This window comes from Verrucomicrobium sp. BvORR034 (assembly GCF_000739635.1).
Lineage (GTDB): Bacteria > Verrucomicrobiota > Verrucomicrobiia > Verrucomicrobiales > Verrucomicrobiaceae > Verrucomicrobium.
The window spans coordinates 1-57,671 of record NZ_BATQ01000091.1; the positions used below are offsets into that span (position 1 = coordinate 1).

The following is a 57,671-nucleotide window of genomic DNA, read 5'->3' on the forward strand; positions in this document are numbered from 1 at the left end:
TGACCAGACGGTCCGTAGGGCGGAAAAAGATGTCGTGCCAGGTGAAGGACTCCTTGGCGATCTCGAAGAGCGGGGGCTCATCCTCCTTGGGTTGGGAGATTGTCCAGGCTTCTGGTTTCTGGAACTTCCTCTTGATGCGACCGAAGGCCATCTTGCCCAGCTGGATGATCACCCAGATGAGCGTCGCGCCGATGCAGGCCCCGGCCAGCGAGGCGACCAGGCCCCGGCTGCGGATGAACTCACTCATGAGCTGGGGTTCGATCCAGCTGCCAATCAGCCCTACGGCCAGGCCACCAAAGGTGATCTCGTGCGGGAGGATGTAATGATCGATGTCGATGAACGTGCCCGCGATGAGGAGGGCGGCAAAGATCCAGTACAGAATCACCATGTCACCCCAGTCCAGCCGATAGTCCCAGGAACCGCGGAACTTGATGAAGATCGCGTAGAAGACGCACCCGGTGAGCAACTCCACGAAGAAGTAGCGGAAGGGAATGGGGGACTTGCACGCGGCGCACTTGCCCCGCAGCGAGAGCCAGCTGATGAGCGGCAGGTTCTGGTACCAGGGAATTTGTTTCTTGCACTTCGGGCAGAAGGACCGCTTGGGATTGTTCACCGAGATGCCAAGCGGCAGCCGGTAGATGACCACGTTGAGGAATGAACCAATGCCTGCTCCCAAAAAGAAAATCAGCAGGTGAATGAGAAACTCGAGCACAGCAATCCGGGTCATGAGGCAGAGGTGAAGGGAGGGGAAATGTGGCCGCCAGCTTAGCGGAAGCCGCTGACGGGGAAAGTTAATTCATCGCCCGTGCGGAGCTTGCAGGCACCTCGTCTAGATCACAAAGAAAGGGGTCAGGAATTCCAGCAGCCAGGAGCGAAGGAAGAGCCAGATCAGGGCCGCCGCGGCCAGATAGGGGCCGAAGGGGATCTTGCTGCTCCATTCCTTGTTGCGAAGGAGCGCCGCCCCCAACAGAGGGATGGCAGACCCCAGAAAGGATGCTCCTACCAGCGTGAACAGCGCTCCCTGCCAGCCCAGAAAACTGCCAATCATGGCCAGCAAAAAGAGGTCGCCGTACCCCATGGCCTCACGAGGGATGACGACCTTCGTGCATTGACCTTTCAAGGTGGTCACCGACTCCATGGACTGCTGAATGATGCCTGTAGGGTCTCCTGACTGAACCTCCAGCCGATCCCGCCAGATCTCCACCCGGCAGGGGCCAAAGTCGCGATCATTGATGGTGAGTTCGGAGCATGTCAGAAGGAGCCGGTCGGTGGGGCGGAAGAAGATGTCCTCCCACGAAAGCGTCTCGCCACTCCGGGTGAACACGGGCGGTAGATTCTCGTCGATTTGGGTCACGCTCCAGGCCTGTGGTTCTGTGAACTGCTTGCTCAGCCTGCCAAAGGCGAGCTTGCCCAACTGGATGACCAGCCAGATGAGAAGGGCTCCGACACAGGCACCAGCGACCGAGGAGAGAAAGCTCCTCCAGGGGGTGGACTCATGCAACAGTTCAGGCACCAGAGCACTTCCTGCCAGTCCCACCGCCAGTCCGCCGAAGGTGACCTCATGCGGCAGCAAAAAGTGATCGAGGTCGATGAATGTGCCCGCGATGAGCAGGGTGATGAAGACCCACTGGAGGGCCAGCAAAGAGCTCCAAGATGACCAGGACGCCCAAGGGCCCCGGAATGCTGCAAAGGCGGCCAGGTAGAAACCGGCTGTGACGAGGATGACGAGGGTCTGGCGTCCCACGCCTGAGTGCGTGGCCGACTCCCCCGAGCGGTAGAATGGAAAGGGGAATCTCTCCACAGTGTGCAGGACCCCCACTCCCGCGATCAGCCCCAGGAGAAAAATCAGTGAGTGAGCAAGAATTTCAGGCACGAGAGGGGCGGGATGGTGTAGGAAACGGTTCGCCCGACAAACGAACCCTGATCTGCAACGATTGTAAACTGCCCACGATGGTGAGGACCAAACTTTTTGCCCTGGCTGCTTTTTGCGCCTGCTTGCTCACGCATTGCGGCAGCACCCCACCCAAGTCCAAATACACCGGCAAGACGGACGGGAAGAAGGAAGTTTGGTTGGGGGCCTCTCAGCTCCATGAAGTGATTTCCGCCGCGGGGCAGAGGGGGCTCGTGGACGTACGCACCTACATTCCGGACATCCAGTACGATCTTCCGTACCGCACGAAGAAGAACGTGTGCTGGCAGCCGCTTTACCCCCAGGACATGCCGTGCCTGCTGCACATCCGCACGGTCGAGAAGCTGCGGGTGGCTCAAGAGATCCTGCGGTCCAAGGGCCTTGGGTTGAAGATTTGGGACGCCTATCGTCCGCCAGAGGTGCAGGAATCGCTTTTTGAACACGGCGGCTACACAGGCATGTTTACCCCTCCCAGCCTCATGTGGTCCCGTCACTGCTCCGGTACCGCGGTGGACGTGACTCTGGTGGATGCCTCAGGTCGGGAACTGGAGATGCCCACCGGTTTCGATGAAGCGGACGCCAAGACGTCACACAACTCTTCGCTACCCAGCGAGGAGGTGAAATCCCGCCGCATGTCCCTCCAGCTCGCCATGACCGCAGCCGGATTCAGCATGCTGGATACCGAGTGGTGGCACTTTGATGATGCGGAGTTCGACAACGGGGGCGTGCCGCCGGTGGTCTTTGCCAAGGACATCGGCCTTACGCTGCCAGTGATCAAAAAACGCCGCGCGTCTTGAGAAGCAACGACTTGGGGGTATCTTGCGGGACCATCCGCTTCATAGCCCCCAATGCAAAAAATCGCAGTCAGTATCGTCAGGCGTCTCGCAGAGGCGGGCCATCAGGCCGTCTTCGCGGGCGGCTGTGTCCGTGATCATCTGATGGGCAAGGAGCCCAAGGACTACGACATCGCCACCAGCGCGCGTCCGGAGGAGGTCCAGCGTCTCTTTCCCAAGACCTTCGCCGTGGGAGCGCATTTTGGAGTCATCCTGGTGCGGGAAGGGGAGCATTCGTTTGAAATCGCCACCTTCCGCAGTGATGGCGAGTACACTGACGGCCGTCGGCCGGAGTCTGTCAGCTTCACCACGGCGGAGCAGGATGCTCACCGTCGTGACTTCACGGTCAACGGACTGTTTTACGATCCCGTCAAAGACGAGGTGCTCGACTATGTCGGAGGTCGGGACGACCTTGCCCGACAGGTTCTGCGCGCCATTGGCGATCCGCGCAAGCGGTTCGAGGAAGACCAGCTGCGCCTCATGCGGGCCGTGCGTTTTGCCACCGTGTTGGGGTTTGAGATTGAGGCGGGTACCTGGGCGGCGGTGGTGGAGATGGCACCCAAGATCAAGAGCATCAGCGCCGAGCGCATCCGTGAGGAGCTCTCGCGAATCTTGCTGCACCCGAACCGGGTTCGTGGGTTTGACCTGTTGGTGAGCAGCGGGCTCATGGCTGCGGTGTTGCCGGAGATCCTGGTACTGCAGGGCTGTGAACAGCCGCCGCAGTTCCATCCGGAAGGGGATGTGTTTGTGCACACCCGCATCATGCTCGGCTTGCTGCCAGCGCAGGTTTCCCTGTCTCTAGTGTGGTCGGTCTTGCTGCATGACATTGCCAAGCCGGCGACGTTCACCCAGGACCCAGATGGACGCATCCGCTTCAATGGTCACGACAAGCTCGGGGCGGAGATGTCGGAGGAAATCCTGCGTCGGCTGAAGTATCCGAATGATGTGATCGAGCCGACCGTCGAGGCCGTGGCCAATCACATGGTCTTCAAGGACGTGCAAAAGATGCGGATCTCGCGCCTCAAGCGCTTCATGGCCCGCCCGGGTTTTGAGGATGAAATGGAGCTGCACCGCGTGGACTGCCAGAGCAGCAACGGATTTTCAGACAACTATGACTTCATCCGGATGAAGCAGGAGGAATTCGGTCATGATCCGCTGCCGCTCATCCCCAAGCCGCTGATCAACGGTCACGAACTCATGAAGTTGGGCATCCCCAAAGGGCCTCAGGTCGGAGAGTTGCTCACCGCCGTGCAGAATCTTCAACTGGAAGGTGTGCTCACGACCTCCGAGGAGGCTTTTGCTTGGGTGAAGGAGAACTGGAAGGCATCACCTTAACCACCAACTGCTATTGGTGTTCTGCTGGTTGGGGAGAACGATGATCGGTGTTTGGGTCGATGATTCTGCGGCGACTGAGCCGATGGGAACCATTGGACGACACTCGCGGCGATGCTGTGGAGTAGTCCGACGGTCCCCGTCGGGTTGGGAGCGGAGGGAATGGCGTATGAGGTCCATGGCGGACTGACCACCCAGAACGGTGTTAAGCGCTGACCGGCCGTTCCGGTCTGCAATTTTTCTTATCCTGTCGAAAATTCCCCCAAATCCACCTTGTGCGGGCGTTCCGGGCGTTGATAAGGTGGCGCGATGAAAAAATTCTTTCGACTCCTTGGTGCCCTGACGGCGTCGCTTTTCCTGGCGAGCTGTTTTGAGCTTTCTTCCGTCGTGACTGTGAACAAAGACGGCTCCGGCGTGGTGGAAGAAACCACGCTCGTCAGCGCTCAGCTGAAGGCGATGATGGCAGCAGGTGCAGGTGCCCAGGGTGGGGAAGGTGGTCCCAAAATGGACATCCTGCCCACCAAGGAAAAGGCTGGCGAGAAAGCCGCCAAGCTGGGTGATGGCGTCACGCTCAAAGCCTATGAGGAGATCAAATCTCCCGACGGTCGTGAAGGCGTGAAGCTGACCTATGCCTTCACAGACGTGCGCAAGCTCAAGTATGCTCCTGGCGATGTGAAGGATGGTGAGAAGTCCATCACCTTCGGTCTGGAAGGTGATACCCTTACGGTGAACCTGCCCCAGGACAAGCCCAAAGAGGCTGACCCGAACGCACCCAAGCCAGAAGTCCCCAAGGATCTTGAGGCTCAGATGGCCATGATGAAGCCCATGTTCGCCGGCATGCGTTTCCACTTCGCCTTCAAATCCGCCAGCGGCATCGCCAGCACGGACGCCACCCACGTGAGCGGCGACACCGTGACGCTCATGGAGATGAACATGGACAAGCTTCTGGAAAAACCCGAAGGCTTCAAGAAGTTCGCCGAGCTCATGGACAAGAAGGACATGACCCCTCAGCAGGCCGCTGAAGAGTTCAAGGGCTTCGATGGCATCAAGATCGAAGGCAAAGAGAAGCTCACGATCAAGCTGAAGTAACCGCCCAGAGGGCGATGATTCAGAGTTAGTTTGGAGGCCGGAGCGAGTTGCTCCGGCCTTTTTTTGTGGTGTGTTGAGTTAGACTTGGCGTCTCGGCACAGGCCGAGGCAAACTTCCGCTGTCATTGAAGACCACGTTGACAAAAATTGTACTCCTCTTGGTGGGTGGCTGCCTTTTTACCGGCTGGGCCATCTGCTTGTTACTGGGAGACCTGCGTAACCCATCCTTCCCAGGCGGCGCGGACCCTCGTGGGGTTGGAGGGATGGGCTGGATCATTCTACTGTTAGCGGCTCTTGCTTGGTTCTGTTTTAGAGAGGCATGGTGCATGATTAAGCGAAGGCATGTCGAGTTTCCGAATCCGAACGTGAAGACGCGATCCCATTCGAAAGTTCCGAAGAGGTCCCGCAGGAAGAAAAACAGGCGCAGGCGTTGAATGGAGTTGAGGCGTCGGTGCCTCCGTGAACGTGTTATTGAGTTCGAGTTTTCCGGCATCACGGGCCAGCTTCAATTTTCGAGCCATCTCACAATCTTCAACACCTGATCCCGCGCAGCGGGATTTTGGGACTGCGGTGAGAATCACCGCTTTGGGGTGTCCTGTGTGGTGCGGCCGTAGTTTGGACCCGCAGCGGAGGTCACGATGGCCCCCCGCTGAAGGCAACGGGTTCAAGAGTATCACAAGAGGCATCAAAGCGGCAATTCTTGCCGCACTTCCCCAAAGCGCTTCGCGCCAAGGTGTTGGAGGTAACGTGGTAACTTGGAGGTGAGGGGGCTTTCAATGCAGGTGGCGCGATTCGATGGCCCATCGCGCAACTGACGCTGAAGTGGGTAGTTGAAGACTGGTGATCGTGACTCGCACGGCTTCGCCGGAATTCTGGCCGGTCCAGTGGCATCACAGGAACTCTCCGCTCTTCGCACCATGAAATCTCTCAATGTTCGCACGGTTTTCCTTCTCCTCGCCGCCGCCGTTGCGTCGTCCTCCCTACAGGCAGAATCACCGGTTCTTCCTGCTGGAGTAGCCCGGGTTCCAGTCGTCTTCACCGGTGGGCATGACACCGAGGGGCAAGATCGTGGCCGCCCCGTGAACCTCATCGCCGCTGCATTGGGTGTCCCGGCTGAGGTCTTCCGTGAAGCCTTCAGCCATGTCAAACCAGCCCGGGCGGGCACTGCGCCGGAGCCCAATCAGGTCAGGGAAAACAAGGCGGCGCTAATGGATGCTTTGGGCAAACACGGCGTCACCAATGACCGCCTGGACACCGTTTCCAACTACTACCGTTATGCCCGGGGGCGCAATGAACTCTGGACGCATCGTGACGCGGTGGCCAACGCGCTGGTGAAGGATGGGAAGGTCACCTCCTTTGAACTCGTGGATGCCGGTGCGGGCTACAGCTCGGTGCCCCAGGTCACCGTGAAGGGGGTGAAAGACGTACGGGCCAAGGTGGAACTTGCCTTTGGCAAGGATCTGGCCAAAAACGGCTCCGTTGTCGTCCTCAAGGCGCAGGATGGCAAGTAGTGGAGGCAAAGACTGCCCCGGATTGGCTTTTTTCCAACGCTGGGTGGATGATTTCTCACTATACAACGTTCCTGGATCAGGGAATTTTGACCTTATGCGCACCATCCGCTTCCTCCTTACTGCCGGCGCTTTCCTCGCGACTGCCCTGGGAACCCAGCCGACATCCAAGGCGGCCGACATCAGCAAGGTCCCGACGGCACCCGAGATTGCAGCCATCAAGTCCCTGGGATGGGACAAGGCAGCCTTCCAGTTGGGTGGCGTCCTGCGCACGGCGTACAAATCCACGTCTGGCACGGATCCCGCGTTTGGCCGCTGGCGTCGCATCCAGCAATGGTGCGCGTTCCTTGATCAGGCAAAGTATCCCAAAGACGGAACGGCGGAAATTCCCACGGCCATTGTGGACGAGTTCATGGGCGATGAATCGCTGAGTTATCAGCTGTTCGCGAATCTTCGGGCGGAGGACGATGCCTCCAAGGTGCTGGGAACGCTGGCCGCCATCCGGCAGGCCAAGCCGGAGGCCTGGAAGGTGTACAAGGCGCTGGCCATTGCGGTGGCGGTCGTCTTTGATCGGAACCGCCCTGACTCGTGGCCTCATCATCAGGTGAAGTCGTCTGCGGTGCCGCTGGAGTCGGACAGCGTCACCAATGTGGAGCGCTTCAATTTCTGGCTGGAGAGCGACACGGCTGGCAAGCTCATGCTGGATATCAAGAAACTCGAGGTGGAGCAGATCAAGTTCATTGTGGACACCTGGATCAGCTTCGATGAGCTCCGCTGGGCGCAGAAGAATGTGCGTTTCCCGAGGAATGATTTTGGTCGGGCGTTTTCCTGCATCAACTACGACACGCCACGGTACGAAGAGGGAAAGTTGTCCTGGCTGGGCGACAGCTACAAACTGGTCGATATCGAGAAGACCGGCGGCATCTGCATTGATCAGGCTTACTACGCGTGGACCTCAGGCAAGGCACGGGGGCTTCCGTCCATCCTCTTCGTCGGGGAGGGCAATCGCGGGGCTCACGCCTGGTTTGGGTACATGAAGTCTGACGATCACTGGGAGCTCAACGAAGGTCGTTATTCCTACGACAACTATGCGACCGGCTCTGCAAGAGATCCGCAGACCGGGAAGAAGATGACCGACCACGATCTGCTGTATCTAGCCAGCCGCTTCCGTAACCGGCCGGAGTATCTGACAGCGCGCTTTCATGTCGAGATGGCGGACCTTTTCAAAGCGTCCAGCGATCTGCCTCGCGAAAAGGCTGCCATCGAAACCGCGATCGGCATCTGCCCTAATGATGCAGATGCTTGGGATCGTCGGACGGACATCCTTAAAGGCACTGGGGCCACACCGGTGCAAATGACCCAGCACTACGAGGCGGCCATCCGCCAGTTCAGTCGCAATGCGGACCTGAAAGCTGAGTACACCACCAAGTACGTGGCGCTGCTGCGGGAAACCGGGCAGACCGACATGGCGGACAAGCTGGAGCGCAGTGTGGTCTCCGCGAACTCCAAGGAACGGACGGACCTCAGTATGGACACGGCCAATCGGAAAATGAAGGAGCTGATGAAGGAAGGCAAATGGGAGGAGGCCTACAAGCAGCTGGACTGGGCCATGGGCAAGCTGGGGAAGGCCAGCAGCGGTCCGGTCTTCTCAGACATGCTGACGCCGTTTGTCAGGGATGCCAAGAAAGCGGATCAACTGGAGCTGGCCTGGAAAGCCCTCCGCACGGCTGGTCGGGCGCTCACTTTGCAAAGCGACGACTATCGCGATGAATACGCTGCGATGGAAGAGAGCGTCAAGAAGGCAATAAAGGAGCAGAAAAAGACCAATTAAGGTGATTATTTGCTGAGTCTGGTTGGCTGGGAGGCGTTCTTTTTTCTTATTCTTGTTCAAAAACGGCATCCGGCTTATGGATTCGGCACAATACATGAGCCTTGGGTTTTGGGATCATCTCGGGCATGCGTATCCCATGCTCCTGTTCCCTCCATTGTGTTTTGGTGCTCTGGATCCTGTGTCTTCTGCCTGCCGCGCTGCGGGCGGATATTCCTGTCGATTATGAGGCGCTCACAGCGGGGGCGCAGGCCTTGGTCGTTCCGCAACCTGGAAGTCCGGGTGGGGTGGCGATGTTTGGCAGAGCTGCCTTTCCCGTGCTGAAGGGGCAGGGGAATCCCGTGAGGACGATGATTGCTGGGGGGCGTTATGGAGATAGCTACAACGCTGCGGCAGCCAGGGCCGTGGCGTTCTCGCACACCGGATTCTACGACACGGTAGCGGGCCCCCGCGGAACGATCTTTGCCAATGCGGTGCTCTGGGCGAGCCGACAGGCTTCGCCAGCAGGGACGAAGGTGGCGATCCTAAGCAACGCCGTCCCGGCTGCCTACTTCACCGGACAGGGGTACACCACTACGGCAGTGGGCACCAACTTGACGGCGGCAAATCTCACGGGCGTGCATGTGCTCGTGATGGGTGGACACACAACGCTCAACGCCGCTGCGGTGACCACGATTAAAAACTTCGCGGCAGCGGGCGGTGGGATTCTTCTCTCTGCCACGCCGTGGGCCCAGAGCACCCAGCAGTTCAACGACAGCAACAGCATTCTGGATCCCTTCGGGCTGGTGCTGAGCGGCAGTGGTCCCGACGAAGGATCCTACACGGTGGCAGAAGATGCCTATCCCGCCATCTCCTCGGCACTCCCGGCACTGGATGCGCTGATTGCAGACAAGGAGGGCACAGCTGTCATGACTCTGGCGGACCGCAAGATAGCCGCCAACGCGATCTTCCAGGTGGTGAGTGTGCGCATGGACATCTCTGAACTGGCTGCAAAGCTGGATATCCTGGGCGATGCCAACCACTACGGGCTCATCGCTCCGACTCTGGCCTCGCCCATCAGCACGGCATTCAAGCCGGTGGAGGTGGCGCTGGCCCGCTACCAGTCGCAGAAGTTTGACCGCTTGCTCCCCGGGGAGTTGTTTGTCCACCCCTGTGCCGCAGATTTCCCAGGGCTGCCGACGCCGGGAGCCACCCCTGTGACCAAGTCGGTGCTGGTTCAGGGAAACACCCCGACCGACTTCTACATGAACGCGGGCGACAAGCCCACGCGGAATGAGACCGGACTCTTTGCCGCACCTGGAGCGACGATCACCGTCACCATCCCCGCGGCCGTGGTGAATCAGGGGCTGCAGGTGCTGATCTCAGGGAACGGAAGCGAGGACACGACGTTCGAGGAGGGTAACTGGACCTTTTTTCCGAAACTCTGGCGTCGCGTCGCGCTGACCCAGTCAGTCATGCAGACGGGCAATGTTCTGGGTGGATTGGTGACGATTCTGGTGCCTGCGGGAAAGAACCTGGGGACCATCCCTGTCACGGTGGAGGGAGCGATCGAGGCTCCTGCCTTTGTCCTGGGGCAGACCACGGATGCAGCGTGGAATGCGGGCGTGAAGAATCGTCCCGCCCCCTATGGCTATATTCTGAACGACAAGCTGACGATTTATCTCCCTAAATTCCAGCTCACGGCCCTGAGCAACCCCACGGAGGTTACCTCTTACTGGAAGCGGGTCATGGATTTGGGCGACGAATATTACGGGTACACCCTTTACAGAAAGCGCGGGGAAGCCATCGCCACGTCCCGGTATGTCGACTACGGCGCGGCGTATGCCGGATATCCCATCGAGGCTGGCTGGGGGGCCACCAGTGAGTCCATGCTCAACCGGGCCTTGACGCAGGGAAGTTGGGGAGATTTCCACGAACTCGGTCATGGCTATCAAAACAACTTCAATGACGCGTTTGTCATCGCCCTCAGCGCAGAGGTGGATGTGAACCTGCTGCCCGGCATGGTGTACACGATGATCCATGACCGCACTTCGTGGGACGGCGCGCACTCCAGCTATGATGCCGTCAGCCGGTTGAACGCCCGGAACACCTTCCTCGGCCTGCCTGCCACGGAACGGACCTGGCAGAAGGCGCATGACAGCTACCCGGTGGCTTATGACTTCTACTTCAACCTTGCCGAGGCTTTTGGTTGGGAGGTGTACAAGACGGCTCTGGGGCGTCTGATGAAGTATTTGCAGACTCCCACCTCTGCCACGGATCCGGTGTTGCATGCGCTCAGCTCGAGCGATCCCAACTTCAAGCGAAACCGCTTCTACCTCCTGTTCTGCGATGCGGCGGGGCGCAATCTTGACGCCTATTTCCAGAGATACGGTTTGGGGGTGGTCGGAAAGGGACAGGAGATTACCCAGTCGGTCAAAGACCTAATCGCGGCGAAGAACTACCCGGTGTGGACGGACAACACCGCCATTGACAGCCTGTCGACCCCTCCGGTGCTGAATGTCCCCGAGGACACCCTTCCAGGATCGGAATTGTACGCGTTCGTGGCGACCGATGCGGAGGAGCCCGGCACCATCTGGGACTATCAGATCACGGCGGGAAATACCGGCAATGCGTTCACGATTGACCGCCGCACCGGGCGGCTGCGGGTGCAGAAGCTGGATGCCGAAACCCTCGCGAGCTACACCCTCACTGTGCAGGTGCAGGACAACGGAGTGCCCCGTTTTGCGGCAACGAAAACGTTGACGGTGAATGTGGCCAACGTTGGTGAGGCGCCCCAGGTGGAGAGCCGGGCCCTGGCTGCGAACAGCGGGATGGTGCAGGGGGCTGCGTTGGGGACGGTACCGGTGGTACTGGAGTCGGGGCGCACGCTTGCAGGCTTTGAAATCGTGGCCGGCAACGATGGACACTTCAACATCGATGCGCTGACGGGCGTGGTTTCAGTCAACAACCCAAGCGCCCTGGCCAATCCCGGGGTGGTGGTCCTGAAGGTGCGGGCGGTGGACAGTGCCGGCGCGGCGGGGTTTGGCACGGTGCCAGTGGTGTGCAACCGCACCACAGGGGTCTTGGAAGAACGGTGGCCGGGGACAGTCATCACGGGCAATCCCACGGTGACCAGCACGTATGCCAGCTTCACCTCAGCCCAAAATGTTGCTGAAAACTATGTGCGCCGTGTCTCGGGCTGGGTGATTCCGCCGAAAACGGGATTCTACACCTTCTGGATCGCATCTGACGACAATAGCACTCTCTCGCTGAGCACAGACGAGACGGCCGCCCAGATGGGGACGGTGGCCAGTGTCAGCGGATGGACCAACTTCCAGGCATGGGACAGCAACGCATCGCAGAAGTCAGCGCCGGTCTTTCTCCAGGCGGATCGTGGTTATTACATCGAAGCCGTGCAACGTGAAGGTGGTGGCGGAGACCATGTGGCGGTAGCGTGGCAGGGGCCGGGCATGACCCGGCAGGTGGTTCCCGGCACCGCCTTGATCCCACGGAACGCGACCACCAGCTACCCGTCTGCCGCACCTTCACCTGACCTTGCGATCAGTTCACCGGCAGAGAGCGCGGTCGTGTTCTCGCCGGGGACGATTCCCGTGGCGGTGTCGATCAGCAATGAAACTCTCAATGTCGCCAAGGTGCTCCTGCTGGATGGTGAAAACGTGGTGGGTGAAGACACGGTGGCACCGTTTGTGGTGAACTGGGTGAATCCCGCCGCTGGGCCGCATGCCCTGCGAGCCCGGATGGTGTTCGACTCAGGGATCATGGATACAGGAGTCCGGTCCGTGACCGTGGCCCCGGATGGAGCACCCATGGCCGTCATCACTCGTCCCTTGCGGGAGGCCTGTGCCGTGCCAAACGGGGTGGGGCTGGTGCTGGAGTCGCTGGTGGTGGATGATCAGCCGGGAACCGTGAGTGTCACCTGGAGCCAGGTCAGCGGGCCAGGGACGGTGACGTTTTCCGATGCTGGTGCCCTTAATACAGCGGCCACCTTCTCGCAGAGCGGGACTTACGTGCTGCGCCTAGCGGCGAACGATGGGGGCAATACCACGCAGGATGAGGTGAGTGTGGCTTACGGGGTGTCGCCAGCTCCTCTCATCAACACCGGGATCAATGCCCCCAGCGCTGGCACCGGGCAGGTCATCGGAGGGACGGTGACCGTCCAAGGGGCTGGTGTCGGTCTCTATGGTGCGGCGGATCAGTGCCAGTTTTACCATCAGGTGCTCACGGGAGACTTCGACGTGCGGGCCCGTCTGGTGAGCCGTGGCGTCCCCATTCCCGGCGGCCAATGCGGCCTGATGGTCCGCGAATCCCTGGCACCGGGTTCGATGAATATCTCTCTCTCCCAGGACAGTGCGGCTACCAACTACTTGCTGCACCGCAGTGCCTCAGGCCTGACCTCCACAGCGGATGTCGGGGGAAGCATCAACAATGCCCCTGCCACCTGGCTGCGACTGGTGAGGAGTGGAGGTGCCTTCACAGGCTACGTGTCTGAAGATGGCATCAACTGGACGCCCAAGGCGCCGGTCAATGTGGGGCTTTCTGGCAGTGTTTATGTGGGTTTTGTGGTGGCTAACGGCAGCAACCATGCCGCCGACGCGCTGAACACGGCCGTGTTTGACCAGGTGAGTGGACTGAACCTGCTCAATACGGGTGCCTATGTCTCGGCTGGGCCGGATCAATCGCCGACAGGCCTTCAGGCTTCCCTGCAGGGTTCGACCCATGACGACAGCCTGCCCAGTCCGCCCTCGGCGGTGACCGTGCAATGGTCCCAGGTGAGCGGCCCCGGTGTGATGGTGTTGGGTTCGCCCGACACCTTTAGCACCACCGCCAGCATCCCATCTCCCGGCACGTATGTCCTGCGACTCACGGTCGATGATGGTGAGGTCAAGACATGCGACGAGGTGACGGTGACCTCGCCGACGCAGATTGCCTGGTGGCGCAGTCAGCATTTCGGCGCGCAGGCGAACCAGACGGGGATTGCAGGAAACCTCTCCGACCCGAATGGCAATGCAGTGCCCAATCTGCTGGAATATGCGCACGGCACGGACCCGCAGGCGGGAGGCTCCCCGGCACCCATCACGTCCAAAATCGAAAGCGATCGGCTGACGTTGAGGTTTCCCCGAAACAGCCTTGCGACGGATCTCACCCTGACGGTGCAGGCGGCCGATGCACCCAACGGACCATGGACGGATTTGGCGCGAAGCACGGGTGGTGCCCCCTTTGTGCGGTTAAACTCGGGATCGGGAGTGTCTGAGACTGGCACGGGTGCCGTGAAGGACGTGCGGGTCACAGACTACATCTTCGTCTATGACCCTGCCCATCCTCAGCGCTTTATGAGAGTGCTGGTCGGGTTCTAGTGAGGGGGATGGCTCGCTGGGGTGCCTGGAGATTGGCTGCTCTCAAGCAAACCCCGGCACACTCGCGGCGCTGCTTGTGCCGAAGCTGTCTCCTTCGATGCCCATCCTCTGCAGCATCTGCACGTAGAGGTTGCACAGCGGAGTGTTGTCCTTGGCATCGCGCGCCACGTGCTGACCGTGTTGGAATCCGCCTCCGGCAAGCAGCACGGGCAGGTTGCGCCAGTCGTGACTGTTGGCGTTGCCGAGGTTGCTGCCGAAGAGCACCATCGTGTTGTCCAGCAGGCACTTGTCGCCTTCCTTCTTTTGCTTGAGCGCTCCGAGCAGCTTGTTGCAGGCGTTCATCTCCGCTTTTTCCACCAGTTCCAGCTGACGGATCTTCTCCGGATCCTGGCCGTGATGGGAGAGGTTGTGGTGATCAATGCTCACTCCGGGCACGGGCGGCACATCGCCGCGCCCCTGCACGAGGATGGTGATGAGCCGGGTGCTGTCCGTCTGGAGGGCCAGGGGCACCAACTCAAAGAGCAACTGCATGCGACCGATGATGTCGGCATTCTCAGCGATATCGGACGGTGCCTTGGCATCGATGACCGGCTTGGGCTTCTGCACCCACTCCTCCTGCTTGGCAAGACGCACTTCCATCTCACGCACAGAGGTGAAGTACTCGTCCAGCTTCTCGCGGTCTGAGGAGCCAACTCGCGAGCCAAATCGTTTGGCCTCTTCGCGGACAGTATCCATGATGCTGCGTCCGTCCTTGAGCTTGCGCATCTGCTGCTGCACCTCCCACTGGGAGCCGTTGGTAAACAGCTTGGCAAAGACGACGGAGGGACGCGTTTCGGCCGGGATCATCACGCCGCTGCGGGTGTAGCTCTGGCTGACATTGTTGGTTCCCAAGGTGAGGGACGGGTAGCGGGTTTCCACGCCAATCTTCTCGGCGACATACTGGTCCAGAGAGATGGTATTGCGGAATCCACCCAAGCCCGGGTGACGGGCGGAAGTGAGCCAGGTCATCTCAGAGGAGTGACCATCGGCACCCGACTGGTCTGGATGGGAGAGGCCGGAGAAGACGGTGAAGTCATTGCGGTGCTCCTTCATCAGGTCCAGATACTCCGTGGCGACATAGTCGCGCCCGGCCTGGGTGGGGAAGAAGGCGGGCCCGTAGATGCCGAGACTCGTGCAGACCGCCACCATCCGCTTCGGAGATGCGGCAGCGGCAGCGGCTGCCTTGTGCGGCCACATGGCATCCAGAAACGGCAGAGCCAGGGAGACGCCAGTGCCACGCAGAAAGGCGCGGCGGGAAAGGGGAGATGAAGGGCGGTTCATAGTGGCGGTGGCGTAATCGGATGGGTGTCCTACTTGGACTGGAAGAGGGGGCTTTGCACAATTTCCTGAACCAAGGTGCGGAGTCCGCCGCCCTGTTCTTGTGTTTTGGCGACGATGGCATCAATGGCGGGGCGGTCAGAGAACCCGATGCCTGCGCCAGTGGAATAGATGACAAGCTTCTCCGTTATCGCCCGCACGACCGGCTGGGGATTGGCCATGAGCAGTTTCTTGAAGTCTGTGATGCCGGTGAAGGCGGCTCCATCCGCCAGAGCACCGCTGGCATCTACGGCCGGGCCGAGCTTGATGTAGAGGCGCTTCTTCTGGGTGTTCGACACGGTGGTCGTGTCACCCTTGTCCTGGGATCGGTAACGGTCCCGGAAGCCGCCGATGACATCGAAGCTCTCCAGGGCGAATCCGGGAGGGTCGATCTTGCTATGGCAGCCCTTGCACGTTTCCGAGTTGCGATGCTTGTCCAGCTGCTCTCTCACGGTGGTGGCGCCGCGGGTATCGGGCTCCAGGGACCCCACGCCCGGCGGGGGTGGGGAGGGAGGCTGCCCCAGCAGCTTCTTCATGACCCAGGCCCCGCGCAGCACGGGCGAGGTGGTGGTGCCATTGGCCGTGACCTTGAGGACACTGGCCTGGGTGATGATGCCGCCTCGCGGACTGTTGGCGGGCAGGGAGACCTTACGGATCTGCTCACCATCCACGCCGTCAATCTGATAGTGCGCCGCCAGCCGGCTGTTGAGCATGGCAAAGTCTGAATGGATGATGTTGGTGACCGGGAGGTTCGAGGTAAGGAGTTCGGAAAAGAACGCCTCCGTCTCATCCACCATGGACACCCGCAGAAGCTCGTCCGCCTCGGGGTAGAGCTTCTTGTCCGGCGTGGTGGCGTCGATATTGCGGAGGTCCAGCCACTGGCCGGTGAAGTTGGTGACAAAGGCCTTGGCCCGTTCGTTCTTGAGCATCCGCTCCACCTGGCCACGAAGCACTTGGGGATCACTGAGTTTCTTCTCGCTCGCCAGCTTGAGCAGTTCCTCATCCGGCATGGTGCTCCAGAGGAAGTAGGAGAGCCGGGAAGCCAGGGCGTGGTCGGTCAGCTTGCCAGTGTGCTCCTCCAGGAAGAGGAACTGCGGGGCGGTGAGGATGGCGCGGAAGCCGATGCGGATGGCGTCGAGGTAGTTCAACTGCTCATCCAGTGCATCCGTCGTCAGCTTCACATAACGGTCTGCTTCGCCCGGTTCCAGCGGTCGGCGGAAGGCCTTGGTGGCAAAGCGTTCCAAGACCTGCTTGGCGCTCGCCTCGGGATCTTCCGGCTTTATTTCATAGGCCACCCGCTTGTCGCGGTTCTTGCGACCTTCCTCGATCTTGGTGATCGGCGTGTCGCCAAAAAGGGCCTCCATGCTGCGGGGCGGCCAGGTTTCTTTGAGGGGGCCTTCCACCTCCACCCACTGGATGGCCAGGCCATTTCCCCCGAACTCCTTGGCCCCGATGTTGTACACGTTTTGCCCCTTCTCATCCACGCCGGTGTTGGTCGGCTCGATGCGCAGGTGTTCGTTGGCGCGAAGACGGCCCACGAACTCCACCACGCGAGGCTTGTCCGCGGGCATGTCGAACCAGCCCAGGAGCTGCTTGTCCTTGAAGTTGTCTCCGTAAACCCGCATGGGGATGCTCTCGCCCTTGCTCTGGAAGCCGTAGGCGCTCACGCGGATGCGGAACAGTCCGGCCGGATGGCGCTCCACCTGGCGGATCTGGGCCGCCGGGTAGCCTTGGTCAAAGAAGACAATGGCGTCTGGCAGTTCCTTCAAAAGCTGGCGGTGCTTGCTTTTGGGATCGTTGGGGTTGGTGAGTGTGCCTTCAGGCGTGTCGATGTTCTTGCGCACGCCTTCCTCGTCCTTGACCAGCCAGTGGCCACTGATAGGCGCGGGTTCTGGTCCGAGATTGATCGCGGCATCGACGGCAGCGTCCGCGGCCTCGAGGTACTTTTCCATCTGGAGGGTAGAGAGCCGCAACCCTTCAGAAACCGTGTCGAAGCCGTACAGCGGGGTGTCGGCTGGCAGCATGGCCGTGAGCGGGAGCGTGATGGCCAGCAGGTCCTGCACGGTGCGCTCGTACTCTTCCCGATTGAGCCGACGGAGGACGGTGCGGCCATTCGCGGCGACCTTCTGCTTGTCCACCGTGCTCAGGTTGTCCCCGAGGTTGGTCAGAAAGGCCCTGGAGGCATCGGCCGGAGGGCGCTCTTCCTTCTTGGGCGGCATCTCGCCCTTGTGCACCACGTCGTAAACTTTCACCCACTTCTCGTAAGTCGCTTTCTCATTCGGTGCCCAGAGCAACACCTCCAGGTCCACCCCGCCTTTTTTGGTCTCCGTGTCGTGGCACTCCAGACAATGATTGCCGAAAAAGGCCTTGGTATCGGGCGCAGCCGGAAGGTGGGTGCCCGTAATCAACAGGGTGGCGGTGGCGAGGAGCGGCAGTCTTGGCATCTGGCGGGTTGCAAATGGGCAATCCACCATAAACGTACTGGAGCCCGACATATTTGTAGAAATCGGACATTCATCAGCAGGGCTTCTCCTGACGATTTCATCCTCCAGTCGTCGAGGTCACATAGTAAATCCCGTCCGCAATGCGGCGGGAGTAGGGCGGGTTGCGCGTCGCTCCCGACGGGAGAATCAGGTAACCAGCGCGCCAGCCACCCATGCCTTCAGTGACGATGATGACTTCGCGCTCGTTCACCGCCACGTAGGCTGCTCTAGCAGCGAGAGCTCTCAGCCCGGGAGACAGGGTCTCTCGTGGCACCTCGGTGCCAAACCAACGGACTCGGTCGGGGGCGGCGTCAAAGGGCGGCCGGGTGTTGATCAGGTGCTGCACCTCGTCTCGGAGCTGGGGAATCCCCGCCGCGGTGAATTCGCGACGCTCGGCCAGGGTGGCGGCCGTTTGAACCAGGTGCGACGGACTGGCCAACACCGCAAATGCCGCGGCGCTGGCTAGAATCCCCGTGGTGAACCACCGCCAGGAGGAATGACTAAAGGAGATCAGGCTGCAAAACAAAGTGGATAGGCCAAGCCCCCCAAGACCCAAGGCCGCAACAACGGCGATCAGTCCCACAAGCGAGGCGTTTGGTCGGCGCCCCACTCCATGGATTTGCCAGAAATAGACCCACGCCAGACCAGCCACCAACAGGCAGAACAGCGTGAGTTGAATCAGTTCGTAAGGGGGGCGTTTTGTGAGGGATTTCACTTTCCCTCTGAGTCTGCCACGGCGCACTTGGAGTGAAAAGAAAAAGGGAACCGCGGAGCTGGTCCGCGGTTCCCTTCAATCCTTGAAATGCAGGGGATGGCCTACTTCTTGTAGTCTTCGGGCTTGAGTCCTTTCACGTAGCCTTTGAAGCCGTAGAAGCTGCCTTTGAAGTCGCCGACGAAGCTGACATCCGCCTTGGCTGGCACTTCCAGTCCGGTAGCCCAGTAGGCGCCGTTGATGATGAGGCGGCGGAGGTCGTCGTTCCGGAAGTCTGAGGAGGAGCCCATGGTCGTGGTCAGGATCTTGGCGTCCTTGCCGGATTCCGTCTTCACTTCACGCGTCCAGACCACCGGCATCATGGGGCTGTTCACGTCCTGTTCTGCCTTGTCGCTGGCGCGCTTTTTGGAGTAGCTGGCGGCGGGGACTCGGGAGTCATGCCGTTCAGTACCTGACCACGAACCAGGATCTTCGCATCCGCTGGGGGATAGGCTTCATAGACATCAGTGTCGCCGAAGATATCCTTCACGCCGCGCAGAAGCGCATTCTGTTCCTGGCCGGGCTCGAGGATGCCCTTGGTCGCCTCAGACTTGTGTTTGCCCCAGTGGCTGACCCACTGCTCGCCCAGCACGTTCTTGCCGAAGCTGTTGAAGGAGGCGTACTGGCCTTTCAGACCGTTAAACGCATGGGTGCTGGTGCGGATGGCGATGATCGGCTTGCCAGAGGCAGCGTAGGCGGCGAAGTGCTTCATCTGCTCATCGGGCCAGGCGCGGAAGCGCAGGAGCATGATGCAAAGGTCGGCGGAATCCAGGGCTTCCAGGCCGGGATTGTTGTCCTTGGCTTCGGGATCCACCTCACCACTGGCGGCGTTGATGGAGAACACGACGGTGGTATCGAAGCCATGTCGTTCGGACAGGATCTTGGCCAGCATGGGCATCACTTCTTCGGAGCGATACTCTTCGTCCCCAGCCAGCAGGACGACTTTCTTGCCCTTGCCCGGGCCCTCTTTGCCCTGGAAGGAGATTTGCGCGGAGGCCAGAGTGGCCGTGAGGAAACAAAGGGAGAGACTGAGGAAGGTTCGCAGTTTCATGGGGTTGCAACAGGGAGATAACACAATGGATCGCTACAAAACGCCGGATTGGGACAACAATTAGCTGCCAGTTGAGGGGGAATGTCAACGAAACCGGGTCGGATACGAAATTCACTTCCTCATTGCGTCCCCGGGCATTCCGTAGGAAGGAACCGATTCACCGCAAACTCGATCATGAGTGTCTGGACCCAAGCCAATCCCCAACTGAAAGACCTGGTCGCTTACAAGCCAGGCAAGCCGATTGAAGAACTGGCCCGCGAACGCGGTCTGCAACCCGGAGACATCATCAAGATGGCCTCCAATGAGAACCCCCTGGGGCCTTCGCCCAAGGCGGTGGTGGCCATGCAGAAGGCGCTGACGGAGGCCCACATCTACCCGGATGGAGCGGGCTATCGCCTGCGCGAAGCTCTGGCCAACAAGTTTGGCGTCACCCTCGGTCAGGTCGTCTTGGGCAACGGCTCCAACGAAATCATTGAACTCATCGGCCACGCTTTCCTGCGTGAGGGCGATCAGGTAGTGACAGCAGAGCACGCCTTCGTGGTGTACAAGCTCATGGCCACGCTCTTCGGGGCGGAAACCATTGAGGTGCCGGATCCGGGCCTCGTGCATGATCTGGACGCCATGCTGGCGGCCATCACTCCGCGTACTCGCGAACTTTTCATCGCCAACCCCAACAATCCCACGGGCACCATCGTGAGCATGGAGGCGTTGGACCGCTTCATGGACAAGGTGCCCGACCACGTCGTGGTGGTGCTGGACGAGGCCTATTACGAGTTTCTCGACAACCCGCCGGACACGATGAAGTACGTGCGTGAGGGCAGGAACGTGATCCTGCTGCGCACCTTCTCCAAGATCCAGGGCTTGGCGGGTCTGCGCATCGGCTACGGGATCGGCCCAGAAGAGCTGATCACGGTGCTGCACAAGACGCGCCAACCCTTCAATGCCAATGCCATCGCGCAAGCGGGTGCCGTGGCAGGTCTGGCCGACGAAGAGCACCAAAACCGCACCAAGCAGATCACCGACGAAGGTCGCGCGTATCTGCAGGGCGAGTTTGCCGCCATGGGCCTGGAGTTCGTGCCCAGCTACGCCAACTTCGTGCTCGTGAAGGTCGGAGACGGCAACTCGGTTTTCCAGAAGATGCTGGACAAGGGCGTCATCGTTCGCGCCATGGCCGAGTACAAGCTGCCCGACTGGGTGCGTATTTCCGTCGGTACGATGGAGCAGAACCAGCGCTGCATCGCCACCCTGAAGGGCATCCTGGGGAAGTGAAAGTCGCTTTCGATTCCTGTAAAAAGCGTTAAATCTGTCTGACCCGGTTTGAGGAGCTGCTCTGGCTCACCTCAGGCCGGGTCATTCTGCCTTGGTTCAGTACAGTCAGCCCAGTTCATGCACGATACGATCGCCGCGATCAGCACTGCCTTCGGTGAGGCAGCCATCAGCGTCCTGCGCCTGTCAGGGGAACATGCCCTGCAGGTGGCCCAGCGGGTCTTCAAAGGGAAGCGAGTGCTGGAGGCGTTGGAGCCTCGCGTGCAGCACTTCGGGAACATCGTGGATGGAGAGGGTGGGGTGGTGGACTCTGTTCTGCTGACCCATTTCCGTGCCCCCGCCAGCTACACGGGCGATGATGTCGTCGAGATCTCCTGTCACGGAGGCATCCTCGTCACCCGGCGCATTTTTGAGCTGCTCTTGCACCACGGCGCACGCGCGGCCGAGGCGGGTGAGTTCACCCAGCGGGCCTTTGTGAATGGGAAGATGGATCTCACACAGGCAGAGGCTGTGATGGATCTTATCCACGCCCAGAGTGAACTGGCTCTCAAGGCAGCCACACAGCAGTTGGAAGGTCGTTTGGGCAAAGAATCCGAGCATCTGCGGGCGGATTTGATCGAGCTGCTGGCGCATGTGGAGGCCTACATCGATTTCCCGGATGAGGACATCGATCCTGATACCGGAGCAGCCATGCAGAAGCGTCTGGCATCGATCCAGCTGCGGGTGGGATCGCTCCTCGACACCGCCCATCACGGTCGCATCCTCCGCAGCGGAGCTCGCACCGTGATCTGCGGGGAGCCCAATGTGGGCAAATCCTCGCTCCTCAATCTGCTCAGCGGATTCGATCGGGCCATCGTCAGCGCCGAGGCGGGGACGACGAGGGACACGATTGAGGAAGTGCTCCATATTCACGGGCTGCCATTTGTGCTGGTGGATACTGCTGGCATCCGTGAGGGCGCGGGCAGCATCGAGCAGAGCGGGATTGATCGGACCAATCGGGAAATGGCTCGTGCGGATGTGATCCTTGAGGTCGTGGATGGCAGTCTTCCTCGCGACGCTGCCCGCCGCGTGCCGGGGCTGGAGGATCGCCGTGGCTACCTGCTGATCTTGAACAAGAGCGACCTCGGTCTTCACCCAAGCTGGCTGCCTGACGTGGAGCGCGGGGCGATTCTCCTCTCCTGTGAAAATCAGGAGGGCCTGGATCCTCTGCGTGCGGCCATGCGAGATGCCGTGTGGACGGGTGCCGGGGCAGGCAATTCACACATGGTGGCGATCAATGCCCGGCATCAAGCCTGTTTCCAGCGTGCAGCGGAGGCTTTGGTGCACGGCGCTGCGGCGTTGAAACGCAACGAGGCCCCTGAGTTTGTCGCTGTATTTCTCCGTGAGGCCATGGAGGCAGTCGGTGAAGTGACCGGCCGCGTGGATGTGGAGGAAATCCTCGGAGCCATCTTCAGCCGTTTCTGCATTGGCAAATGAAGAGAATGGCCCAGTCCGTCCACCATTTGTTTCCGTAAAGTTCACTTTCCAATCCGGCAAAATGTGTCCACAATCGGCCCTCTTTAGAGCCAGTCACCCCGCGCCAGTTCCCTACAATCAAGAAATGAGCAAAAAACTCCCCCCGTGGTCCATCGAGGAATCCGCCACCACCTACGGCATTCGCGACTGGGGCAATGGATACTTTGACGTCTCCGCCAAAGGCGAAGTCGTGGTGAATCTGAAGGATGGGACAAAGACGAAACCGGTCAGTCTGCCGGACATCGTCCGCGGCATGCGCGAGCGTGGCATGCAGCTTCCCGTGCTCATCCGTTTTGGTGATCTGCTGCGCTGGCGGATCGAGGAGCTCAATGAGAGCTTCAACAACGCCATCCGCGAGGCCAACTACAAAGGCGTTTATCGTGGTGTGTACCCGATCAAGGTGAACCAGCAGCAGGAGGTGATTGAGGAAGTCACCCGCTATGGTCGCAAGTATCACTACGGTCTCGAGGCGGGCAGCAAGCCGGAACTCATCGCCGCCCTGGCCTACATGCAGGATCCAGAGGCCTACATCGTGTGCAACGGCTACAAGGACGAGGAGTTCATCGATCTCGCCCTGCGTGCGCAGAAGATGGGTCTGCAGGTCATCCTCGTCCTGGAGATGCCCAGCGAGCTTGATCTCATTCTGGAGCGCTCGAAGCTGCTCGGCATCACGCCGCAGCTCGGTGTGCGCATTCGCCTTTCCACTGAGAGCGCCGGTCACTGGAGCGAGAGCGGTGGCGACCAGAGCGTCTTTGGCCTGAACATCAGTCAGGTGATGCGCACCGTGGATGTCCTGCGTGAGAAGGGCATGCTCGACTGCCTGCAGATGCTGCATTACCACCAGGGCTCCCAGATTCCGAGCATTCGTGCCATTCGTAACGCGGCGGTGGAAGCTGCCCGCGTGTATGTCGGCCTCGTCCAGGAGGGCGCCAAGATGGGCATTCTGGACCTCGGCGGTGGTCTGGCCATCAGCTACGACGGCCTGAAGTCCAACGAGACCAGCAGTGCCGACTACGGCATGAAGGAGTATTGCGCGGATGTCATCGAAGCCATCAGCGAAGTCACCGATGAGGCGGGCATCCCGCACCCGAACATCATTTCGGAATCCGGGCGCGCCATCGTGGCCTACTACTCCGTGCTCGTTATCAACGTGCTGGACATCAACCGTTACGAAGCGTCCGGCATCAAGAAGCTCCCTGCGAAGTCTCCGCCGTTGCTGAAGAACGTTTTCGAACTGTGCGAGCGCATCCGGAAGAACGGCCAGAAGCTCACCTCCGAGTTCCTCCAGGAGATCTACAACGATGCGGTGTACTACCGTGACAAGATCCGTTCGGAATTCGGCTCGGGCAAGGTTAGCCTCCGTCAGCGCGCCCAGGGGGAGGAGCTCTATTGGGAGATCCTCGCCTGGATCGCCCAGCACGTGAAATCGGGCAACTTTACGGATGAACAAATGGCCCGGCTGGACGCGGTTCTTACCGACTTCTACTACGGCAACTTCAGCGTCTTCCAGTCCCTGCCTGATTTCTGGGCCATCGACCAGCTCTTCCCGGTCATGCCGATTCACCGGCTGAAGGAGAAGCCCACGCGCACGGTGGTGCTCAGTGACATCACTTGTGACTGTGATGGCAAGATTGACCGGTTCATTCATGATCGTGAGATCAAGTCCAGTCTGCCGCTGCACGACATCAAGGTGGAGGACGAGTACATGCTCGGCATCTTCCTCGTGGGTGCATATCAAGAGACTCTGGGCGACCTGCACAACCTTCTGGGCGATACCAACGTGGTCAGCGTGCGCATGGAAAATGGCAAGCTGAAGTACACCCGCGAGCTCGAGGGCGACACGGTCAGTGAAGTGCTGAGCTACGTGGAATACGATCCCAAGGAAATGGTGCGCCGTTTCCGCGTGCTCGCTGAAGACGCGGTGGTGAAAAAACGCATCACGGCGAAGGAGCGCTTCTCCATCATGGAAGCGTATGAAAACGGCCTCCGTGGCTACACGTACTTCGAGTCCTGATTGATTCAGGAAGGGCGGCGGAGTGATCCGCCGCTGTGAATTCCTTTAACCTCTTTTCTTTTTCCCATCATGTCCCACAGAGTCCTCATCATCGGTGCCGGCGGTGTCGGCCGTGTCGTTACCCACAAGTGTGCGCAGCTTCCGGAAGTGTTCGGCGAGATCATGCTCGCGAGCCGCACGAAGTCCAAGTGCGATAGCATTGCCGCTGAGCTCAGCCGCCCCATCCAGACCGCCGGTGTGGATGCAGACAACGTGCCCCAGTTGGTCGCCCTTCTGAAAGAGTTCAAGCCTGAGGTGGTGATCAACGTCGCGCTGCCGTACCAGGATCTCACGATCATGGATGCCTGCCTTGAGGCGGGGGTGCACTACATCGACACCGCCAACTACGAGCCGCCAGATGTGGCCAAGTTCGAGTACCACTGGCAGTGGGCCTACCAGCAGAAGTTCAAGGACGCCGGTCTGACCGCGCTGCTGGGTTGCGGTTTCGACCCCGGTGTGACCAACGTGTACACCGCATACGCGCTGAAGCATCACTTCAGCAAGATCGACACGCTCGACATCATCGACTGCAACGCAGGCGATCACGGCAAGGCTTTCGCGACCAACTTCAACCCGGAAATCAACCTCCGTGAAGTGACCGCCAATGGTCGCTACTGGGAAGATGGCAAGTGGGTGGAAACCAAGCCGCTTGAGATCGGCGGTACCTTTGATTTCCCGGCGGGCATTGGCCCCAAGAAGATCTACTGCCTCTACCACGAAGAGCTGGAGAGCCTCACGAAGCACATCCCGATCCGTCGTGCGCGTTTCTGGATGACCTTCTCGGACAACTACATCAAGCACATGGAAGTGCTGGTGAACGTGGGCATGACGGGCATCAAGCCCATCAAGTACCAGGGCGTGGACATCGTGCCCATCCAGTTCCTCAAGGCGTTGCTCCCTGAACCCGGTACTCTGGGTGCGGACACGAAGGGCAAGACCTGCATTGGCAACTGGATCGAAGGCACCGGCAAGGATGGCCAGCCGCTCCGCTACTACGTGTACAACATCTGCGACCACGAGGAGTGCTATCGCGAGACGAACTCCCAGGGCGTGAGCTACACGACCGGCGTCCCGGCGATGATCGCCGCCCGCCAGTTGCTCACGAACCCGGCAGAGTACCGCCAGCCCGGCGTGTGGAACGTCGAGCAGCTTAATCCTGATCCATTCATGGAAGACCTCAACAAGTACGGTCTGCCCTGGTTGGAGACCTTCCCGACCGAGGAGTTGTCGGTGTAAGGGGGCTTCTAGCTTCTATTCTATAGAGCAATGTTTGAAAAATGGAGGGCACAATGCCCTCCATTTTTTGTGTTTGGGGTGGGCGGAGTGGGAAGAGGATCAAGGGACGTTTGAGGCGTGAGCGGGGCTGGGAACCCCGACCCGTTGCGCGGGAGACGCCAGACTAGAAGACACAAGACACAAGACCTGGGTGCTGGCGCAAGCTTGTACGTGCCCACTGTGATCAAGGCTCAGGGGACAATTGATGCGTGAGCCGGTTGGCACAACCGGACTACGCCTGTGGAGCTATGCGGTTGTAGTCTGGACGGGGCGTCCAGGGGCGGGAGCGGAGCGGAGGACGTCCGATACCCAAAACCAAGCAACCCTCCAAACAATCTCAACCCTTCGTGCCTTTGTGCCTTCGTGTGAGTCATCTCATCCACGTCCAACTCCTTTTCTCGTGCCATTTGACCAGAATCGTCGAAGGTCGGTATTCAGCTGTCCTCTCCATCCCCACGCCGCTTCCTCGTGTCTGCTCCTGCCCAATTCGTCTATTCCACTTGTCGTGAAGGTTCTGAACGCCTCTTGAAGGCGGAGGTGGCGCGGCGGCACGAGGGGCTGTTGACCCCGGCGTTCATGCGTCCTCAGTTCGTCACCTGGAAGGCTACACGGATACTGCCGCCGGGTTTCGAGCTGGGTTGCGTGTTTGGCCGGGCTTCTGGGACTTCCGTGGGGTTGTTTCCCGATGAGAAGGCTCTGGTCCAGAAGTTGGGAGAGATTGCTGATGGCCGCCCCTATCATCTGCACGTGTTCCCGAGGGATTGCCATGAGGACGGGGTGTCTTCCTTGCAGTGGGCGGACATGGATGCGCTCCGTGCCCGGTTGGTCGGTCACGCCCGCGAGGCGGGGTTGTCTGCTCCAACGGAGAGCCGTCCGAACCGTGGCGATCTGGTTTTTGACATCATCGTAGGAGACAAGACCACAGAACCTCTCTTTCTCGGTCGCCATCTCCATAGTGCCAGTCAGCAGCCCCCCTTGCAGGTGGCCTGCCGCGTTTGGAATTGCCTCTGGAAGCTCCCTCGCGTGCCTGGCTGAAGATGGAGCAGGCTCTGGCTTGGTCGGGTCTGGACGGCAAGCAGTCCCTGCAAGGTCAGGTCGTGCTTGAACTTGGCAGCGCACCGGGTGGAGCCAGTTATTCTCTCCTCCAACACGGTGCGCAGGTTTATGGCGTCGATACCGGAGTGATGGATCCGGATGTGCTGGGTTTCCATGATGCCAAGACGGGTGCCAGGTTCCATCATCTGCGCATGGCGGTGGGCACCCTGGCCCCGCATCACCTGCCCCCGGAGGTGGATATCATCGTGTCCGACATGAACCTCGCCCCCGGTGTGGTCATTCCGTATCTTGAGAACTTGTGTCGCCGACATCGTCCTGCGCTTCTCATCCTCACCATGAAGATGACCGAAGAGCGATTGGAAAGCAAAGTGGGGGAGATTTTAGGCTCGCTCCGGCGATTCGTGCCGACGCCGTTGAAGGCAACGCAACTGCCCGCGAACCGCCGCGAGGTGTGCGTAGTGGCCGGTGGCTTGGGGGCGGTGTGAGGGGGGCGAGTTAGGGTTTAGGGTTGTGAGTTATGGGCAGTGCAGGGAATTGGGCGCTGCTCTGCATTGGGGAGCGCACGCATCTTGCGTGCTGTTTCCGGCATCTTGCCGGGAACATCAGTGAGGTTGCAGGTTGTTGGGTCTTTTAGACCGCGGTCGGCACCGCGCTCCCCAATGCAAAATGCATCGTAGCGCGGGAGTCAGGGGAGAGGAAATACGCGGCGTGCTTTGGTCGTGCGATCACCCGGCGCATGCCTTCCGCAGGATGCAGAAGGCGGCACGCAGGATGCGTGCGGTCCCCATGAATCTCGCGGCGATGCTGCAAGGCGTTTCCTTGAACTTCCACCCCATCACATCCGCCTCCTAACCCGCCCCTTCCATCAACTCCCGATAGCACTCTTCCAGCACCTTGATGTTCGTTGTCCGGTCAAACATCTGCTCGACGCGCTCTCTGCCTTTCATTGCCATCGAGCGACTGCTTTGCGGATCGCGGATCAATGCCAGCAGTCCTGCCGCCAGCCCTGTGCTGTCGTTCTCGTCCACGAGCCAGCCGCTTTCTCCGGACTCCACCGCCTCGGGAATGCCGCCGTGCCTGGTGGCAATGACGGTGGCGCCGCTGGCCATAGCCTCGAGCATGGCATTGGGCACGCCTTCGCGATTCCCATCGCCTGTGGTCCGGCTGGGATGGAGGAAGAAGTGCGAGGTGGCGACTTCCTGCCTCAATTCGGCTTGATTCAGGAACCCGGTGAACTCGACGGATTCTGCCACTCCCAGTCGGGCAGCCTGCGCTTCCAACTCCTCCTTGAGGGGGCCGTCTCCGGCAATCGTCAGCGTGGCTCTGGGGAATTCCCGATGCACGGCCGCAAAGGCGTCGAGGGTCAGGTCCAGCCCCTTCTTGGCAATCAGACGACAGCTCTGGAACAGACGCCATGCACCGTCCGCCGGGACCTCGCGCGGAGTGAAGGTCCATTCCTCCAGCGGGATGCTGGTGCGTTGCACGCGAACCTTCTCCGCCGGACATCCCAGATTGATCAAATCATCCGCCAGACTCTGCGACCGGGCCTGAATGAGATCTGCGGCAGCGAACACTTCACGCAGAGGTGCCAGATGGTTCGGCTTGTTCACATCCACCCCGGCATCGGCGCCGTGAAAGGAGACCACCACGGGGTGGGGGCAGGCCTTGATGAGCGGCAAAAAGTGGATGGCGGTGTGACCAAAGTAGATGTGCAGCAGTTTGGCCTCTGCCCGCTCCAGTTCCAGCAGGGCGTGGCGCACCTCCCAGGTGTAGAGATGCCAGGGGGCCTTCTTGAGGTTCTTGTGCACCCAGCGCCGCCACCACCGCAGTTTGGGCTTGGGCAGCACCACCAGCCGCTTCTTGGGGAAGGGAAAGCGGGCGTCGTTTTCCCTTTTGTGGGTGAACACCCAGGGCTCTAGATTTTGCAAGCCTGTGACCTGCCGATACACATGCAGCATGTCCGCCTTGAGGAAGTCAGACACGTAACTGGCAATCACAGGCTTTTTCGGCATTGCGGGCGGGTGGGGATTCTCTAGTTTGGCGGGAGGCATCCCTAGTTGAATGCTGGCCCCTGTCACCATGAATTTTCCTGAGAAAGCACGTCGCGTCATCGAGCTGGAAATTGAAGAACTGAACCGGCTGCGGGACCGCGTGGGAGACAGTTTCACGGAGGCGGTGAACGTCCTGCTGGGCTGCCTCACTGCGACCCGGAAGATCGTGGTCTGCGGCGTGGGGAAGAGCGGAAACATTGGCCGGAAGCTCGTGGCCACGCTCAACAGCACGGGGGCCACCAGTGTGAATCTCAACGCCCAAGATGCCCTGCACGGGGATCTGGGCGTGCTGGATGATGGCGATGCGGTGGTCCTGCTCAGCTACAGCGGAGAGACCCAGGAACTGGTGGACCTGCTGCCTCATCTGCGTCGCCACCGGGTGACGCTGATTGCCATCACCGGCGGGCTCAGCAGCACCCTGGCGCGCAATGCCGAGGTGGTGCTGGACGTTCACGTGCAGCGGGAGGCCTGTCCGCTGAATCTGGCTCCCACCTCCAGCACGACGGCGATGCTGGTGCTATGCGATGCCCTGGCCATGGTGCTGCTGGAGGCCCGCGGCTTCCGTGAAGATGACTTTGCCAAGTATCACCCCAGCGGATCCCTGGGCCGGGCCCTGCTCACCAAGGTGGGCGATGTGATGCGTACCGGGACCTCCCTGGCGCTCGCCACCGAGGAGTCGACGATTCAGGAGGCCCTGCAAGCGATGACGCGGGCTCGTTGTGGGGCAGCGGTGATTATCGATGCTTCAGGCAAGCTGGCGGGCGTGTTCACGCATGGAGACTTTGTGCGAGCCTTTCAGGCGGATCCCAATATCGCCGGGCGGCCCGTGGCGCACTTCATGACCCGCAATCCGGTCAGCATTGCGGAGAACAAGCTGGCCGCAGAAGTGCTGGCGGTGTTGGAACACCACCGGGTGGACGATCTGGTGGTGCTCAATGAGGCGGGCCAACCGGTGGGCCTGGTGGATACCCAGGATCTCACCCGCATGAAGCTGGTGTGAGACCCCGGAGCTGGACGGGGTCACTTGATGTAGGAATCCATGTCGCAGCCAAACTTCCGGTTGGGCACCTTGGCTGAGACTTGGCGGTAGGCTGAGCCGTCCCAGATGATCAGGTCGAGGGGGTCGTTGGACTTCATGTTCCGGAGCAGAAGGTATTGCTCCAGGGTCTGCACACGGTGCCCGTCTAACGCCACGACGATGTGGCCCAGTTTCAACCCGTTGCGGACCAGCAGCTGGCTGCTGGAGGTGAATTCCACCCCATCGACCGGGGCGTCCTTGAAGTCTGCCAATGCCGCGTCTTGGATGCCATCGGGAAAGACGGGGGCCAGGGCCTGCTTGTAGGCCTCGGCGAGCTTGGGATCTCGTTCTTGATTGCGCTCCAGGAACGCAATGAGAGGGGCGTTGTCATTGTAGCGCTCGCCGATGGCGGCGAAGTGCTTGGCAGCATCCTCCCACTTTTCCATGCGCTCCATGAGCTTGGCCATGGTTTCCAGTCCGCGATAGGAGTACACCTCCGCTGCGGCGGAGGCGATCTTTACGGCATCGTCTATGCGCCCGTTGTCAAAGTAGTAGTTCACCAGCCAGTCCGCGTGATTGGCCCAGGAAACGCGGTCATTGGCCATCTCAAATGCCGCCTGATAGGCGAAGGCAGCATCTTCCTTGAACTCTTTTTCCACCAGGTATTGACCCAGATCGATGAACTCGTCCGGGTTGAGCTGGCAGATCCGGGTCATATAGGCCATGTACGCCTTGGGGTCGCCCTTGAGGTTCCCGCTGATGTGCTCCATCACGGGCAGGTGGTACTCCTCCAGCTTCGTGTAGGCCTGGCGGAACTGCTCGATGGTAGGGGAGTTGCCGTGCTTCTTGTACAGGTAGGACCGGGCCACGTCATATTGATAGGGGGCAGTGGCAGCCAGCTTGTCCCAGAACCCAATGCTGGCATTGTAGAGCGTGCCCAGATCGATGTAGCGGGACCGGAAATCGTAGGCGGTTCCGAGAGTCAACTCCTGGGTGAACCACGCCTGGGCCCTGGGCAGGGAGGTGGCGGGCGCGGTAAACCGGCCCTTCTGGCGCAGGGTGGCCCAGTTGCAGCAGGTGACGAGATCGGGCTGCTTCCGGCAGAGGGCGCTGGCATCCTCCACCGCGGTGCGATAGAGCTTCTCCGTGGTGGCGATGCGCTTCAGTGCGAAGGGCAGCAGACGCATGCCGGCGAAGTACTGCTGCACCTGCTTTTCAAAGCCTGCCGCGGCATCGGGGACACCCCACATGTCCCGCAGAAAGGCCTGCGTACGGTCCATGGCATGACAGAGGTGACGCTGGTGACTGGCGGCGACGAAGCCCCAACCGAGCACCTCCAGGGCCGGTTTGCCATTCTGATTCTTGCCCAGGCAGCGGGTGGGGGGATCGTTGAGGATCACGACCAGATTGTCCGTCTTCAGATCCTTGCCAGACCAGGTCTTCCAGGACTCTGCAAGATCGGCGATTTCACGCTCCAGCCAGCCATTGGCGAGGACATGACCCTGACCCACGCTGAAGTCCTGTTCAGTGGCGATGCGGCTCCAGTCGGGCAGATTGGCGGGTGGAGTTTCCTCGAACGTCTTGAGAACCGCGCTGGCATCCCGGCAGGTGATGAGCGCCCGGGCATGCTCCCGGCGTTCCAGCAGGGTCACCTCGCCCGGCTTCTCCACCAGACGCCAGTCGCTGGTGTTGCGGAGTTTGAGCGCCCGTTGCCAGGCGGCGAGATCCGGGGGAAGTTTCTCGATGCGCTCCAGTGCCTCCACCTGTCGGCAGGCCAGGGTGAGGAGGATGGATTCTGCCAGTTCCCGCTCGGGGGTGGACTCCGCAGACAGACTCCTTGCCAGAGCCAGATGGGCCGTCATGCGGCACAGAGCGGGGCGGGCATCAGAGAAGGCACCCGCAGCCTCCCGGAGGGCCAGCGCTCCCACCAGCAGCGCGGATTGATCGTGCAAGCCCGCATCCAAAGGTGCTTGATTCAGCTCCTTGGACAACCGGTTGGACTCTGCCATCAGAACCGCGCTGGTGGGATCCTGAAGCTTCTTGGCGAGTTCCAGGCCGCTTGCCGCTGGTGGGCTCCCTTGCTTGCCTTTTTGGGCTGTTAGCTTCCATCCCTTCTGGACCGCCTGGGCCCAGGGCACAAAGTTCTCCGGTGCCCAGAGATAGCCGCTGAGGGGCAGGGAGGTGCTGATTTTGTCCTTTTTGGCACGCGGGACAGAGGCTGACACCAGGTAGCCCGTGTCTGCGTTCGACACGGCCTCCACTTTCATATCAACGGATGCGAACTCATCCGCAGGCGCTTTGGGATTGCTGGCAAAGAGGCAGATCTCCGCGATGTCGCGTGCGACTTGATCGACCAGCCAGGTGGACTCCGAGTTCCACTTCCACGTCACGTCCACGCCTGGGGCAGGGGGCTTGCGATTGGCGGAACTGTTTTCTACTCCCGGGAGGGACAGGTTATCATCGATCCGAACGTATTTCCACCACGCCCAGGCTCCCATGCCTGTGGCCCAGATCCCGAGAATCACCAAGTTACGCCCCATGCTCATCGAGGAAAATGACTCGCGTTTACTCGTTGTGTAAACCGGTGAAAGTCACAATAAGTAGGGGCGGAAATGAAAGAAATCGCGCGAAAGCCGATGCTTCGACCGTTCAGCCCATCCCATGCTTGTTGATCTCTCTCATCCCATCCGCCAGGGACAGCCAACTTTTCCGGGAGATCCCGAATTGTCCGTGGAGCCGCACTTCACCACCGCCTCTGGCCCGTGGTGTAATCTCTCCCGCATCACGATGAGCTCCCATCATGGGACCCATCTGGATGCGATGTTCCACTTTGTGGAAGATGGGCGCACGCTCGACCAGATGCCGCTGGAGTGGTTCTATGGACCGGCCCGGCTCATCCGGGTGCCGAAGCAGGCGGGGGAGGAAATTACTTCGGAGGACTTCCGCAAACATGATGCGGTGCTCACTCCCGGGGCCAGGATCCTCTTTGAGACGGGCTGGCATCGTGAATACGGCACCATGAGGTACTATGAAGAAGCCCCTTCAATGACCCAGGAGGCGGCGGTGTATCTGGCATCACGCCAGCTGCGCCTCATCGGCATGGACACCCCCACACCGGGAAAGGACTACTACGAAATCCACCACACGCTGCTCGGGCATGGGGTGGAGATGGTGATCGTGGAAGGGCTGGCGAATCTAGACGCGCTGCCGGATGACCGGGAGTTTCAGTTCATCGGTTTTCCCTTGAACTTCGCAGGTCGGGACGGCTCTCCGATCCGGGCGGTGGCGGAGATCTGAGGACTAACCCAGGGAGGCTACGGCCCCTTGAGCTCGTCCCAGGACTTCAAGCCGACCACGGGAAGGGCAAACTTTGCCGCCTCGTCCCAGGCAGGCGTGTCTGCTTTCTGGAAGAGATCGTAGAACGGGCGCTTCCGGCCAGGCTCGGAGATCGTGCCGGGCTTGGTGGTCCAGAGGCCGAGTTTGAGTCCGCCTTCCTGGGTGTGATCCACATGGCGATGCCAGATGAGGGCGTCGATATCCGGCTGCCGCCGCAGCTTCTCCCAGACATAGGCAAATCCCGCTGCCTGGAGGGTTTCACCATCCGGCGTATCCGGGCAGTGCAGGCCCTGTTCACTGAGGATGATGCGGCGGGGCTTGCCCTCCCAAAGCAGCTCTGGACGCGTCATGTGCCGGGTGGCCACCTCCAGGTTCTTGAAGGTGATGTGGGGTGAGTCTTCGGTAGGCCAGGCGTTTTTGTCCTCCCAGGTGCGCGGATTGCCCAGATCGTCAGGGTAGGGGTGGTGAGCCACATGCCACTCGAAGTCGCCATGCTCCCGTGCGGTGCGGGCGAAGAGGTCTAGAAACTCCTTCGTCTTGTAGGCTTCGGTCGGGCTGATGCCGGGAACGGAGATGTTCCAGTGATGATCAAACGACAAGTAGCAGCGCGCATGCAGAGAGTGCCGCCGCACCGCATCGTGAGTGGCACGTACTGCTTTCTCATACTCCACCGCCGCCTCGGCCACGGACATCTGGCCAAGGTTGTACCAGGTGAACTGGGAGTTCACTTCATTGCCTACGATGTAGCCCCAGACCTGTCCGCAGGCTGAGCCCACACCGCTGTACCGTGCGGCGAGAAATTCAATCAATGCCCGGTAATGGCGCAGGCCCGTCTCGGTCGCGGTGTTGAAGGCTGGGATGATGTACTTCCCGTCGGCCCTGGCCTTGGGATGGATCAGGATTGCATCCTTCTCGGGATTGCGGCTCGGGTACTGGATGAGGATCAGATAGACCAGGGCGCCCGCGTCGGAGAGGGGCTTGATCTGGCGGTCGAGGCTGCGTGCGTAGTCCTCGTTGATAAAGTACTCACGATCCTCGGAGCGGAAGGCAACTCGGTGAGCGGTGCCTGCGTCTGCGAGGAGGGCCGCGAGGTTCACATTGATGCCAGCATGACGGATGCCCAGGGCGAGAGCATCGTCCACCATCTGCACCTGCAGGCCTTTCTTGGAATCGGTCGCGGGAAAGGGGCGTGTGTCCTGGGCCAGTCCTCCCTGGGTGAGCAGGAAGAGTGAGAGAAATGGCGTGAAGAGCTTGAACATGCCAGGGCGCGAGGGGGTGGGAGGAGGGTAGCGGGCATCCCGCCAGCGTCAGTGGCTGGTGGGGGCGGGGACTGAGAGCACCACATCGCCAATCTGGGCGAGGCTGTCGAAGACCACGTTGGCTCCTGCTGCCTTAAGCGCGTGGCCATGACAGAGCCCCCAAGATACAGCTCCAAAAGGAAGCCCGACATCCAGCGTTGCGCTCAGATCCCTCATCTCGTCGCCCACACTCAGGATGGCATCTGCCGGCAACCCGCTCTTTTTGATCACGCGGCGGAGCTTGCGGCTTTTGCCAAAAAACGAAGCCCCGCATTCAAACTGCTCCACCAGGCCGGAGAGTTCCTCCCCCAGGATCTGCCGGATGTTGCTTTCGGAGTTGGAGCTGACGATGGCGATGCGGGTGCCGCCTGCGGAGAGTTGACGGAGGAGGTCCGCAGTTCCTGGAAACAGGCGGATTTCATTCAGCTTGGCGGCCATCATGCGGCGGCCATCCCGGGCGATGAGCAGGAGTTTCCATCGGGGGATCTTGAGCAGGCGGGGTATGCTGGCGCCCTTGGGTCCACGCAGGGCCTCCAGATCGGCTTCTGTGAGGCGGGGGAAATGATGACGGTCCGCGATTTCATCCGCTACCTCCATCATCCATGGCACGGTGTCCGCCAGGGTGCCGTCGAAATCAAAAATGACCAGTCGATACTTCACGCTGCATCCCTATCCGCCGCTCATCGCTGAGGATCAAGCGGAGAAGGCGACGTGTCGCCTTTTGAGGCGCGCGACTTGTGATTCCGGCTGCGCGCGATGCTTGGGCGGGCTTTGGGCGAGGGCTTGTCCAGTTCGCAAACTCCGCAGGATTTCAACCAGGTGCCCGAGGCGAAAAGAAAGGCTGGGGGTAGGATCGAGGGCAGGGTTGGACTGGTCATAGCCCCACTTGGCAGCGCATGCACCGTGCCTATTAGCCATAATTATTAAACGTGCCTGAAATTGAGAGTTTTGCGAATCCCAGGAGGGGGCGGTGCGCGGCAGGGCACTGCAAGATGCAAGAATCCATCAGGAGAGACGGGCAATTTGCAAGGCCGTGGAGCAGAAACTCAGCGTGTCAGCTCCGGCGGGAGGTGAATTTGGAAGAGAGCATTTCCTTCAACTCCCGCGGCTCGTAGTCACGCTTCACGGGCACTCGAAGGAGCGGGACGGATGCGGATTGCAGCGCGGAGTCAAAGAAGACGTCCCTTGCCTTGCGATCTGGTCGGCGGTGGCTCCGGTCGTCGAGTTCGATCACCCCCAGGATGCGGAAGGTGGAGACTTCGCAGATCACAAAGTCGGCGTGCTTGGACTTGATGCGGTTGAAGGCCCGGCATTGGGACTTGCGATTCGCCCCTTGGCTGACCAGGAGAATGTCGGCAAGACGCACCTTGCAGGCCACATAGCATCCGGGAGGGATCACCTGCTGGAGCGAGCGGAAGAAGTTGAGCTCCGCACTCGTGAGCAGGACGCCAGCGGAGCAGTACCCCGTCTTGTCCGCGCCGAAGACGGCGATCACCCGCGCCAGGACCAGAACGGCCAGGAGAGCGGAGAAAGCGAGAACGAAGTTGCCTTGGGTGACCCAATCCATCCCTTAACAAGTCCAAAATACCTGGACTCGCAACCGAAACGCGGTGCGATTTAGGTGGACTGAACCTCCGGCCTGCAATGGGGGTGGCCGTGATTTGTCGTGCCTGCCTAGCGATTGCCGACTGACGAGGTCATCAGGATGTGCGGGCCGTTGGCAGTGGGGGCGAGGAGCTTTTCCTTCTCCTTCAATTCAGGAGAGAGGGAGCGCTTGCCAAACCAGACGCGGCCTTGTTCAAACACGACGTGGGGCTCCCGGTCGCTCATGGTGGGGGCGAGCTTGGGAACGACGCTGGGGGCATACATGGTGCCCATGGTGACGTTGTCACGGAGACCCAGCACGTCGGTCACCGCCTTTTGCGCGAGACGGACGGCTTTGCTTTCGAGAGGCAGATCCTCCCGCTCGAGTTCATCGCGGTTACAGGTGACGCCTGCATACGTTTCCACGGTGCCGTATGAGTACTTGGCATCCACGGTGGCTTCGAACGAAACCCAGACTTTAAAGAGCTTTTCCATTTTTTCCTGAGGCTTTGGGGGCGATGCTTTGGAAGTGTAATCTTTCCTGCGCAACAAGCGAAATCACATGGCTCTACTATAGACCTCATCCAACGCTCTTAGTTCGAAGCGTTTCTGACCTGGCTGAGGATTTCCGACTTTACGAAAAAATATAACCATATGGTGTCTGGTGGCAACGAAAAATTCACCTACTCGGAGTCGCCCCATATCGAACATCCCCGCGGTTATGGATGCAACAATTTACTTAATCTATTGGAACTACCCGATTGCCCAGACTATTGCTAAAATAGGTTATGATCGATGAGGTGACACAGCGGCGCATCGCCGCACTGCGAGAGTACGAGATCATGGATACCCCTCCGGAGGAGGAGTTCGACGAGATCACACGTCTGACCAGTTTCATTTGCGGAACTCCGATTGCTCTCGTCACCCTGCTGGATCACCGGCGGCAATGGTTCAAGTCCAAGGTGGGACTTTCCAGCATGGAGACCCCGATTGAGCACGCCTTCTGTGCCCATGCGATCAAGCAGGAAGGGGTGATGATGGTGAAGGACGCCACGCTGGATGCGAGGTTCGCCGCGAATCCCCTGGTGACGGCTGCCCCCAACATCCGTTTTTACGCGGGAGCCCCCTTGGTCACGCGGGATGGCGTATCTCTCGGCACGTTGTGCGCCATAGATTGTGCCCCCAGAGAGTTCGGGGTGGAGAAACAAGAAGCGCTCATGGCGTTGGCGCATCAAGTGATCCGGTCAATGGAGCTGCGCCGGACCGTCAAGGCATTGGAGCTGGCGTTGCTGGCTAAAGAGAGAGCCCAGCAGGAGGTGCTCACCTTGCAGTCGCTGCTGCCCATGTGCGCCTGGTGCCGGAAGGTGCGGGATGACTCCAACTACTGGTGCAAGGTGGAGGATTACTTCAGCCAGCACTCGCAAATTCGTTTTTCTCACGGAGTCTGCCCCGAGTGTTTTGACCGCTTGGAGCAAGAACTTGAAGGAGGCGCGGAACTCCGCGGCTGAAGGTGCGGGTCTCTTCGTCAGTGGTCTGCAGGCTGGGGATGCTGATTTTGTGGCACGGCTTGTCCATCTGCCCGGCGGCCGAAGTTAGGATTGTGGAATGGGAAAGCCGGTCCACCACAGCACCCGTTACGGGATTGGGGCGGGAGGCGGAGGCGTGGTTGCCGACCTTCCGGCTGGCCTTGGAAACGTTGCCAGAAAGCGCCATCGTGGGCCTGGCTCTTTCACAACCCGCCATGCTGGGTTTGCCTCCGGATCAGGCCAATGGTCTTCTGCCCCTGGTGAGCAGGCGGTATGAGATGATGGCGGTCGATCCCGTCTACGCCCGGGTCCCCAGCGCGCTGCCCTACTGTTTCGCTGCCATCCAGCCACCCAAGGGACGAGCGACGGTGTATGTGCCGGATGGTCTGACGCCTGCGACGAAGTTCATGGTGTTTCTGCACGGCTACGGCGGCAGTTTCCTTTGGTACCAGCATTATCTTTCAGAGCGTTTCCCAGACCGGGTGATCCTTTGCCCAGCTTTCGGAATCAGTGGGGGATCCATGTCGGTCACTTATGTGCGCGAGGCGATCAGGGCCGTCCAGGCCCAGCTGGGGTGGAAGCCGGGCAGGGCTCCTGATTTGATGGGTCTGTCTGCCGGGGGTTTTGGAGCGTCAGTCATCTTCAACAGCAGTCCCTCCGACTTCAGGTCGCTGTTGGTCCTGGCGGCCTATCCACCCGTCGCAGTCGAGGCTTCCATACTGGGTAAGGCTAATGCCGCATTTCTGGCGGGCGATCAGGAGGCCTTTGTTTTGGACGGACGTTGGCGAAGGTGGCAGGAAATCCAGAGGAAGAGGCCCAGGGCTGGAGCGGTGTTCTCTCTGGTCCCGGGAGGGGGCCATTTCTTCATGTTGACCCATGCCGATGAAACCACCCAGTGGCTGCAGCAAAGGCTCAAGTGACAAGCAGGTTGAACGCATTCAGGAAAAACGGTCTGAGATTTCCGGTACAACCTGAACACCTCCCACTGCATTTATGACTGCACCCGCGATCACTGTTCCCAAAAGCCCCAAAGAGAAAACGGCAGGCCTGATGTACTTCCCCCGTATGCTGGACAAGATCCGCCTGCAGGCCGCCGGAAAGCTGGACGCAGCCTATCAGGAAAACTACGGCAAGGGCGTGGATGGCTGGTGCACGGACTTCCTCCGCGTGCCGCATCCAGAATTGGAGAAGCGGGTGGCAGAAGGCGGCACGGATGAGGAAATATTCGAGTGGTGCCAGACCCAGGGAAGGGGACTGAACCGCACCGATATCTTCGTCTGGAACCAGTTTGTCCTGAAACTGGGCTGGAACGACATCGCCACCAAGGTGCTGGAGCGTCAGAAGGCCGAAGCACGGATGTCGGATCGCGCGGATATTGTGACGCTCGCTGGTTTTATGGATGCGGATGAAGGGCGGTAGGCCCGCTACGGGGGAGACACAAGACCTGAGCTGACGTATGACTGGACGCACCGTGCCACTGGGTAGGAGGGCGACCGCGCGGGTTGCCTCGGGCTGAGGACACAAATGGCAAGCGGGGCACCCGCCTTGCAACGCCAGGGAAGGATTGAATCTCTGGGGTGCGGCGACTGAGCCGGAAGGCTCATCCGGACTACACCGAGGGCAACGCTGCGGGAGTAGTCCGACGATCCCCGTCGGCCTGGGGAGCGGAGCGATTAATGGCAACCACCCCCGACCCACTGGCTCCTCAACACGTCGCTGGCGTTCGCTGGACACGTTGTCACCTCTCTCTGTCACACCCTCAACACCCTTTTTGGGGGTTCACTGATATATATATATGTAGGTTTTTTTGGTGTAACCTGAAAATAGGGTGTTGAGGGTGTGACGCGAACGCATCTCAACACCTCCACTGCACTCCTGTAGGGCAATAGGCAACCAGGGCGGGGGATGCCAGACACCCCATGAGGCGTTTGGCACAGGCCGGGCCATGCCAACAACTCAGCTCAATTCAGCTGAGGTCTCGCGTGTGTCTTCAAGTCTTGTGTCTCCCCACAGCGGATGTTGACAACCCTGAGCTTTCTTGCCGAGCATGGGGCATGACTGATCGACGCCAGTTCCTTTCCATGGGGGCGCTTGCCGCCTTCTCCTCTGTCGCCCCTGCTCAGACGGCGCCGCTCCCCGCAGCGGCGGCGGTGGCCAGGAAGGTCTGGCCTGCGGGGGTGGCCAAAGTGGAGATCCCTGCCAGCGATGGAGTCATGCAACCCGCGATGTGGTTCGCGCCGACAACGAGCGGCCCCAAACCCCTGCTGGTGGGACTGCACACCTGGAGCAGCAACTATGCGTCCGCGGGAGGCGACGCGGTGTATGCTGAGTGGTGCATCGCCCAGGGCTGGGCCTTCGTGCATCCTCACTTCCGGGGGCCCAACAACACCCCCCAGGCCATGGGTTCTGAGCGGGCGGTGGCGGATGTGGTGGAGGCGGTGGCGTGGGCGAGGAAACAGACGGCGGTCGATCCCGAGCGCATCTACCTCATTGGCGTGAGCGGTGGCGGTCACATGGCGCTTCAGATGGCGGGTCAACATCCCGAGTTGTGGGCAGCTGTCAGCGCCTGGTGTGGCATCAGCGACATTGCGCAGTGGCACACAGATCATCTGAAGAACGGCGTGCCGGATACCTATGGCAAACACATCGAGGCAGCACTCGGCGGGAGCCCGACTTCAAGTGAGGCCCTGAAAGCCGAGGCTTGGAAGCGGTCGCCGCTGAGTTCGCTTGCGGCGGCCAAAGGGCTGCCTCTGGACATCAATCACGGCATTCACGATGGTCGTGCTGGAAGTGTGCCGTTTTCTCACTCGCTCAAGGCGTTCAATGCCGTGGTAGGAGCGGGCTCAACCGCGCTGGCTCCGGCCAAGATCGAGGAATACTACCACGCGCAAAAGCTGCCTGCGGGCTGGACCGCGCCTGCGGCGGATGCCGTGTATGGAGCGTGGGAGCCGCGTTTCCGACAGACCGCTGGGAACACACGTGTCACCGTCTTTGAAGGGGGGCATGAGATCGTGCACCAGGCAGCTCTGAACTGGCTCTCGGCCCAACGGAAAGGAAAGCCTGCCGTGTGGGGGCTCAAGGATTTCATCAAACTCGAGGTGGGTGGGGGCGAGAGCGGAAAATAGCCCCGGTCCCACGGCAACAAAAAGCCCGGAGTGCTGAGAGCAACTCCGGGCTGGAATCTCGAGTCCTGAAGCGGACGTTCCTCTAGATTAGAAGAGCAGGGGGATCACCAGGATGGCCACGATGTTGACCACCTTGATCATCGGGTTGATGGCCGGGCCGCTGGTGTCCTTGTAGGGGTCACCCACGGTGTCGCCGGTCACAGCTGCCTTGTGAGCGTCGCTGCCCTTGCCGCCGTGGTTGCCTTCTTCGATGTACTTCTTGGCGTTGTCCCAGGCGCCACCGGCGCTGGTCATGGAGAGGCCAAGGAAGAGGCCAGTGACGATCGTGCCCATGAGCACGCCACCGAGGGCCTTGTAGCCGAGGAGGGGAGTGCAGCCGACCAGCAGTACCACCGCTACCGGCAGGAGCGCGGGCAGAATCATTTCACGCAGGGCGGCTTTGGTCACGATGTCCACGCAGGTGGCGTACTCAGGCGTGTCTTTGCCTGTGAGGATGCCCGGCTTGGCAGCGATCTGACGGCGGACTTCCTTCACGACGGCACCGGCGGATTTGCCAACGGCGTTCATGCTCATGGCGGTGAAGAGGAAGGGGATCAAGCCACCGATGAAGAGACCGATGATGACGTAAGGATCCTTCAGGGAGAAGTCCACGGTGTCGGTGGCGAGCTTGAGCACGCCTGTGTGGTGGAGGTGTTTGTCGAGCTCCAGGTAATAGGAGCCAAACAGCACCAGGGCAGCCACCCCGGCGGAGGCGATGGCGTAACCCTTGGTCACGGCCTTCATGGTGTTGCCCACGGCGTCCAGACCATCGGTCACGGTGCGCACTTCCTTGGGCAGTTCGCTCATCACAGCGATGCCGCCCGCGTTGTCGGTGATGGGGCCGAAGGCATCGAGGGAAACGATGATGCCAGCCATGCTGAGCATGGACATGACGGCGATGGCGATGCCGTAGAGCCCGGCCAGCACATAACCACCCGCGATGGAGGCGCAGATGAGGATAACGGGAAGGGCGGTGGCGTAGTTGCCGATGGCGATACCTGCGATGATGTTGGTGGCGTGGCCGGTCTCACTGGCCTTGGCGATCTTGCGCACCGGGCTGTACTCCGTGGCGGTGTAGTAGTTGGTGATGAGCACCACCATCCAGGTCAGGACGAGGCCGATCAAGGCGGCACCGTAGAGTGCAGCGGGGCTGAAGGGAAGTTCAGCGTGGCCGCTGAAAAGGGCCTTGGTCACGGGCCATCCCAAGATGGCGGTGACGAGCGCGGAGATGGCGACACCCTGCATGAGGAGCGCGGTAGCACCGCCCTGGCGGATGTTCACCCAGAGAATCCCAAGCACGGCACCCACGATGGAGATGCCACCGATGAGGAAGGGGTAGATGAGTGCGGCACCGACACCCTGAAGGGTGAGGGAGGCGATGAGGAGCGCGCCAATGAGGGTCACGGCATAAGTCTCGAACACGTCTGCGGCCATACCGGCGCAGTCACCGACGTTGTCGCCCACGTTGTCGGCGATGGTGGCCGGGTTGCGGGGATCATCTTCGTCCAGGGCGTTCTCGTTTTTGCCCACAAGGTCGGCGCCCACGTCGGCTGCCTTTGTGTAAATGCCGCCGCCAAGACGGGCAAACACGCTGATCAACGAGGCGCCCAGCGCGAGACCCACCAGGGAGTCAATGGCGGCGGCGGAGCTGTGAACAGCGGTCATCACCATGTAGAAGACGGCGACGGAGACGAGGGCCAGACCCACGACGAGGAGGCCTGTGACCGCCCCGCCGTTAAAGGCGATGCGCAGAGCGGGAGTGGGGCCCTCGGTGGCAGCCTGGGTGGTGCGGACGTTCGCCACCACCGCGATGCGCATGCCAATATAGCCTGCGATCATGGAACAGACGGCCCCGATAAGAAATCCAGCTGGAACCGGCAGGCTCTTCTTCCACCAGAACAACAGGGCGGTGAGGATGATGGCGATGATGCTCACCGTGCGCACCTGGCGACTGAGATACGCTTTGGCCCCCTCTTGGATGGCGCCCGCGACGCGCTGCATGGCTTCATTTCCGGGCGACGCGCTGAGGATTTTTTTGATCAGCATCACGGCGTAGACGAGGCCAAGCGCGCCTAGAATGATGGAGAGCAAGATGCCTTGATTGAGGAGGAAACTGGACATGCGACGAAGTGAATAGAGGCGGTGCTAATTAACGGGAAAACTCATTTTGCCGGGGCAAAAGAGGGGGCGATTGTAACGACAATGTTGCGCGAGGCAAGAGGGGAATAACAGCAAGGTGAGGCTCCTCCCGCCCTAGAGAGGCAGGGGGATCTCTTCAACGCGGAAGGGCAGGTTCATTTTCTGCCCAAGACTGATATTTTTGAGCCGGGAGAGGGCTATCCGCGCGCTTTGCTGAAGTAGGCGCGCTGCTTTTCCGTGATGGGCAGGCCCACCTGGTCCATGACTTTCATCATGTCCTCCCACACCAGTCGTTTTTCAGCGATGCCGCCACCATCTTCCTGCTCCCTGCGCAACAGGTAGGAGGGGTGGTAGGTGATCATGATGGGGGTGCCCCGGAAGTCGTGGAACTTGCCACGCAGTCTTCCGACCGTCCCTTCGATGCCCAAGCCGGTCGCGGCAGTTGACCCCAGGGCGACGATGACCTTCGGCTTGATGATTTCCAGCTCCGCCAGTACGAATTGCTGGCAGGAGAGCATTTCCCCAACACTTGGAGCGCGGTTCTTTGAGCCTTGGAACCGGCCATCATCGATCTTGGGTCGGAACTTGCAGATGTTGGTGATGTAAACTTGGTTCCGGCGCAGTCCCATCGCCTGGATGATCTTGGTCAACAACTGGCCGGCGGGGCCGACGAAGGGCTCGCGCACTTTTTCCTCTTCCGCACCGGGAGCTTCGCCGACAAACACGATTTCGGCATCGGGCGTGCCGGTGGCGAAGACCATGGTGTCACGCAGCGTGCCCAGACTGCGGGCCTTGTCGTTGTTTTCGGCCTCCAGAGCCAAGCGGGCAAGCTGCTCATCCCGGGATTGGGGCTGCGGTGCAAGCGGGGAGGGGTCGCTTAAGGAGATCCGCTCCGGCATGGGCCTGGTCGGCGAGACGGGAGCGGGCGTGGGACCGGCGGGCGTTGCGGCATACTCCACGCGGCGAAATGAGGGCGCGGCAGCTGGCGGCACTGCTGCAGGGGGAGCGGCTGAGGCAGAGGGCTTGGCGGCCGTTGCAGATCTGCCCACTCGCAGCCGGGTTTGGACCTCCCGGGTCAGGGCCACATGCGTCACTCCACGGGCGGCTTGCTGGGCGAGATGGAGCTTGAGCAGGTCAGTAGCGGAGGACATAGGCCGAAAGTATCTTGGAGCGTGAGGACGTGGTCAGAGTGGAGAGCAGAAGAGAATTCGCAAGAGCGAAGCGGGCAGTCTGGTGTTGATATGGAGCAAATGACTCCGCGGTTGGGGGGGTGAATTTTGGGTTGACCAGCCCCCTTTCGTCCCCCAAAATACCACAAACTTCGGAGAGCTTAACTAATCTGCCATGCTGAACCCTAAGATCCTCGGACTGGCCACGCTGTGCTGCGTGTCAGTCATCTCCTGCGAGACGACCACCAAACCAAACAGTCGCGGTCAGAAGATCAGCGGGGTCCGCACGACGGCCTACACTCACACCGAGTCCGACCACATCAAGTATGGTCCGAAGGCGGCCACAGGGGATACCCTGAAATATGGTCGGGTGCGCAGTGCGGCCACGGATTGGTCCGTCTATCCCGTGGGCACGGTGTTCCAGATCGAAGGTGAGCCTTTCCTTTACGAAGTGGATGACTATGGGTCTGCCTTGGTGGGGACCAATACGATCGATCTCTATCGCCCTGACAAAACTGCCATGAAGCAATGGGGTGCCAAGAATGTGAACATCAAGGTGGTCAAGTGGGGTTCCTTCACGAAGAGCCTCGCAATCATGCGCCCGCGTGAGAAGAAGAATCCGCATGTGCAGGCGATGGTGAAGCGCATTGAGCGGAGTTCCTAGACCTCAGGCGAACGTTTATCCACGTGCCGGAGGTGGGACTGTGACGAAGAAGCAGCGGGCGGATCATGTCCGGACCAGGCTTGCGGGGTTGTACCCGGATCCGCCGATCCCTCTGGATCACAAAGATCCCTACACGTTGCTCGTGGCGGTGCTGCTCTCAGCCCAGTGTACGGATGCCAGGGTGAATCTGGTGACGCCTCATCTCTTTGCCCTCGCAGATGCCCCGGAGGGCATGGCGGAGGTGCCGGTGGAGAAGATCCTTGGGGTTGTGAAGCCATGTGGCCTTGGGCCGCAGAAAGCGAAGGCGATCTCAGAACTCTCCAAGATCATCGTCCGCGAACATGGCGGCAAAGTGCCGAATACCCTGGAGGCGCTTGAGAAGCTGCCTGGGGTGGGGCATAAGACGGCTCAGGTGGTCATGGCTCAGGCCTTCGAGGTGCCGAGCTTTCCCGTGGACACGCACATTCACCGGTTGGCCCAACGGTGGGGGCTGACTTCAGGAAGCTCTGTCACCCAAACGGAGCGGGATCTGAAGCAGCTCTTTCCAGAGTCCTCCTGGAACAAGCTGCATCTACAGATCATCTACTACGGACGCGAGCACTGCAGCGCCCGCGCTTGCGATGGCTTGAGTTGCATGCTCTGCACCGAGCTCTATCCAGATCGGAAGAAGAGCGTGAAAACCCGCAAGGCCTGAGAGCTAGCCTGGAAACAGAACGGCCACGGGAGACTGATCGTCCGCCCATGGCCTTGAGAGTTCTGGTGAGTTGGAATCTGGCTTTTACCAGCGCCAGCGCCCGCCTACATGGAAGGAGTTGACCTCGTCGCCAAAGTCGATGCCGGCGGAAACGTCAAGCCAGGAGAGCATCGCATAGTAGGCGTTGAGCTCGATGACGCGCTCGTTCAGGTTGTCCGTGTTGGTGAACAGAAGGCTGAGAGCGAGTTCCAGTTTGTCGGTTACAGCGAAGCGGACGCCAGGGCGGACGTAGAGGTAAAAGTCGTCGGTGCTGATGTTTTCCAGCTCCTCGGAAACATAGTCATACCGGGCACCCAGTTCGCCAAAGATATGGAAGCGATTGCCGATCGGGATGAAGGCGCCGCCCGCCACTGAGAAGGTGGTGAGGTCGAGGTCTTCTGCCTCTGGGGTCTTGCTGGTGATGCGTTCCAGGCCAAACCGCAAATAGAGCGGCTTCATCAGTTCCAGCTTAAGGTCCACTCCGAATCCGCTGTCGCCTTCCAGGCGGTCGTCGCCCTTGAAGTCGTTATAAATGTAGCGCACTTCCAGGGACTGGTAGCCAAGGAGGCTGTTGCTGCTCCCGTAGCTGGACCCAGTGGAGGAGTAGGTCTGGTAGCTCTGCTGCTGCTGGGGAGCTGGATTGTAAGGATCGTAGGGGTACTGCGGCTGATAGCCCTGTGCCTTGGCCGATACCACCATGCAGCAGGAAATAGCGAGGACTGAGAGGATGGTTTTCATGGGCCGCTAATTTGGACTTTGGGATATTTTGGGTGTCTAAAGTATTTTCTCAAAACCCTCCATGTGCAAGCTTTTCTTTGGCCGACGTGACCGCTCAGAGTGGATTGGGGCGGAAGTGTTTGTCGGGAGGCAGTTGACTAGGGAACTCTCTGGCCCTAAACGAAGTGGCCATGGCAGAAGTTCCCTCCACGCGCAGTTTGAGTCTTGGCAGTCCTGCTCCAGCCTTTTCCCTGCCCAATGGCAGAGGTGAGGTGCTCACGTTGCAGGACGTCCGGGGGCCCCGCGGGCTGGTGGTGGCTTTTGTTTGTAATCACTGTCCTTTCGTTTTGCATCTGGCCAACGAACTGGGGATTTTCGCAGCCACCTGTGAGGCCAAGGGCGTGGGATTTGTCGGAATCAGCTCCAATGATGTGGAGCGGTATCCTGCCGACAGCCCGGAGAAGATGCTGGAGATGTCGGCCAAGTACGGCTGGACCTTTCCGTATCTCTATGACGAGACTCAAGAGGTGGCGCAGGCTTATTTTGCTGCATGTACGCCTGATTTTTACGTTTTTGATGACAAGCTGGAACTGACCTATTGCGGACAGTATGATGCCTCCCGTCCCAAGAACGGACTGCCCGTGACGGGCGAAGACCTGCGCGCTGCGGTGGACGCAGTGCTGAAAGGGGAGTCGCCCGTGGCGACCCAACGCCCCAGCACGGGCTGCAATATCAAGTGGAAGCCGGGCGTGGAGCCCGCCTGGTTTGCGAAGTCGTAGGGCGAGAAGCTTGGACGCCAAAGGCGTCAAACAAAGCAGCCCAGGGTGGCGACCGCTTCGCGGTCTGATTCCGCGACTGTGGGACTGTTTTGGATCATGCCGTTGGCGTGGGCTGCCGCAATGAAACACCAGATCATCGTCATCCTGCTAACCTAAGGCTCATGCGCCAACCGCGATTGACACGCGATGGGCTGTCGTGGAGACTTGCGTTTATTCCACGCCAAACCCAACTCCTGCCATGATCCCACGGTGCCGATTCTCCTCACTCTGTCTCGCAGCGGGGCTGCTGATGGGGCCATTTACTCAGGCATGCTCCCAGTCCAGCGGGGCTGAGAGCAGTGCGGGGGCGACTGAGCCGGGGCGCGCTCTGGATGAACTCGCGGGCGGGGACCAGCTCTGGGATCTGACGCCGGACCAGTTTGAAGCGAAGTTCAAACCCCTGCGGTTTGACTGGCTTTCGGCCAGCAAGGAGCAGGCGAGATTCTTTGGCTCCAGCTACGTGCTCTGGGGGCCACAGTTGAGGGTGCCGGAGGCGGTGGCGGAGTTTCAGACGGGGAAACTGGCGCGCGTGAACTTCTCCATCTTCAATCGCGGCGACAGTTCTTCGCTGGCGGGGAATCGCGAACAGTTTGAGAAGCAGGTAGAAGACACCAAGACCTTCATCTCGTCCAAGCTGGGCGTCCAGCCAGTGGAGCGGGGCAAGGATTCCCAAAGTGCCGTCAAGGCCATGGGCTGGATGTGGATGAAACCGCCGACGGCCTACCTGCTGGAGTACTCCTATCAGAAAGAGATGAAGTCTCGCGGGCAGGAGTTCCGTCCAGAGTTTATCCGGCTGCGCGTGGCGGAGGTGCCGAAGCAGCAGGGGCTCCTGGTAAATGGCTCGACGGGAGCTGCTGGCGTGACGCGATCCAGTCTGGCGGCCAACATCACCCGGGAGACCACGGGCGACGTGGTGATCAAGAACGTGCCGATGGTGGATCAGGGGCCCAAGGGCTACTGTGCCGTGGCCACCACCGAGCGGGTGTTCCGCTACTATGGCATTCCGGTGGACCAGCACGAGATGGCCCAGGTGGCGAACACCGGGCAAGGGGGCGGCACCAGCCCCAGTGAAATGCTGGAGGCCTTGGAGAAGCTGGAAGCCCGGCTTCGCGTGCGCGTTCGCGCGCTGGAGAAGTGGGACTACAAGGAGTTCAGCAACATGATCTCGGACTACAACCGCGAGGCCAAACGCCGGGACAAGCGCGAGATCAATCTGAACAACATGGCCGTCATCAATATCGGTGACATCTACGCGTCAATGGATGCAGATTCACTCAAAGTGAGCCGGACGGAAAAGAACAAGGCAGGCTACAGCAAGTTTCAGCGCGCCGTGACGGACACGATTGAAAAAGGAGTGCCGCTCATGTGGGGTGTGCAGCTTGGCCTTTACAAAGAGCCCGGTATTCCCCAGAGCTTTGGCGGTCATATGCGCCTGATCATTGGCTACAACGCGAAGACCAGTGAGATTCTCTATTCCGACTCCTGGGGCGCGGAACATGCGCTCAAGCGGATGCCGATGGACAACGCCTGCGCCATGACCACCGGGTTGTATTACATTGAACCGATGGCGAAGTGAGGGGGAGGGTTCGGGGTGCTAAGTGCCTAGTTGGTGCGGTCGCAATGTGATCTGCTGCGTCTCACGTGAAATCTCTCCGCTTCCGCCCCGATGGAGACCATCGGACTACTCCTGCGCGTCGCTTCGGGTGTAGTTCGGACGTGCCGTCCGGCTCAGTCGCTGCGGGGACGGGTGACCAAACCATTGGATAGCTTCCTCAGGGGCTGCGCGGGTGCGCAAACAAGCGCGAGCGGGGAAGCGATGTGGTCAAATGAAGCCGAAGGGCGCGCCAACCGGTCAGGGTGTCCTCGGCGGCTCGCGTGAAAGCTCTCCGCCTTCGCGCTGATGGAGACCATCGGACTACTCCTGCGGCGTCGCTTCGGGTGTAGTCCGGACGTGCCGTCCGGCTCAGTCGCTGCGGGGACGGGTGACCAAGCCAATGCGATGCCAGACGTCGCAGAACCTCAGCAATCAGCCAAACGCCCTATCGCCGATTCAGCTTGTAGAACATCCGGGAACCCACGCCAATGAAGATCAGGTTGGGCACCCACATGAGGAGGTGGGGGTACACGCTGGGGCGTTCGTTGAGGCCGTTGACGAAGATCACGAACACCATGTAGGAGACCGCGACAATGAGGCTCAAGGCGAAGCCGATGGAGGTCTCACGACGCTGCGCGGTGATGCCCAAGGGGATGCCGACGAGGGTGAAGACGATGGCGGCAAGTGAGAAGCTGTACCGCATACTCAGCTCTGTCCGGGAGACGGAGATCAGTTTCTCGCTCAGAGGCTGGCCGTCCACGCTGCTGATGCCAGTGTTGACCTCGCTCCAGAGGGCGGAGGTGTCCTTCATGCTGCTGGTGACGCGTTCCGTCTTTTCCTTGAGCTTGCTGAGCGGGAAGGTGATGGCGGTGTCCCCCATGTAGAGGAACTGGAGGTCGTTCATGATGTTGACCTCGGCTCCGGCAGAGGCGGCATCGGCTTCACCGCCCCCGGTTTCCACAGTGGCATTGCGCAAGTGAAGCTGGAAGTCGGTCACCCCTGGGGTCACCACCACCTCGGCGCGCTTGGCGCGGATGTAGCGCTCGGCACGGCCCAGGTTGGTCTGGATGATCTCGACGTTCTTGAGTTTGTTGCCTTCGCGCTCCTGGGTGAAGATGCGATAGCCCGGGAAGCGGTCGAGCACCTTGCCAGGCTGGAAGAGCACGGCGGGATCATCGAGCGCCAGATCGTAAAAGAGGCGCTTGATCTTGGTCTTGGCCAGTGGGGCCAGCTCCACATTCACGAGATAGCAGACGCCGGACATGAACACGGAGAGGACAAACACGGCCGCGCAGATGCGGGGCATGGACATCCCCGTCATGCGCAGGGCGGTCATTTCGTTGTCGGCGCTCATGCGCCCAAACACGAGCAGGATCGCAGTGAGCAGGGCCCACGGGATCGTAAAGATGAGGGAGTACGGGATGACGTACGTGATGAACTGCGCCACCGCCATCAGCGGGAGGGAGGCGGTATCGCCCAGGAGGCGCTCCATTTCCTTGAACACGTTTCCCAGAACCATCACCCCGGTAAGGACGAGGACACCCGTCAGGGTTGAGGAAGAAACCTGGCGCCAGATGTAGCGGTCAAAAATGCGGAGGGGCATGCCTTGACGAAATGACAATGGGGGTAGGGAGGAGCGGGGCGGACTGCGGCGTTGCGGTGAGGCTAGTCCTCGAACCGAAGAATGATTTCACCGTCCTTTTGCAGGTTCAGACGGTCTCTCGCCATGCTTTCAAGATACTCGGGATCAGTCTTGATCAGTTCCAGCTTGCGCTGGAGGCGCTCTGCATCGGCCTTGAGCCCATCACGACGGGTGGTGAGTTCAGCCAGCTTGGCGCGGGCAGCTTCCTGCTCCTTCAGCGGCGGGCGGAAATACAGCACCGCAGCGGGAATGACCAGAAGGGCGAGCAGGTAGCGATTCAGCCTCACCATCCTTGCGAGGAAATTCGGCCGGTCCGTTTCCGGGCCGTCGAATTCGGTTTCCTCGCGAGACATGGTGAGGCGTCGAAGGGGAGGTTGACTAGACCTTCATGCGACCGCCGTAGATGGCGTAGTCGCCCAGCTCTTCTTCGATGCGAAGGAGCTGGTTGTATTTTGCAATCCGGTCGGAGCGGCTGAGGGAGCCGGTCTTGATCTGGCCGCAGTTCGTGGCGACAGCCAGGTCCGCGATGGTGGAGTCTTCCGTTTCACCGGAGCGGTGGCTGAGCACGGAGGTGTAGCCATGACGGTGGGCCAGCTCGACGGCGTCGAAGGTCTCGGTGAGGGAACCGATCTGGTTCACCTTCACGAGGATGGAGTTGGCCACGCCCTGGTCGATGCCCTTCTGGAGGAACTCGACGTTCGTCACGAAGAGGTCGTCACCCACGAGCTGGGTGTTGGCGCCCATGGCGTCGGTCAGCTTCTTCCAGCCGGCCCAGTCGTTCTCAGCGCAACCGTCTTCGATGGAGATGATCGGGTACTTCTTCTGAAGCTCCTGATAGTAGGCCACGATGCCAGCGGCGTCGCGCTCGGACTTGTCGCTCTTCTTGAAGACGTACTTGCTGCTGTCCTTCACGAAGAACTCGCTGGAGGCGACGTCGAGAGCGATGAAGATGTCTTCACCGAGCTTATAGCCAGCCTTGTCCACCGCCTGGGCGATCACGGCAAGCGCGTCGTCCGCGCTGTTGAGGGTCGGGGCGAAGCCGCCTTCGTCACCGACAGCGGTGCTGAGGCCGCGGTCATGAAGGATCTTCTTCAGAGCGTGGAACACTTCTGCACCATAGCGAAGGGCCTCACGGAACGTGGGGGCACCTTTCGGCATGATCATGAATTCCTGGAAGTCGATCGGGGCATCCGAGTGCGCACCGCCGTTGATGATGTTCATCATCGGCACGGGAAGAACCTTGGCGTTCGGGCCGCCGAGGTACTTGTAAAGGGGCTGGCCCAGAGCGCTGGCGGCGGCCTTGGCCACGGCCATGGAGACGCCGAGAATGGCGTTTGCACCGAGCTTGCTCTTGGTGCTGGTGCCGTCGAGGGCGAGCATCGCCCTGTCCACGCCGACCTGGTCGGTGGCGATAAGGCCTTCGATATGCTCAGCGATGATGTCATTCACGTTGGCGACTGCCTTCGTGGTGCCCTTGCCCAGATAGCGACCTTTGTCGCCGTCACGCAGCTCGAGGGCCTCATGCTCACCGGTGCTGGCTCCGCTCGGAACTGCGGCACGGCCGAATGCGCCGCCTTCAAGATACACGTCCACTTCCACGGTGGGATTGCCGCGCGAGTCAATAACCTCGCGTCCGATGATCTGGGAGATGATAAGGTCGTCCATTGAGTGTCGTTGGTAGTTAAGGTAAGCAAAGGAATCTTCGCTTCGCAAGATGCGCCTTGTTAGTCGCGCAGGAAAAACGCCATGTCCACCGCGAATGTGGAGAGGCGATGCGCGTTTGCGGGACAATTTTGTCAGACCGCTTTGAGGGATGCCGGGGCCTGGGATTTGGAGAGGGCAGCCCGCACCATGAGCATCTCACCCACGTTTTCCGCCGTCAGCAGGCCCACGAGGCTGCCGTCCACGGGGTGGATGACGGGCAGGGCAGGGCAGTTGCTGGTCCGCAGATGATCCATGGCCTCGGGCAGGGGGTGGCGGGGATCCAGGGTGATGGGGCAGGTCTCCATGACATCCAGCACGGCCCGCTGGGGGCCAAACTGGTCCAGGGCATCAATGAGCCGGGTCCGGCTGAGCATGCCGATGTACGCGCCCTGCCAGTCCACCACAGGGAAGTCCTGTTGAGTGCCGGACAGCAGGAGCTTCACGGCATCCTTCAACACCGCATCCTGTCGGAGGTGGCTGAACTGGGTGATCATCGCCTCCTTGACCGAGAGGCCGCGGATGGCTTCCTGCTCGCTGACGTACGCCGCCTCCTGGCCTGCGCTCATGAAGATGAAGACTGCGATGAGAATGATCAGCGGATTCTGAGCGACGAAGAGCGCGATCATCGCGCCGAGAACGGCGATGGCTTGGCCGATGCCAGCCGCCAGACGGGTGGCCCTGCCATAGTCCCAAAACATGGCCAGCGCGGCTCTCAACACCCGGCCGCCATCCATGGGAAAGGCTGGGATCATGTTGAAGGCCACCATCAGGAGGTTCCAGAACATCAAGCGGACGGCGAAGGGGCCGTCCACCATGTTGAAGTGGAGGCTGAGCGTAGGAAGAACTTGGACGGCGATGAAGAGGATGGCGGCGATGACGACATTCACTGCTGGGCCGGCGAGAGCCACCACCAACTCCTCCTGTGGCTTCCGGGGCATGCGCTCAAGACGGGCCAGTCCGCCAATGGGCAGAAGGGTGATATCTGGAGTGTGAATGCCGTAGCGACGGGCGGCCACCACGTGGCCAAACTCATGCAGCAACACGCAGATGAACATGGCCACGAGGAACAAGATGGCCTCCCAGGCGGCAGCGGGGCCGCCCTTGCCCAGCACCATCAAGCCAATCCATGCGAGCAGCAGAAGGAATGTGGCGTGGATGCGGACTTCCGTACCTCCAAAGGTGGCAACATGCAGGGACCAGCGTTTCATAATTTCCGTAGATGGGGAACAGCAGAGAAGAGGTCGTGCTTAATCAGCATACGCGACGGACTGCTGCAGGGAGCTGATTTAATGGCGAACTTTGAGTCGATGGATTCTTGGACTCCTCTGAGACTTCGAGCACGGCTGCCGCATTTTTCCTAAGACAGGTGTAAATTTTCCGGTAGCATGTGGCGTCATGCCCATCCTTGCCGCGTTCGCTGCTGCCCAAGCGTCTTCCGTGACTGCAACCGCGGGGCTTGAGGCGCATCTGAAGGCCATGAATCTGCCCGCGCTGACCGCCTGTGGTGTGATCATTCTTTGGGCCTTCATCTGCTGGATCCGGATGTTGGTGACCGCTTCGCAGTTGCGCCGATGCCGGAAGGCGGATGATGCGTTTCTGAAAGCACACCAAGACGCCTCGCATAGCCTGGAGGTGTTTCAGGATGGCTTGACTTTCGATGGAGCACCCAGGCATGCGGTGTACCTGACCTCCGCGCGGGAGATGGCGTTTCACCTGATGGGCTCGGATTCCGTGGACAAGAACTTCTCCATTCGCCTGAGAGCGGCGGGCCGCATCTCACCCAGCCAGATGGACTCCGTGCGGAAGGTTCAGGAACGAACGGCGGATTTCACCTCGCGGGAACTGGGGGATGGGTTGGGAGATGGATCGGTGGACATTTTGCCTTTCCTGGGGCTGGTGGCAGCACTGGTGAGTGTGGTGGTGGATGTGTCTGGCGGAGTCACCGGCTCGCAGTTGATCGTGTCTGCCGTCACCCCCATGGCGTTGGGAGTGGTTGTCTTTATTCCGCTGATGTTGTGGCACAACGCCCTGGTGCAGAGAGTGCGGGACCTTGTCGGGGAGTTGGGCGACTTTGCGGTCGAGCTGGCCACTCAGCTTGACCGGGCGTTTGTGGATCATCGCAAGCCCTTGGAATCGTTGCCGAGTCTGGGTTCCATGTTGCCCATGGAGGGGCCTACCTTTGCGCTGCCTCCCTCCGACACCTCCCGTTCGATTCCCTTGATGTCGGCGGCTCCCTAAGATGCCTTGGAACGCCCGGATTGCTGCCATGTTGGACCTGCGAACTCCCAGTCATCTCCGCCTTCGTCCCGTGACGTTTCGTCCGCTGGCGTTGGCGGTTTCGCTATTCGCGTTGATGGCGTGGATCGTTGCGCTCGCAGTTCCGGGTGGTGGTCTCGGTGAGAGAACCCCGTTGCCAGCGCCCACAGCAGTGGTGGATCTGACTCTGGAGGCGGATGGTTACGCCATTCTGAAGGACATCACTTTTCCGGTGGATGAGTTGCGAGACCAGCTGACACAACTGGCTGGTAAGGGCGGCATGCCCGCCGTGCGCGTGAAGGTGCCGCATGATCTGGATCTGGAGGTGCTGCTGAACGTGATGAACGTGCTGAAGGCCTGTGCGGTGCCGCAGACCTCGGTGGATGTGCGGACGGAACCATGAGCCGTGCAGGTCCCAGTCCCGGAGTGCAGATGCTGATCGGCGTGCTGACCGCGAATGTCGCGATGGCCCTGGCATGGGTGGGCTACCGCATGGTGGAGACCAGAGAGGATGTTGCGAGGAACACGGCGGGTCAATGGCTGCCGCCAGGGAACTTCGCCTCCTCGATGTTGCCCCTGTCCGCTGGGTTGGGGCGGGAGCGGAAGCAGGTCATGGTCCGTCGCGTGTCCCCAGTCGTTTTGTCTGAGCACGAGCGCATTCTCGGCATGTTCCAACTGCCGGGGTACACCTTGGGTGAGCAGGGAGGAAAGACCCTGCTGGACGAGCTGACGGAGGTGCTTAAGGCCGTGGATCACCGGATGCGGACCGTGCTGATGGAGCAATGGGTGCCGCCGGTGACACGCCTGCCTGCTGCTCAGAAGGAGGCGGTGCTCAGCGTCGTCCTGGGCCGCGATGGCCGGGTCGAGAGACGCTATTTTGTGCGTCCCTCGGGCAGCGATGCTCTGGATTCCTCCATTGTGGCGGCGGCGAGCAGGGTGGGGCAGGTGCTGCCCCTGCCGCAGGCCTACGGCAACGCTGAGTATGAGCTGAATGTGACGTTTCGGCTGGAGTGATGCGTTGAAGTTCCCGCTGGGCTGGGTAAGCTGGCCGGATGCCCCTGACCTTTGCGCTCCGAATCTTGCCCTATGCCTGCACGGCAGTGCTGTGGGTTGGAGGGATGGCTTCGGGCAACGCGGCGCCTCCGAGTCCGCCTGCTGCGGCCAAGGTCGAACTGGCAGCGCGGGAAGAGTATCAAGCAGCGCTCAAGGCATCCAGCGAGGGGCTGCATGAGGAGGCGGCGCTCAAGTATGAGCGCCTGCTCAAGGACAAGTCCTTGAGCAAAAAGGAGGAGGCGCAGGTGGGTGAACGCATGGTGGATGCACTGGTGCGGGCCCGGAACTCCACCAAGGCGCTTCTGGCCCTCTCGCTCTTCAAGGTACCGGAGGCGACCTTCTGGAAGGGGCAGTGCCTGATCCTGGAGCACAAGTTTCGCGAGGCTGAGGAGGCCCTGAGGACCTGCCTGAAAGAGAGCACTCGCTATGAAGCGGAGGCCCGGCTTGCTCTCGGTCAGGTGTTGGTCGCGCAGGGCAGGGAGATCCCCGGGCGCAAGGAGTTCAAGGAATTGATGGAGAGCCCCAATGCCGGGATCGCGCGGATCGCCAGCCTGTATTGGAACGAATCGGAGATCATCGCCTCTCGTGCACCGAATGTGCTTCGTCGTTTCGGTCAGGAGCGCAAGGATATCGAAACGGAGTTCCTCAAGGCCTGTGCCTGGTTGAAAACGGGCGACGGCAAGCAGGGGGAGATTCTGCTGCGCCGCATCCTGCCGCTCACCACTCTCAACAAGGATCTGCAAGATGCTGCGACCGTACGGCTGGCAGAGGCCTATGCGCTGCAAGGTCGCCAGCGCACGGCAGAGCGCGAGCTGGTGCGTTTCCTCGAACACGCGCCGGAGAGTCGCTATTATGAGCAGGCGTTTGCTTTGCTCCTGGATGTGACCGCGCCTGAGGAGACGGATGCGAGGGACCGGCTCATCGCCTGGTCCGCCATTCCCCAGCCTCGTGGACGGCATGCGCTGGCGTTGTTTTACCTTGGACAGTGGCTGGCGGATCACAACCAGCCTGCCCAGGCCGTCGGGTTCTTGGAAACGTTTTTGTCCCTGCATTCAGGACATGTCCGTGAGGCAGAAGCCCTCCGGAATCTCATGAGCCTCTACGGCACCATGGGGGCCGATCGTCGCGTGCTGGAACTGGCCAACGTCTGGCGCAGCCGGTTCGGCACCGGCGGGGAGGATACGGTGGACTATCTCACCGCGATGATCCGGTACGCACGGAAGGAGTACCGCGAAGCCTCAATGTTGTTTGAGAAATCCGCGACGTCTGCGGTGGATGCCGTGCAGGGACAGAGGGCCATGTACAATGCTGCCGCTGCGGCGTTTCTGGGGGGGACAAGGCACGCTATCAGAAGTGCCTGAAGCAACTGGCCACCACCCAGATACGTGAAGAGGATGAGGATGCGGCGTCAAATTCCGAAGGGCCCGGCACCGGGCATCAGGTGAAGGAAGATGTGGATGCGGCGGGACGCGATGCAGTTTCTCAACTGCTGCTGGAGAAGGCGCTCCATCTGGCGGCCAAACATGATCCGACGGCAGAGGCGGCGTTGCAGGACTTTTTGCGGGAGCATGCCAGCCATCCACGGGCGGTGGAGGCCCATCTGGCGCTGGCCGAGCTTTGTCTGCTGGACATCCCGGTGCGTGCCAAGGCCGCATCGCTCGCGCTCGATGTGGCAAAGGCAATCCCGGAACTGGCTGACGGATGGAAGGAGAAGATCGACTACACGCGCGTGTGGCTGCACGAGGCTGCGGAGGACTTCCCAGCGCTGACAACGTCGGGACTGCAGTATCTGGAGACATGGCGCATGTCCCAGCGCCGGGATCAGGTGCGGATGAAGGTGGCCCAGGCCTACTACCGCATGGATGACTTCACCAATGCCGGGATTCAGTTCGAGGAATTGGTGGAAGAACAGACTGAATCTCCCTACGCAGAGGTCGCGCAGTTTTATGCGGGCAAGGCGGCGATGGCCATGCTAACCCCGGCGGGCATGGAGAAGGCGATCTCTCTTTGGGAAGAAGTGGTGAACCGCAATGGCTCGCTGGGCCGTGAGGCACAGCGCCAGCAGGCTCTGGCGAAAAGAAGGCAGGGCAATGAGGTGGACGCGCTTTTGGTGGTCAACAGCCTGCTTACCAGCAAGCCCGCGCCTGCAGGTGATGAGCTCTTTTCCCTGCTGATTGAAAAAGGGGAGCTGAGCATGCTTCTCGCTCGGAAGGATCCCAAGCACCTGGATCACGCCAAGGAGGTCTTCACCTATATCACGCAGGATACCACGGCCACCCGTGCCTGGCGCGGACAGGCGGGCTACCTGCTGGCCCAGTGTCAGCTCCAGGCGGGCCGTTCCGCAGAGGCCCTGGAAGCATGCAATGATGTGGTGGAGTCCTGCCTGAACCCCACCATCTCCCGGACGCTGACCCCGCAGGAGTATGTCTGGCTCTACCGCGCCGGGTTCGCGGCGCTCGAGGTGCTTAAAGGCCGCCACGAATGGGAAGCCGCTGCCCGCCTGGCCGATCGCCTCGCCTCCGCCGGAGGAGATCGGTCGGAGTCCGC

The 57,671-nt window shown here is 60.5% G+C and carries 47 protein-coding genes (1 of these 47 running past the window's edge); 27 read left to right on the plus strand and 20 right to left on the minus strand.

Annotated elements, in window-relative coordinates; translation table 11 throughout:
- Together BV034_RS15240 and BV034_RS15245 are read right to left on the minus strand one after the other, a co-directional pair.
- Positions 1-727 (minus strand): A24 family peptidase (locus BV034_RS15240; RefSeq protein WP_265593036.1); only part of this gene is annotated, 727 nt, incomplete at its 3' end.
- 102 nt (positions 728-829) lie between these two features.
- Positions 830-1,744, minus strand: coding sequence for a prepilin peptidase (locus tag BV034_RS15245; RefSeq protein WP_265593037.1), 915 nt, complete (start codon positions 1,742-1,744; stop codon positions 830-832).
- Positions 1,745-1,995: 251 nt separating this feature from the next.
- Between BV034_RS15245 and BV034_RS15250 the strand changes: the two genes are divergently transcribed.
- The 6 genes from BV034_RS15250 to BV034_RS15275 all read left to right on the plus strand — a co-directional run bounded on the left by BV034_RS15250 (position 1,996) and on the right by BV034_RS15275 (position 13,852).
- Positions 1,996-2,706: a M15 family metallopeptidase gene (locus BV034_RS15250; RefSeq protein ID WP_265593038.1), complete on the plus strand. Its 711-nt coding sequence runs from the start codon at positions 1,996-1,998 to the stop codon at positions 2,704-2,706.
- 51 nt (positions 2,707-2,757) lie between these two features.
- Positions 2,758-4,077, plus strand: a complete 1,320-nt coding sequence (locus BV034_RS15255; protein ID WP_050027866.1) for a CCA tRNA nucleotidyltransferase — start codon at positions 2,758-2,760, stop codon at positions 4,075-4,077.
- A 306-nt stretch (positions 4,078-4,383) separates the two neighbouring features.
- Positions 4,384-5,163, plus strand: a complete 780-nt coding sequence (locus BV034_RS15260) for a hypothetical protein (RefSeq protein WP_050027867.1) — start codon at positions 4,384-4,386, stop codon at positions 5,161-5,163.
- A 916-nt stretch (positions 5,164-6,079) separates the two neighbouring features.
- On the plus strand, positions 6,080-6,673 hold the full coding sequence (locus BV034_RS15265) for a hypothetical protein (protein WP_265593039.1): 594 nt from the start codon (positions 6,080-6,082) through the stop codon (positions 6,671-6,673).
- 94 nt (positions 6,674-6,767) lie between these two features.
- Entirely contained in the window at positions 6,768-8,501 is a 1,734-nt protein-coding gene (locus BV034_RS15270) for a hypothetical protein (protein ID WP_050027869.1), read from the plus strand.
- A 125-nt stretch (positions 8,502-8,626) separates the two neighbouring features.
- Positions 8,627-13,852, plus strand: coding sequence for a M60 family metallopeptidase (locus BV034_RS15275; protein WP_265593040.1), 5,226 nt, complete (start codon positions 8,627-8,629; stop codon positions 13,850-13,852).
- A gap of 42 nt (positions 13,853-13,894) precedes the next feature.
- On the opposite strand, the gene BV034_RS15280 is transcribed toward BV034_RS15275, so the two are convergent.
- The 5 genes from BV034_RS15280 to BV034_RS15300 form a co-directional block, all read right to left on the minus strand.
- Positions 13,895-15,172 (minus strand): DUF1552 domain-containing protein, encoded by a 1,278-nt coding sequence (locus BV034_RS15280; RefSeq protein ID WP_050027871.1) that lies wholly within the window; start codon positions 15,170-15,172, stop codon positions 13,895-13,897.
- Positions 15,173-15,201: 29 nt separating this feature from the next.
- Positions 15,202-17,652 (minus strand): DUF1592 domain-containing protein, encoded by a 2,451-nt coding sequence (locus BV034_RS15285; RefSeq protein WP_050027872.1) that lies wholly within the window; start codon positions 17,650-17,652, stop codon positions 15,202-15,204.
- A 97-nt stretch (positions 17,653-17,749) separates the two neighbouring features.
- On the minus strand, positions 17,750-18,406 hold the full coding sequence (locus BV034_RS15290; protein WP_050027873.1) for a hypothetical protein: 657 nt from the start codon (positions 18,404-18,406) through the stop codon (positions 17,750-17,752).
- A 101-nt stretch (positions 18,407-18,507) separates the two neighbouring features.
- On the minus strand, positions 18,508-18,777 hold the full coding sequence (locus tag BV034_RS36065) for a hypothetical protein (RefSeq protein ID WP_050027874.1): 270 nt from the start codon (positions 18,775-18,777) through the stop codon (positions 18,508-18,510).
- Positions 18,774-19,493, minus strand: a complete 720-nt coding sequence (locus BV034_RS15300) for a hypothetical protein (protein ID WP_050027875.1) — start codon at positions 19,491-19,493, stop codon at positions 18,774-18,776. The genes BV034_RS36065 and BV034_RS15300 overlap by 4 nt, the downstream gene beginning before the upstream one ends.
- A gap of 174 nt (positions 19,494-19,667) precedes the next feature.
- On the opposite strand from BV034_RS15300, the gene hisC reads away from it, so the two are divergent.
- The 6 genes from hisC to BV034_RS15330 all read left to right on the plus strand — a co-directional run bounded on the left by hisC (position 19,668) and on the right by BV034_RS15330 (position 27,143).
- Positions 19,668-20,762, plus strand: a complete 1,095-nt coding sequence (gene hisC, locus BV034_RS15305) for a histidinol-phosphate transaminase (protein WP_050027876.1) — start codon at positions 19,668-19,670, stop codon at positions 20,760-20,762.
- A 117-nt stretch (positions 20,763-20,879) separates the two neighbouring features.
- Positions 20,880-22,235: a tRNA uridine-5-carboxymethylaminomethyl(34) synthesis GTPase MnmE gene (mnmE, locus tag BV034_RS15310; protein ID WP_050027877.1), complete on the plus strand. Its 1,356-nt coding sequence runs from the start codon at positions 20,880-20,882 to the stop codon at positions 22,233-22,235.
- 124 nt (positions 22,236-22,359) lie between these two features.
- Positions 22,360-24,288 (plus strand): biosynthetic arginine decarboxylase, encoded by a 1,929-nt coding sequence (gene speA / locus BV034_RS15315; protein WP_050027878.1) that lies wholly within the window; start codon positions 22,360-22,362, stop codon positions 24,286-24,288.
- A gap of 69 nt (positions 24,289-24,357) precedes the next feature.
- Entirely contained in the window at positions 24,358-25,563 is a 1,206-nt protein-coding gene (locus tag BV034_RS15320; protein WP_050027879.1) for a saccharopine dehydrogenase family protein, read from the plus strand.
- Positions 25,564-26,070: 507 nt separating this feature from the next.
- Positions 26,071-26,637, plus strand: coding sequence for a hypothetical protein (locus BV034_RS15325; RefSeq protein WP_265593041.1), 567 nt, complete (start codon positions 26,071-26,073; stop codon positions 26,635-26,637).
- The gene (locus BV034_RS15330) at positions 26,604-27,143 is read left to right on the plus strand and encodes an SAM-dependent methyltransferase (RefSeq protein WP_265593042.1); all 540 of its coding nucleotides are present in this window, start codon (positions 26,604-26,606) and stop codon (positions 27,141-27,143) included. Before BV034_RS15325 ends, BV034_RS15330 begins: the two co-directional genes overlap by 34 nt.
- A 363-nt stretch (positions 27,144-27,506) precedes the next feature.
- On the opposite strand, the gene BV034_RS15335 is transcribed toward BV034_RS15330, so the two are convergent.
- Positions 27,507-28,670 (minus strand): glycosyltransferase, encoded by a 1,164-nt coding sequence (locus BV034_RS15335; protein ID WP_050027882.1) that lies wholly within the window; start codon positions 28,668-28,670, stop codon positions 27,507-27,509.
- Between the two features lie 67 nt (positions 28,671-28,737).
- Here BV034_RS15335 and BV034_RS15340 point away from each other — a divergent pair, with 67 nt between their 5' ends.
- Positions 28,738-29,709: a KpsF/GutQ family sugar-phosphate isomerase gene (locus tag BV034_RS15340; protein ID WP_050027926.1), complete on the plus strand. Its 972-nt coding sequence runs from the start codon at positions 28,738-28,740 to the stop codon at positions 29,707-29,709.
- 20 nt (positions 29,710-29,729) lie between these two features.
- On the opposite strand, the gene BV034_RS15345 is transcribed toward BV034_RS15340, so the two are convergent.
- Positions 29,730-32,267, minus strand: a complete 2,538-nt coding sequence (locus BV034_RS15345; RefSeq protein WP_265593043.1) for a hypothetical protein — start codon at positions 32,265-32,267, stop codon at positions 29,730-29,732.
- A 121-nt stretch (positions 32,268-32,388) separates the two neighbouring features.
- Between BV034_RS15345 and BV034_RS15350 the strand changes: the two genes are divergently transcribed.
- Positions 32,389-33,024 carry a cyclase family protein gene (locus tag BV034_RS15350; protein ID WP_050027884.1) on the plus strand — a complete coding sequence of 212 codons (636 nt, stop codon included), beginning with the start codon at positions 32,389-32,391 and terminating at the stop codon, positions 33,022-33,024.
- A 17-nt stretch (positions 33,025-33,041) separates the two neighbouring features.
- On the opposite strand, the gene BV034_RS15355 is transcribed toward BV034_RS15350, so the two are convergent.
- The 4 genes from BV034_RS15355 to BV034_RS15370 all read right to left on the minus strand — a co-directional run bounded on the left by BV034_RS15355 (position 33,042) and on the right by BV034_RS15370 (position 36,440).
- Positions 33,042-34,322 (minus strand): DUF5722 domain-containing protein, encoded by a 1,281-nt coding sequence (locus BV034_RS15355; RefSeq protein WP_050027885.1) that lies wholly within the window; start codon positions 34,320-34,322, stop codon positions 33,042-33,044.
- A 48-nt stretch (positions 34,323-34,370) separates the two neighbouring features.
- Positions 34,371-35,021 carry an HAD hydrolase-like protein gene (locus BV034_RS15360; protein ID WP_050027886.1) on the minus strand — a complete coding sequence of 217 codons (651 nt, stop codon included), beginning with the start codon at positions 35,019-35,021 and terminating at the stop codon, positions 34,371-34,373.
- Positions 35,022-35,415: 394 nt separating this feature from the next.
- A complete protein-coding gene (locus BV034_RS15365) occupies positions 35,416-35,928 on the minus strand; it encodes a DUF2726 domain-containing protein (protein ID WP_050027887.1) in 513 nt (170 codons plus the stop codon).
- A 107-nt stretch (positions 35,929-36,035) separates the two neighbouring features.
- Positions 36,036-36,440, minus strand: a complete 405-nt coding sequence (locus BV034_RS15370; RefSeq protein ID WP_050027888.1) for a hypothetical protein — start codon at positions 36,438-36,440, stop codon at positions 36,036-36,038.
- A 293-nt stretch (positions 36,441-36,733) separates the two neighbouring features.
- On the opposite strand from BV034_RS15370, the gene BV034_RS15375 reads away from it, so the two are divergent.
- The 4 genes from BV034_RS15375 (at position 36,734) to BV034_RS15390 (ending at position 40,596) form a co-directional block, all read left to right on the plus strand.
- A complete protein-coding gene (locus BV034_RS15375; protein ID WP_050027889.1) occupies positions 36,734-37,453 on the plus strand; it encodes a GAF domain-containing protein in 720 nt (239 codons plus the stop codon).
- 38 nt (positions 37,454-37,491) lie between these two features.
- Positions 37,492-38,391, plus strand: coding sequence for an alpha/beta hydrolase (locus BV034_RS15380; RefSeq protein WP_050027890.1), 900 nt, complete (start codon positions 37,492-37,494; stop codon positions 38,389-38,391).
- A gap of 73 nt (positions 38,392-38,464) precedes the next feature.
- On the plus strand, positions 38,465-38,890 hold the full coding sequence (locus BV034_RS15385; RefSeq protein ID WP_050027891.1) for a DUF5069 domain-containing protein: 426 nt from the start codon (positions 38,465-38,467) through the stop codon (positions 38,888-38,890).
- Positions 38,891-39,525: 635 nt separating this feature from the next.
- Positions 39,526-40,596 (plus strand): alpha/beta fold hydrolase, encoded by a 1,071-nt coding sequence (locus BV034_RS15390; RefSeq protein ID WP_050027892.1) that lies wholly within the window; start codon positions 39,526-39,528, stop codon positions 40,594-40,596.
- A gap of 87 nt (positions 40,597-40,683) precedes the next feature.
- On the opposite strand, the gene BV034_RS15395 is transcribed toward BV034_RS15390, so the two are convergent.
- Together BV034_RS15395 and BV034_RS15400 are read right to left on the minus strand one after the other, a co-directional pair.
- The gene (locus tag BV034_RS15395; RefSeq protein WP_050027893.1) at positions 40,684-42,756 is read right to left on the minus strand and encodes a sodium-translocating pyrophosphatase; all 2,073 of its coding nucleotides are present in this window, start codon (positions 42,754-42,756) and stop codon (positions 40,684-40,686) included.
- A gap of 215 nt (positions 42,757-42,971) precedes the next feature.
- The gene (locus BV034_RS15400) at positions 42,972-43,925 is read right to left on the minus strand and encodes a uracil-DNA glycosylase (RefSeq protein WP_050027894.1); all 954 of its coding nucleotides are present in this window, start codon (positions 43,923-43,925) and stop codon (positions 42,972-42,974) included.
- A gap of 193 nt (positions 43,926-44,118) precedes the next feature.
- Between BV034_RS15400 and BV034_RS15405 the strand changes: the two genes are divergently transcribed.
- Positions 44,119-44,607: a 3D domain-containing protein gene (locus BV034_RS15405; RefSeq protein ID WP_050027895.1), complete on the plus strand. Its 489-nt coding sequence runs from the start codon at positions 44,119-44,121 to the stop codon at positions 44,605-44,607.
- Positions 44,608-44,647: 40 nt separating this feature from the next.
- Complete coding sequence (gene nth, locus BV034_RS15410) at positions 44,648-45,301, plus strand: endonuclease III (protein ID WP_050027896.1); 654 nt, start codon at positions 44,648-44,650, stop codon at positions 45,299-45,301.
- An 84-nt stretch (positions 45,302-45,385) separates the two neighbouring features.
- Here the strand turns inward: nth and BV034_RS15415 are convergent, their stop codons facing one another.
- A complete protein-coding gene (locus tag BV034_RS15415; protein ID WP_081887851.1) occupies positions 45,386-46,078 on the minus strand; it encodes an outer membrane beta-barrel protein in 693 nt (230 codons plus the stop codon).
- Positions 46,079-46,248: 170 nt separating this feature from the next.
- Here BV034_RS15415 and BV034_RS15420 point away from each other — a divergent pair, with 170 nt between their 5' ends.
- Both BV034_RS15420 and BV034_RS15425 read left to right on the plus strand, forming a co-directional pair.
- Positions 46,249-46,836, plus strand: a complete 588-nt coding sequence (locus tag BV034_RS15420; RefSeq protein ID WP_050027898.1) for a thioredoxin family protein — start codon at positions 46,249-46,251, stop codon at positions 46,834-46,836.
- Positions 46,837-47,074: 238 nt separating this feature from the next.
- Positions 47,075-48,451: a C39 family peptidase gene (locus tag BV034_RS15425; RefSeq protein ID WP_081887852.1), complete on the plus strand. Its 1,377-nt coding sequence runs from the start codon at positions 47,075-47,077 to the stop codon at positions 48,449-48,451.
- Positions 48,452-48,914: 463 nt separating this feature from the next.
- On the opposite strand, the gene BV034_RS15430 is transcribed toward BV034_RS15425, so the two are convergent.
- The 4 genes from BV034_RS15430 to BV034_RS15445 all read right to left on the minus strand — a co-directional run bounded on the left by BV034_RS15430 (position 48,915) and on the right by BV034_RS15445 (position 53,023).
- Positions 48,915-50,072, minus strand: a complete 1,158-nt coding sequence (locus tag BV034_RS15430) for an LptF/LptG family permease (RefSeq protein WP_050027900.1) — start codon at positions 50,070-50,072, stop codon at positions 48,915-48,917.
- A gap of 62 nt (positions 50,073-50,134) precedes the next feature.
- Entirely contained in the window at positions 50,135-50,464 is a 330-nt protein-coding gene (locus tag BV034_RS15435; protein WP_081887853.1) for a septum formation initiator family protein, read from the minus strand.
- 25 nt (positions 50,465-50,489) lie between these two features.
- Entirely contained in the window at positions 50,490-51,776 is a 1,287-nt protein-coding gene (gene eno, locus BV034_RS15440) for a phosphopyruvate hydratase (protein WP_050027902.1), read from the minus strand.
- 131 nt (positions 51,777-51,907) lie between these two features.
- The gene (locus tag BV034_RS15445) at positions 51,908-53,023 is read right to left on the minus strand and encodes a site-2 protease family protein (protein WP_050027903.1); all 1,116 of its coding nucleotides are present in this window, start codon (positions 53,021-53,023) and stop codon (positions 51,908-51,910) included.
- A gap of 187 nt (positions 53,024-53,210) precedes the next feature.
- Between BV034_RS15445 and BV034_RS15450 the strand changes: the two genes are divergently transcribed.
- The 5 genes from BV034_RS15450 to BV034_RS15470 all read left to right on the plus strand — a co-directional run.
- Positions 53,211-54,053 (plus strand): hypothetical protein, encoded by an 843-nt coding sequence (locus BV034_RS15450; RefSeq protein ID WP_050027904.1) that lies wholly within the window; start codon positions 53,211-53,213, stop codon positions 54,051-54,053.
- A 1-nt stretch (position 54,054) separates the two neighbouring features.
- Positions 54,055-54,474 carry a hypothetical protein gene (locus BV034_RS15455; RefSeq protein WP_050027905.1) on the plus strand — a complete coding sequence of 140 codons (420 nt, stop codon included), beginning with the start codon at positions 54,055-54,057 and terminating at the stop codon, positions 54,472-54,474.
- Entirely contained in the window at positions 54,471-55,085 is a 615-nt protein-coding gene (locus BV034_RS15460) for a TonB family protein (protein ID WP_050027906.1), read from the plus strand. The genes BV034_RS15455 and BV034_RS15460 overlap by 4 nt, the downstream gene beginning before the upstream one ends.
- A gap of 38 nt (positions 55,086-55,123) precedes the next feature.
- A complete protein-coding gene (locus BV034_RS15465; RefSeq protein WP_050027907.1) occupies positions 55,124-56,485 on the plus strand; it encodes a hypothetical protein in 1,362 nt (453 codons plus the stop codon).
- An 80-nt stretch (positions 56,486-56,565) separates the two neighbouring features.
- Positions 56,566-57,671: the 5' portion of a hypothetical protein gene (locus BV034_RS15470; RefSeq protein WP_050027908.1), read on the plus strand. The gene runs 52 nt beyond the window's last position; 1,106 of the gene's 1,158 nt are visible here — the first part of the coding sequence; its start codon is at positions 56,566-56,568; its stop codon lies off the right edge, out of view.

Excerpts from the sequence above, each read along its gene's own strand:
- BV034_RS15420 (WP_050027898.1), top strand. The coding sequence starts at position 46,249 with ATGGCAGAAGTTCCCTCCACGCGCAGTTTGAGTCTTGGCAGTCCTGCT.
- BV034_RS15285 (WP_050027872.1), bottom strand. The coding sequence starts at position 17,652 with ATGCCAAGACTGCCGCTCCTCGCCACCGCCACCCTGTTGATTACGGGC.
- BV034_RS15255 (WP_050027866.1), top strand. The coding sequence starts at position 2,758 with ATGCAAAAAATCGCAGTCAGTATCGTCAGGCGTCTCGCAGAGGCGGGC.
- BV034_RS15450 (WP_050027904.1), top strand. The coding sequence starts at position 53,211 with ATGCCCATCCTTGCCGCGTTCGCTGCTGCCCAAGCGTCTTCCGTGACT.
- BV034_RS15385 (WP_050027891.1), top strand. The coding sequence starts at position 38,465 with ATGACTGCACCCGCGATCACTGTTCCCAAAAGCCCCAAAGAGAAAACG.
- BV034_RS15430 (WP_050027900.1), bottom strand. The coding sequence starts at position 50,072 with ATGCCCCTCCGCATTTTTGACCGCTACATCTGGCGCCAGGTTTCTTCC.
- BV034_RS15270 (WP_050027869.1), top strand. The coding sequence starts at position 6,768 with ATGCGCACCATCCGCTTCCTCCTTACTGCCGGCGCTTTCCTCGCGACT.
- speA (WP_050027878.1), top strand. The coding sequence starts at position 22,360 with ATGAGCAAAAAACTCCCCCCGTGGTCCATCGAGGAATCCGCCACCACC.
- BV034_RS15455 (WP_050027905.1), top strand. The coding sequence starts at position 54,055 with ATGCCTTGGAACGCCCGGATTGCTGCCATGTTGGACCTGCGAACTCCC.
- BV034_RS15320 (WP_050027879.1), top strand. The coding sequence starts at position 24,358 with ATGTCCCACAGAGTCCTCATCATCGGTGCCGGCGGTGTCGGCCGTGTC.
- BV034_RS15340 (WP_050027926.1), top strand. The coding sequence starts at position 28,738 with ATGAATTTTCCTGAGAAAGCACGTCGCGTCATCGAGCTGGAAATTGAA.
- BV034_RS15375 (WP_050027889.1), top strand. The coding sequence starts at position 36,734 with ATGATCGATGAGGTGACACAGCGGCGCATCGCCGCACTGCGAGAGTAC.
- BV034_RS15345 (WP_265593043.1), bottom strand. The coding sequence starts at position 32,267 with ATGGGGCGTAACTTGGTGATTCTCGGGATCTGGGCCACAGGCATGGGA.
- BV034_RS15260 (WP_050027867.1), top strand. The coding sequence starts at position 4,384 with ATGAAAAAATTCTTTCGACTCCTTGGTGCCCTGACGGCGTCGCTTTTC.
- eno (WP_050027902.1), bottom strand. The coding sequence starts at position 51,776 with ATGGACGACCTTATCATCTCCCAGATCATCGGACGCGAGGTTATTGAC.
- BV034_RS15400 (WP_050027894.1), bottom strand. The coding sequence starts at position 43,925 with ATGTCCTCCGCTACTGACCTGCTCAAGCTCCATCTCGCCCAGCAAGCC.
- hisC (WP_050027876.1), top strand. The coding sequence starts at position 19,668 with ATGAGTGTCTGGACCCAAGCCAATCCCCAACTGAAAGACCTGGTCGCT.
- BV034_RS15265 (WP_265593039.1), top strand. The coding sequence starts at position 6,080 with ATGAAATCTCTCAATGTTCGCACGGTTTTCCTTCTCCTCGCCGCCGCC.
- BV034_RS15395 (WP_050027893.1), bottom strand. The coding sequence starts at position 42,756 with ATGTCCAGTTTCCTCCTCAATCAAGGCATCTTGCTCTCCATCATTCTA.
- BV034_RS15355 (WP_050027885.1), bottom strand. The coding sequence starts at position 34,322 with ATGTTCAAGCTCTTCACGCCATTTCTCTCACTCTTCCTGCTCACCCAG.
- BV034_RS15370 (WP_050027888.1), bottom strand. The coding sequence starts at position 36,440 with ATGGAAAAGCTCTTTAAAGTCTGGGTTTCGTTCGAAGCCACCGTGGAT.
- BV034_RS15275 (WP_265593040.1), top strand. The coding sequence starts at position 8,627 with ATGCGTATCCCATGCTCCTGTTCCCTCCATTGTGTTTTGGTGCTCTGG.
- BV034_RS15405 (WP_050027895.1), top strand. The coding sequence starts at position 44,119 with ATGCTGAACCCTAAGATCCTCGGACTGGCCACGCTGTGCTGCGTGTCA.
- BV034_RS15350 (WP_050027884.1), top strand. The coding sequence starts at position 32,389 with ATGCTTGTTGATCTCTCTCATCCCATCCGCCAGGGACAGCCAACTTTT.
- BV034_RS15365 (WP_050027887.1), bottom strand. The coding sequence starts at position 35,928 with ATGGATTGGGTCACCCAAGGCAACTTCGTTCTCGCTTTCTCCGCTCTC.
- BV034_RS15435 (WP_081887853.1), bottom strand. The coding sequence starts at position 50,464 with ATGTCTCGCGAGGAAACCGAATTCGACGGCCCGGAAACGGACCGGCCG.
- BV034_RS15465 (WP_050027907.1), top strand. The coding sequence starts at position 55,124 with ATGCCCCTGACCTTTGCGCTCCGAATCTTGCCCTATGCCTGCACGGCA.
- BV034_RS15335 (WP_050027882.1), bottom strand. The coding sequence starts at position 28,670 with ATGCCGAAAAAGCCTGTGATTGCCAGTTACGTGTCTGACTTCCTCAAG.
- BV034_RS15415 (WP_081887851.1), bottom strand. The coding sequence starts at position 46,078 with ATGAAAACCATCCTCTCAGTCCTCGCTATTTCCTGCTGCATGGTGGTA.
- BV034_RS15280 (WP_050027871.1), bottom strand. The coding sequence starts at position 15,172 with ATGAACCGCCCTTCATCTCCCCTTTCCCGCCGCGCCTTTCTGCGTGGC.
- BV034_RS15300 (WP_050027875.1), bottom strand. The coding sequence starts at position 19,493 with ATGAAACTGCGAACCTTCCTCAGTCTCTCCCTTTGTTTCCTCACGGCC.
- BV034_RS15380 (WP_050027890.1), top strand. The coding sequence starts at position 37,492 with ATGCTGATTTTGTGGCACGGCTTGTCCATCTGCCCGGCGGCCGAAGTT.
- BV034_RS15445 (WP_050027903.1), bottom strand. The coding sequence starts at position 53,023 with ATGAAACGCTGGTCCCTGCATGTTGCCACCTTTGGAGGTACGGAAGTC.
- BV034_RS15460 (WP_050027906.1), top strand. The coding sequence starts at position 54,471 with ATGAGCCGTGCAGGTCCCAGTCCCGGAGTGCAGATGCTGATCGGCGTG.
- mnmE (WP_050027877.1), top strand. The coding sequence starts at position 20,880 with ATGCACGATACGATCGCCGCGATCAGCACTGCCTTCGGTGAGGCAGCC.
- BV034_RS15425 (WP_081887852.1), top strand. The coding sequence starts at position 47,075 with ATGATCCCACGGTGCCGATTCTCCTCACTCTGTCTCGCAGCGGGGCTG.
- BV034_RS15390 (WP_050027892.1), top strand. The coding sequence starts at position 39,526 with ATGACTGATCGACGCCAGTTCCTTTCCATGGGGGCGCTTGCCGCCTTC.